Origin of the sequence: Mycolicibacter nonchromogenicus (assembly GCF_002101775.1) — a bacterium.
Taxonomy (GTDB): domain Bacteria; phylum Actinomycetota; class Actinomycetes; order Mycobacteriales; family Mycobacteriaceae; genus Mycobacterium; species Mycobacterium nonchromogenicum.
In genome coordinates this window covers 1-57004 of record NZ_LQPI01000019.1, presented here as the reverse complement: position 1 = coordinate 57004, position 57004 = coordinate 1, and the positions used below count along the sequence as shown (strand labels likewise).

The 57004-nt window shown below is 68.6% G+C and carries 54 protein-coding genes and 1 pseudogene (1 of these 55 cut by a window edge); 19 read left to right on the top strand and 36 right to left on the bottom strand.

What is annotated here, in order from left to right; all coding sequences use genetic code 11:
• Positions 1-982, bottom strand: the 5' portion of a protein-coding gene (locus AWC18_RS01190; protein WP_085137138.1) for a DUF2207 domain-containing protein. Its footprint begins 815 nt before the window's first position; the window shows 982 of its 1797 coding nt (coding positions 1-982); its start codon is at positions 980-982; its stop codon lies off the left edge, out of view.
• Between the two features lie 375 nt (positions 983-1357).
• On the opposite strand from AWC18_RS01190, the gene AWC18_RS01185 reads away from it, so the two are divergent.
• On the top strand, positions 1358-2038 hold the full coding sequence (locus AWC18_RS01185) for an MIP/aquaporin family protein (RefSeq protein WP_064997300.1): 681 nt from the start codon (positions 1358-1360) through the stop codon (positions 2036-2038).
• 4 nt (positions 2039-2042) lie between these two features.
• On the opposite strand, the gene AWC18_RS01180 is transcribed toward AWC18_RS01185, so the two are convergent.
• Genes AWC18_RS01180 through AWC18_RS01170 form a run of 3 tightly spaced genes read right to left on the bottom strand, consistent with a single transcriptional unit; the run spans position 2043 to position 4017 of the window.
• On the bottom strand, positions 2043-2426 hold the full coding sequence (locus tag AWC18_RS01180) for a DoxX family protein (protein WP_064997299.1): 384 nt from the start codon (positions 2424-2426) through the stop codon (positions 2043-2045).
• Entirely contained in the window at positions 2423-3568 is a 1146-nt protein-coding gene (locus AWC18_RS01175) for an SPFH domain-containing protein (protein ID WP_064997298.1), read from the bottom strand. The genes AWC18_RS01180 and AWC18_RS01175 overlap by 4 nt, the downstream gene beginning before the upstream one ends.
• Before the next feature lie 14 nt (positions 3569-3582).
• On the bottom strand, positions 3583-4017 hold the full coding sequence (locus tag AWC18_RS01170; RefSeq protein ID WP_064997297.1) for an NfeD family protein: 435 nt from the start codon (positions 4015-4017) through the stop codon (positions 3583-3585).
• Between the two features lie 79 nt (positions 4018-4096).
• Between AWC18_RS01170 and AWC18_RS01165 the strand changes: the two genes are divergently transcribed.
• Positions 4097-4918, top strand: a complete 822-nt coding sequence (locus AWC18_RS01165) for an Rv1486c family protein (protein ID WP_064997296.1) — start codon at positions 4097-4099, stop codon at positions 4916-4918.
• A gap of 3 nt (positions 4919-4921) precedes the next feature.
• On the opposite strand, the gene AWC18_RS01160 is transcribed toward AWC18_RS01165, so the two are convergent.
• The 9 genes and pseudogenes from AWC18_RS01160 to AWC18_RS01120 all read right to left on the bottom strand — a co-directional run bounded on the left by AWC18_RS01160 (position 4922) and on the right by AWC18_RS01120 (position 13831).
• Positions 4922-5950 carry a ferrochelatase gene (locus tag AWC18_RS01160; protein WP_064997295.1) on the bottom strand — a complete coding sequence of 343 codons (1029 nt, stop codon included), beginning with the start codon at positions 5948-5950 and terminating at the stop codon, positions 4922-4924.
• Entirely contained in the window at positions 5951-6760 is an 810-nt protein-coding gene (inhA, locus tag AWC18_RS01155; protein ID WP_064997294.1) for an NADH-dependent enoyl-ACP reductase InhA, read from the bottom strand.
• Positions 6761-6793: 33 nt separating this feature from the next.
• The gene (gene fabG1 / locus AWC18_RS01150) at positions 6794-7537 is read right to left on the bottom strand and encodes a 3-oxoacyl-ACP reductase FabG1 (RefSeq protein ID WP_420093292.1); all 744 of its coding nucleotides are present in this window, start codon (positions 7535-7537) and stop codon (positions 6794-6796) included.
• A gap of 89 nt (positions 7538-7626) precedes the next feature.
• Complete coding sequence (locus tag AWC18_RS01145; protein WP_064997292.1) at positions 7627-8634, bottom strand: VWA domain-containing protein; 1008 nt, start codon at positions 8632-8634, stop codon at positions 7627-7629.
• A 28-nt stretch (positions 8635-8662) separates the two neighbouring features.
• Positions 8663-9574 (bottom strand): DUF58 domain-containing protein, encoded by a 912-nt coding sequence (locus tag AWC18_RS01140; protein ID WP_085137136.1) that lies wholly within the window; start codon positions 9572-9574, stop codon positions 8663-8665.
• A 62-nt stretch (positions 9575-9636) separates the two neighbouring features.
• Positions 9637-10752, bottom strand: coding sequence for a chaperone MoxR1 (gene moxR1 / locus AWC18_RS01135; protein WP_064997318.1), 1116 nt, complete (start codon positions 10750-10752; stop codon positions 9637-9639).
• A 132-nt stretch (positions 10753-10884) separates the two neighbouring features.
• The gene (gene ripB / locus AWC18_RS01130; RefSeq protein ID WP_064997290.1) at positions 10885-11586 is read right to left on the bottom strand and encodes an NlpC/P60 family peptidoglycan endopeptidase RipB; all 702 of its coding nucleotides are present in this window, start codon (positions 11584-11586) and stop codon (positions 10885-10887) included.
• 10 nt (positions 11587-11596) lie between these two features.
• Positions 11597-13017, bottom strand: a pseudogene (gene ripA, locus AWC18_RS01125) (NlpC/P60 family peptidoglycan endopeptidase RipA).
• A 253-nt stretch (positions 13018-13270) separates the two neighbouring features.
• On the bottom strand, positions 13271-13831 hold the full coding sequence (locus AWC18_RS01120) for an Rv1476 family membrane protein (protein WP_085137134.1): 561 nt from the start codon (positions 13829-13831) through the stop codon (positions 13271-13273).
• Positions 13832-13970: 139 nt separating this feature from the next.
• Between AWC18_RS01120 and AWC18_RS01115 the strand changes: the two genes are divergently transcribed.
• The 3 genes from AWC18_RS01115 (at position 13971) to AWC18_RS01105 (ending at position 19046) form a co-directional block, all read left to right on the top strand.
• Entirely contained in the window at positions 13971-15533 is a 1563-nt protein-coding gene (locus AWC18_RS01115) for an HNH endonuclease signature motif containing protein (protein WP_085137132.1), read from the top strand.
• Between the two features lie 100 nt (positions 15534-15633).
• The gene (gene acnA / locus AWC18_RS01110; RefSeq protein WP_234806392.1) at positions 15634-18468 is read left to right on the top strand and encodes an aconitate hydratase AcnA; all 2835 of its coding nucleotides are present in this window, start codon (positions 15634-15636) and stop codon (positions 18466-18468) included.
• 14 nt (positions 18469-18482) lie between these two features.
• On the top strand, positions 18483-19046 hold the full coding sequence (locus AWC18_RS01105; protein WP_064997286.1) for a TetR/AcrR family transcriptional regulator: 564 nt from the start codon (positions 18483-18485) through the stop codon (positions 19044-19046).
• A gap of 6 nt (positions 19047-19052) precedes the next feature.
• On the opposite strand, the gene AWC18_RS01100 is transcribed toward AWC18_RS01105, so the two are convergent.
• The 4 genes from AWC18_RS01100 to trxA form a co-directional block, all read right to left on the bottom strand.
• Positions 19053-19253: a helix-turn-helix domain-containing protein gene (locus AWC18_RS01100; protein ID WP_064997285.1), complete on the bottom strand. Its 201-nt coding sequence runs from the start codon at positions 19251-19253 to the stop codon at positions 19053-19055.
• 107 nt (positions 19254-19360) lie between these two features.
• Positions 19361-20998, bottom strand: a complete 1638-nt coding sequence (locus tag AWC18_RS01095) for an ABC-F family ATP-binding cassette domain-containing protein (protein ID WP_085137128.1) — start codon at positions 20996-20998, stop codon at positions 19361-19363.
• A gap of 27 nt (positions 20999-21025) precedes the next feature.
• Entirely contained in the window at positions 21026-21847 is an 822-nt protein-coding gene (locus tag AWC18_RS01090) for an enoyl-CoA hydratase (RefSeq protein WP_064999941.1), read from the bottom strand.
• Positions 21848-21873: 26 nt separating this feature from the next.
• On the bottom strand, positions 21874-22248 hold the full coding sequence (trxA, locus tag AWC18_RS01085; RefSeq protein ID WP_085137126.1) for a thioredoxin: 375 nt from the start codon (positions 22246-22248) through the stop codon (positions 21874-21876).
• Positions 22249-22424: 176 nt separating this feature from the next.
• Here trxA and AWC18_RS01080 point away from each other — a divergent pair, with 176 nt between their 5' ends.
• The gene (locus tag AWC18_RS01080) at positions 22425-23066 is read left to right on the top strand and encodes a DUF5666 domain-containing protein (protein WP_085137124.1); all 642 of its coding nucleotides are present in this window, start codon (positions 22425-22427) and stop codon (positions 23064-23066) included.
• Between the two features lie 11 nt (positions 23067-23077).
• Here AWC18_RS01080 and AWC18_RS01075 read toward each other — a convergent pair whose 3' ends face one another.
• From AWC18_RS01075 to AWC18_RS01035, 9 genes are all read right to left on the bottom strand, one after another.
• Positions 23078-24787, bottom strand: coding sequence for an amidohydrolase (locus tag AWC18_RS01075; RefSeq protein WP_085137122.1), 1710 nt, complete (start codon positions 24785-24787; stop codon positions 23078-23080).
• 62 nt (positions 24788-24849) lie between these two features.
• Entirely contained in the window at positions 24850-25674 is an 825-nt protein-coding gene (locus AWC18_RS01070) for an MBL fold metallo-hydrolase (protein WP_085137120.1), read from the bottom strand.
• 3 nt (positions 25675-25677) lie between these two features.
• Positions 25678-26019, bottom strand: a complete 342-nt coding sequence (locus AWC18_RS01065) for a metal-sulfur cluster assembly factor (protein WP_076050108.1) — start codon at positions 26017-26019, stop codon at positions 25678-25680.
• Positions 26016-26513 (bottom strand): Fe-S cluster assembly sulfur transfer protein SufU, encoded by a 498-nt coding sequence (gene sufU, locus AWC18_RS01060; RefSeq protein WP_085137118.1) that lies wholly within the window; start codon positions 26511-26513, stop codon positions 26016-26018. Before sufU ends, AWC18_RS01065 begins: the two co-directional genes overlap by 4 nt.
• Before the next feature lie 4 nt (positions 26514-26517).
• Positions 26518-27780: a cysteine desulfurase gene (locus AWC18_RS01055; protein ID WP_064997941.1), complete on the bottom strand. Its 1263-nt coding sequence runs from the start codon at positions 27778-27780 to the stop codon at positions 26518-26520.
• A 3-nt stretch (positions 27781-27783) separates the two neighbouring features.
• Positions 27784-28572 (bottom strand): Fe-S cluster assembly ATPase SufC, encoded by a 789-nt coding sequence (gene sufC / locus AWC18_RS01050; RefSeq protein ID WP_064997942.1) that lies wholly within the window; start codon positions 28570-28572, stop codon positions 27784-27786.
• A gap of 35 nt (positions 28573-28607) precedes the next feature.
• Entirely contained in the window at positions 28608-29777 is a 1170-nt protein-coding gene (gene sufD / locus AWC18_RS01045; RefSeq protein WP_064997950.1) for a Fe-S cluster assembly protein SufD, read from the bottom strand.
• A 12-nt stretch (positions 29778-29789) separates the two neighbouring features.
• A complete protein-coding gene (gene sufB, locus AWC18_RS01040; RefSeq protein WP_064997943.1) occupies positions 29790-31238 on the bottom strand; it encodes a Fe-S cluster assembly protein SufB in 1449 nt (482 codons plus the stop codon).
• A gap of 61 nt (positions 31239-31299) precedes the next feature.
• Complete coding sequence (locus tag AWC18_RS01035; RefSeq protein ID WP_234806393.1) at positions 31300-32049, bottom strand: helix-turn-helix transcriptional regulator; 750 nt, start codon at positions 32047-32049, stop codon at positions 31300-31302.
• Positions 32050-32266: 217 nt separating this feature from the next.
• Here AWC18_RS01035 and mptB point away from each other — a divergent pair, with 217 nt between their 5' ends.
• The 4 genes from mptB to AWC18_RS01015 are packed head-to-tail and all read left to right on the top strand — an operon-like array spanning position 32267 to position 36726.
• Positions 32267-34012, top strand: a complete 1746-nt coding sequence (gene mptB / locus AWC18_RS01030) for a polyprenol phosphomannose-dependent alpha 1,6 mannosyltransferase MptB (protein ID WP_085137116.1) — start codon at positions 32267-32269, stop codon at positions 34010-34012.
• Positions 34009-34947 (top strand): ABC transporter ATP-binding protein, encoded by a 939-nt coding sequence (locus AWC18_RS01025; protein ID WP_064997945.1) that lies wholly within the window; start codon positions 34009-34011, stop codon positions 34945-34947. Before mptB ends, AWC18_RS01025 begins: the two co-directional genes overlap by 4 nt.
• A complete protein-coding gene (locus tag AWC18_RS01020) occupies positions 34944-35732 on the top strand; it encodes an ABC transporter permease (RefSeq protein WP_064997946.1) in 789 nt (262 codons plus the stop codon). The genes AWC18_RS01025 and AWC18_RS01020 overlap by 4 nt, the downstream gene beginning before the upstream one ends.
• Before the next feature lie 58 nt (positions 35733-35790).
• Entirely contained in the window at positions 35791-36726 is a 936-nt protein-coding gene (locus tag AWC18_RS01015; protein ID WP_085137152.1) for a COX15/CtaA family protein, read from the top strand.
• On the opposite strand, the gene AWC18_RS01010 is transcribed toward AWC18_RS01015, so the two are convergent.
• The gene (locus tag AWC18_RS01010; RefSeq protein WP_085137114.1) at positions 36682-37389 is read right to left on the bottom strand and encodes a DcsG N-terminal domain-containing protein; all 708 of its coding nucleotides are present in this window, start codon (positions 37387-37389) and stop codon (positions 36682-36684) included. The two genes, AWC18_RS01015 and AWC18_RS01010, sit on opposite strands and share 45 nt — an antisense overlap.
• Before the next feature lie 31 nt (positions 37390-37420).
• Between AWC18_RS01010 and AWC18_RS01005 the strand changes: the two genes are divergently transcribed.
• Complete coding sequence (locus AWC18_RS01005; RefSeq protein ID WP_085137150.1) at positions 37421-38404, top strand: quinone oxidoreductase family protein; 984 nt, start codon at positions 37421-37423, stop codon at positions 38402-38404.
• Here the strand turns inward: AWC18_RS01005 and AWC18_RS01000 are convergent.
• Together AWC18_RS01000 and AWC18_RS00995 are read right to left on the bottom strand one after the other, a co-directional pair.
• Positions 38401-40008, bottom strand: coding sequence for a PPE domain-containing protein (locus tag AWC18_RS01000; protein ID WP_085137148.1), 1608 nt, complete (start codon positions 40006-40008; stop codon positions 38401-38403). The two genes, AWC18_RS01005 and AWC18_RS01000, sit on opposite strands and share 4 nt — an antisense overlap.
• A 64-nt stretch (positions 40009-40072) precedes the next feature.
• Positions 40073-41659 carry a PPE family protein gene (locus tag AWC18_RS00995; protein ID WP_085137146.1) on the bottom strand — a complete coding sequence of 529 codons (1587 nt, stop codon included), beginning with the start codon at positions 41657-41659 and terminating at the stop codon, positions 40073-40075.
• 169 nt (positions 41660-41828) lie between these two features.
• On the opposite strand from AWC18_RS00995, the gene AWC18_RS00990 reads away from it, so the two are divergent.
• A complete protein-coding gene (locus AWC18_RS00990) occupies positions 41829-42308 on the top strand; it encodes an NUDIX hydrolase (RefSeq protein ID WP_085137112.1) in 480 nt (159 codons plus the stop codon).
• Here the strand turns inward: AWC18_RS00990 and AWC18_RS00985 are convergent.
• A complete protein-coding gene (locus AWC18_RS00985) occupies positions 42305-43228 on the bottom strand; it encodes a heme o synthase (RefSeq protein WP_064997112.1) in 924 nt (307 codons plus the stop codon). The genes AWC18_RS00990 and AWC18_RS00985 overlap by 4 nt on opposite strands.
• A gap of 209 nt (positions 43229-43437) precedes the next feature.
• Between AWC18_RS00985 and tkt the strand changes: the two genes are divergently transcribed.
• From tkt to AWC18_RS00955, 6 genes are read left to right on the top strand one after another with little or no spacing between them, the layout of a single operon-like run.
• Positions 43438-45537 carry a transketolase gene (gene tkt / locus AWC18_RS00980; protein WP_085137144.1) on the top strand — a complete coding sequence of 700 codons (2100 nt, stop codon included), beginning with the start codon at positions 43438-43440 and terminating at the stop codon, positions 45535-45537.
• A gap of 33 nt (positions 45538-45570) precedes the next feature.
• A complete protein-coding gene (gene tal, locus AWC18_RS00975) occupies positions 45571-46683 on the top strand; it encodes a transaldolase (protein WP_085137110.1) in 1113 nt (370 codons plus the stop codon).
• A 4-nt stretch (positions 46684-46687) separates the two neighbouring features.
• Positions 46688-48244 carry a glucose-6-phosphate dehydrogenase gene (zwf, locus tag AWC18_RS00970; protein WP_085137108.1) on the top strand — a complete coding sequence of 519 codons (1557 nt, stop codon included), beginning with the start codon at positions 46688-46690 and terminating at the stop codon, positions 48242-48244.
• A complete protein-coding gene (gene opcA, locus AWC18_RS00965; RefSeq protein WP_076050137.1) occupies positions 48241-49149 on the top strand; it encodes a glucose-6-phosphate dehydrogenase assembly protein OpcA in 909 nt (302 codons plus the stop codon). The genes zwf and opcA overlap by 4 nt, the downstream gene beginning before the upstream one ends.
• Positions 49146-49889 carry a 6-phosphogluconolactonase gene (gene pgl / locus AWC18_RS00960; RefSeq protein WP_064997115.1) on the top strand — a complete coding sequence of 248 codons (744 nt, stop codon included), beginning with the start codon at positions 49146-49148 and terminating at the stop codon, positions 49887-49889. The genes opcA and pgl overlap by 4 nt, the downstream gene beginning before the upstream one ends.
• Positions 49889-50287 (top strand): ATPase, encoded by a 399-nt coding sequence (locus AWC18_RS00955; protein ID WP_085137106.1) that lies wholly within the window; start codon positions 49889-49891, stop codon positions 50285-50287. The genes pgl and AWC18_RS00955 overlap by 1 nt, the downstream gene beginning before the upstream one ends.
• A gap of 124 nt (positions 50288-50411) precedes the next feature.
• Here the strand turns inward: AWC18_RS00955 and secG are convergent, their stop codons facing one another.
• From secG to AWC18_RS00930, 5 genes are all read right to left on the bottom strand, one after another.
• Complete coding sequence (gene secG, locus AWC18_RS00950) at positions 50412-50645, bottom strand: preprotein translocase subunit SecG (RefSeq protein WP_064997117.1); 234 nt, start codon at positions 50643-50645, stop codon at positions 50412-50414.
• A gap of 29 nt (positions 50646-50674) precedes the next feature.
• Entirely contained in the window at positions 50675-51460 is a 786-nt protein-coding gene (gene tpiA, locus AWC18_RS00945; RefSeq protein WP_064997118.1) for a triose-phosphate isomerase, read from the bottom strand.
• Positions 51457-52695, bottom strand: a complete 1239-nt coding sequence (locus tag AWC18_RS00940; RefSeq protein ID WP_085137104.1) for a phosphoglycerate kinase — start codon at positions 52693-52695, stop codon at positions 51457-51459. Before AWC18_RS00940 ends, tpiA begins: the two co-directional genes overlap by 4 nt.
• Before the next feature lie 5 nt (positions 52696-52700).
• Positions 52701-53723 (bottom strand): type I glyceraldehyde-3-phosphate dehydrogenase, encoded by a 1023-nt coding sequence (gap, locus tag AWC18_RS00935; RefSeq protein ID WP_064997120.1) that lies wholly within the window; start codon positions 53721-53723, stop codon positions 52701-52703.
• Positions 53724-53825: 102 nt separating this feature from the next.
• The gene (locus AWC18_RS00930) at positions 53826-54434 is read right to left on the bottom strand and encodes a hypothetical protein (RefSeq protein WP_085137102.1); all 609 of its coding nucleotides are present in this window, start codon (positions 54432-54434) and stop codon (positions 53826-53828) included.
• 125 nt (positions 54435-54559) lie between these two features.
• On the opposite strand from AWC18_RS00930, the gene AWC18_RS00925 reads away from it, so the two are divergent.
• Positions 54560-55132: a TetR/AcrR family transcriptional regulator gene (locus AWC18_RS00925; protein WP_085137100.1), complete on the top strand. Its 573-nt coding sequence runs from the start codon at positions 54560-54562 to the stop codon at positions 55130-55132.
• A gap of 15 nt (positions 55133-55147) precedes the next feature.
• Here AWC18_RS00925 and AWC18_RS00920 read toward each other — a convergent pair whose 3' ends face one another.
• Positions 55148-56884: a DUF3556 domain-containing protein gene (locus tag AWC18_RS00920; protein ID WP_085137098.1), complete on the bottom strand. Its 1737-nt coding sequence runs from the start codon at positions 56882-56884 to the stop codon at positions 55148-55150.
• Positions 56885-57004 lie beyond the last annotated feature (120 nt).

The following is a 57004-nucleotide window of genomic DNA, read 5'->3' as shown; positions in this document are numbered from 1 at the left end:
GCTCCGCCAGGTACAGCAGGGTGGCGACCAGAGCGTGCTCATCGACCTTCTCCTTGACGATGTAGACGGTCTGCACCGGCCCGAGCCCGTCCGGCGGAACGTACATCACCGGCTGACCCGGGTCGGGTTCACGCGACGAGCGCGCCCATCCGTATCCGGCCAGCGCCGTCAGACCCGACAGCAACGCCAGCATGGCGACGGTCGACACCGAGCGGCCCAGGATCTTGTCGAACCGCACCGGCCACGGCAGGGTGGCACGGTCGGGCAGCGGTACCTGCAGGTCTATCCGAAGGGTGACCGGGTTCTGCGGCGGCAGATTCACCGCGGTGACGGTGACCCGTTCGGTGCCGGCGCCGTCGATGTCGCACGGTGTCGCCCCGTCGGCGTCGGCCGCGCACTGCACCAGGCCTGACGTGCCCGGCAGCTCGATCACCGCCCGAGCGGCGCTGATCTTCATCGCCCAGAACCCGACCACGTTGTAGTAGAACGAGGCCGTCGGCGCAGCCGGGTTGGCGCCCGCCTGCCGGGTGAAGCTGCCCGGCGCGCTGGGCGGTTCCGCCAGCACACCGTCGATGGTGTAACTGATCGAGTACACGTGCAGGCCCGGGCTGACCATCGCTTCCGGGTCGCCGATCTGGGCCACGAAGATGCTGCGGTCGTCTCGCCACGAGTAGCTCACCGGTACCGGCCGGTCATCGAGGGTGATGGCGGTGACGGTGGGAATGAGCCGAGCATGCGGGTCGGTGGGATCGGCTGCCGGGAAGAACCGGAAGATGCCGTGGCGGGAGCCGGGCGATGCCACCGTCAGCACTTCGGTCGCCAGCAGCCGTCCGTCGGCGTCGATCCGGTATGTCGCGGTGTAGTCGGTGATCGTGGAATCCGGGTCGATGGCCGGGCCGTTCACGTGGGCGGCGGCACTGCTCAGATAAAGCTGGTGCAACAGCGGCCAGCAGATCCCCAGGCCCGTCAGCGCAACGAGCATCGCAGCAACGCCTAATCGCCTGCCGTGTCGGAATCGCCGGAGGAATTGATACGCGACGACCGCCAGGACGATCCCACCGACGACCGCCAGCAGCACCAACCGCGGTCTCCCTCCACACGGCGGAACACAACCGGCTGATTCTCACACCCCGAGGCGGTTTCCAATCGAAGAACCGCGAAAGTCGATTGGCGCGAAAAAGCGCCGACGCGGGCCGAGAAATGGCAGCGGGGCCAGCTCAATCGCGCAACAATTCGGTCCACTACGGCCCCAGGCTGCCAGGGGTAACACCGCTGCCGGCGTTAAAGTTTTCCTGGCGCCAAATCTTGGCCCGCCGCAAATTCGAGCTGCGCTCGACGGATTGAAGGGACCGGATCAATGGCTGATCGCAATGCCGCGGTGCGCAAATATCTGACCGAGATGATCGGGACGTTCGTCTTCATGTTCGCGGTGCTCGGTATCGTCCTGTCGGGCAGCGATTGCGTTGCCGCCACCGCCGTGGGCATCGGCTCGGTGCTGATGGTGATGGTCTACGCCAGCGGCCACATCTCGGGCGGTCACCTCAATCCCGCGGTTTCGGTGGCCGCCTATCTGCGGGGTGCCCTGCCGCTGGGCGATCTGGGCCCTTACATCGTGGCGCAATTGGTCGGGGCGCTGGCCGCCTTCAGCGTGGGATTCGGGTTGTGGCACGACAAGTACTCCCCCGGGGCGCTGGATCTGACCGGCAATGTCTGGGCGGCGTTGTTGGCCGAGGCAGTGTTCACGTTCACGTTGTGTTACGTCGTTCTGCACACCGCGACCAGTAAGGACAGCGCCGGCAACAGCTTCTACGGGCTGGCGATCGGTTTCGTGGTGACGGTCGGCGTGGTGGCGGTCGGCTCCATCTCGGGTGCCGCATTCAACCCCGCCATCACCTTCGGCCTGATGCTGTCCGGGGTCTTCTCCTGGAAGTTCCTCTGGGTCTACCTGTTCGCCCAGCTGCTCGGCGCCGCCGTGGCGGCCTACGCCTATAAGGCGACCACCCTCGACGAGTACACCGCGGCCGCCCGGCGGGGATAGCGGTCTAGGACGCCGGGGCCCGTACTCCGCTCCTGCCGGTGTCCGGGCCCACGACCGTCATCGAGGCGAAGACCAGCAACAGCAGCACCGCGGGCACGATGTTGGCGATCCGGTTGCGCACCCGCAGGTGGATGCCCAGTGCCCCCGCGAAATACAACGTCAACAACCCGGTGGTCAGTCGGGCCGCGCCCGGGAAGCGGAACACCGAGGCCAGCCCCAGCGCGGTGGCGGCTTTGGCCACCGGGACCGCCCAGCGAATATCCTCCGGGATTCCCATGGCGTCCATGTTCGCCGCGACGTAGGGCACCGGGATCGCCGAGGCCACGGCGTCGCCCGCCAGGAATGCGGCCAGGGCCGCGTACGTGGAACGCGCCGTCAGCGCGCTCACGCCGGACCGGGATCGAGCTGCGGTGGGAGAATGCCCTCGACCGGCTTGCGCGCATCGGCCTCGGCCTTGGCGACGGCCTGAGCGATCGCCGGATCGGTCTGGGTGGTGAACCAGTCGGCGACTTCGTCGCTGTCGTCCACGTGCCGGTTCGGCTGATCGTCGACCGGTGAGGGCTGGTAGCGGTAGACACCGTCTTCACCGGGCGCACCCAGCAGCTTGGTGAAGCCCTGCAGTGCGGTGCCGAAATCACTGGGCACCACCCACACCTTGTTTGCCTCACCGCGCGCCATCTCCGGCAGTACCTGCAGGTACTGGTAGGCCAGCAACTCGGGGGTGGGCCGGGCGGCCTTGATCGCGGCGAAGGTCTTCTCGATCGCTTTGGCCTGGCCCTGGGCCTGCAGGTAGGCGGCGGCCCGCTCACCTTGGGCCCGCAGCATCCGCGACTGCCGCTCGGCCTCGGCGGCCAGGATCGCCGCCTGCTTGGCGCCCTCGGCGGTCAGAATCTCGGACTGCTTCTGTCCCTCGGCCTGTTTGATCGCGGCCTCGCGCTGGCCCTCGGCGGTCAGGATCATGGCCCGCTTCTCGCGGTCCGCCTTCATCTGCTTCTCCATCGACGCCTGGATCGACGGCGGCGGGTCGATGCTGCGCAGCTCCACCCGGGCCACCCGCAGACCCCAGCGCCCGGTGGCCTCGTCGAGCACGCCACGCAGCTGGCTGTTGATCACCTCACGGGAGGTCAACGTCTGTTCCAAGGTCATTCCGCCGACCACGTTGCGCAGTGTGGTGGTGGTCAGCTGCTCCACACCGACGATGTAGTTGCTGATCTCATACACCGCGGCCTTGGGGTTGGTGACCTGGAAGTAGACGACGGTGTCGATGTTGAGCGTCAGGTTGTCCTCGGTGATCACCGGCTGCGGCGGGAACGACACCACCCGTTCGCGCAGGTCGATGCGGGCCCGCACCCGGTCGATGAAGGGAACCAGCATGGTCAGCTGACCGCTGACGGTGCGGCTGTACCGGCCGAGTCGCTCGATCACCGCCGCCTCGGCCTGCGGGATCAGCGCAACCGACTTGGCGACCACGATCGCCGCGAACACCACCAACACGGCCAGCAGCAGCAGCCCGGTTGTGACACCTTCCATGACGATTCCTCTCGTTACACGATCTTGCCGACCACCGCGGTCGCTCCGTCGATGTGCAGCACGGTGACCTGCTCCCCCGGTTCGAAGACGTCGCCGTCGGCGAGCGGTCGGGCCGTCCACACCTCGCCGTTCAGCTTCACCCGGCCGGCGTGCAGTTCCACGCGGTCGAGCACCAGCGCGGTCTTGCCCTGCAGCGCCAGTACCCCTGTGTCGTCACCCGGTGCCGCCCACAGCCGGCGGCGCAGCACCGGACGTACCAGCACCAGCAGCAGCACCGACACCACCAGGAACACCGCACCGTCGGTCCACAGCGGCCAATCGGTCAGGGCGCTGGATGCGGCCGCCGACAGCGCACCACCGGAGAGCATCAACAGGAACATGTCGCCGGTGAGGGCCTCGGCTCCTGCGAGCCCGAGTGCGAAGACCAACCAGATCAGGGCAGTCGGCATGCGGCCAGAATAGCCCGACAAAGGCCCGAACCAGTGCGGTCCGGCGGCGACGGCGCCAGCAATTACACTGCCTTGCATCATGTGGTGCCCGAGTACTTCCCTGTCGGTGTGGGCCAACGCCTGGCTTGCCGGCCGGGCCGCACCCGACGATGTGCTGGACGCATTATCGGCCTGGGCACCAGTGCAATCGGTTGCCGCCTATGACGCGATCAGCATCGGTGAGTCCGGTGTGGCATGGTCCGGCGGGCCCAACGGCGGCGCGGCCGCCCTGCTGCAGTTGGTCCGCGGTGCCGGCCCCTCGGCCGCCGGAGACGGCATCCGACCGGTGTTCCCGGTTCCCGGCGACGTCCGCGGCCTGCCGGCTGGGACGGCCTTTTCCCGGGAGGCGATCCTCGCCGGTGAGGCCGTGATGATCGCCCCCGCGGACGCCTCGCCGGTCGGGCTGGTTCCGGCGTACTGCGATGACGCCGACGGCGGCGAGCTGTGCTGGACCGTGTTCCCGCTGACCAGCCTGCCGGCCGGTGAACAGCACGATCTCGGCGATGCCGAGTACGCGTTGCGCTCAGCGGTGCGCACGGCCGCCGAAGCATTGGGCTCCACCGGTTCGCGGTGGGCCGACTACGGGGTGGAGGATCCGCGGCTGCGGGTGGAGCAGATGATGGAAGCCGCTCTGCTGCACCGGATTCCGGACCACGCGCCGAATCGGGCGCTGCGCGTTCTGCAGAGCGCCGCCCATGTCGAGGCGATCATCACCGTCAGCGCCGATCTGTTGACCGCCAGCGCTCAGTCTTCGGCCGCGGTGCAGCGCGCGGCTGATGCGGTTGCGCCGCTGGCGACCGTGGTGCGCACGGCACGCAGCGCAGCGGTGACCGAGATTCTGCATTCGGCCTGGCGGCCCTGACCGTTAGCCGGCGGGCGCCACGACCGCCGAGCAGTGCGACGAACCGCACGGCGCCCCGTTGACTCCGAATCCACAGCCCAGGTCTGCCGGACCGGCGACGCGTTCGGCTGCGGTGCCATCCCGCAGCTCCTCGACCAGGCCGCGGGCCAACTGGGCCAGCCGTCGATCGGCATTGGGCGTGGCCGCTCGGGCGTAGCCGATTCCGGCCGCCTGGGCCGCGGAGCGGACTTCGTTGTCGAGATCCCAGAGCACTTCGATGTTGTCGCTGAGGAAGCCGATGGGGCACACGATCACCGCGCGGACGCCGGCCTTCGCCAGGGTCGCCACGTGCGCTTCGACGTCGGGCTCCAGCCAGGGCACCTGGGGCGGGCCCGAGCGTGACTGCCACACCTGGTCGTAGTCGCGGTAGCCGGCGGCGGCCGCGACCAGACTCGTCGCGTAGGCGACCTGTCGGCTGTAGAGCTGTGGCCCGTAGCGGGCGTCGGCGCTCACCGGAATGGAATGTGCGGTGAACACCAGCCGCGCCGAATCACGCAGACCGGCCGGCAATGTCTCGGCGGCCGCGGTGATCGCCGCGGCGAACATCGCCACGAACAGCGGGTGGTCGAAATACTGGCGCAGTTTCACCAGTTCGGGTGCCTGCTCCCCGACCGCCCGTCGCGCCCGGGCGATGTCCTGGGCGTACTGGTCGCAGCCCGAATATCCGCCCCACGCCGAGGTCGGGAACACCGCGGCGCGGCGCACGCCGTCGGCCGTCATCTGGGCGACCACGTCCTCGGCGTAGGGCTCCCAGTTGCGGTTGCCGAAATACACCGGCAGATCGGGCATTTCGGCACGCATGGCGTCGGCCAAGGCGCGGTTGATCCCGTTGATCGGCGATACCCCGCCGAAATGCAGGTAGTGCTCGGCGACCGCGTCGAGCCGCGCCGGGGGCACCCCGCGTCCCCGGGTGACGTTCTCCAGGAACGGCCGAACCTGCTCCGGGCCTTCAGGACCGCCGAAGGACAGCAGCAGGACGGCGTCGAGCTCCATTCAGAGCAACTGGGTGTGCGCGCCGCCGTCGGCGTAGACGACCGTTCCGGTGGTGGACGGCAACCAGTCGGACAACAGCGCGCAGACCGTCTTGGCCACCGGCGTCGGGTCCTTCATGTCCCAGCCGATCGGGGCCCGCTGGTCCCAGCCCTCCTCCAGCAGCCGGATCTGCTCGCCGGCGCCCTCACCGAGGGCACCGCCCACGATCGCGCTCATCGCCAGCGTCCGGATCGGCCCGGCGGCAACCAGATTCGACCGCACACCGACCTTGCCGGCCTCGCGTGCCACGAACCGGTTCACCGACTCCAGTGCGCTCTTGGCCACCGTCATCCAGTTGTAGGCCGGCATCGCCCGGGTGGGGTCGAAGTCCATGCCGACGATGCCGCCGCCGGGATTCATGATCGGCAGCAGGGCTTTGGCCAGCGAGGCATAGGAGTAGGCCGAGATGTGGATGCCCTTGGCCACGTCCTCGAAGGGGGCGTCGAAGAACGGGTTGATGCCCATGCCGGTCTGCGGCATGAAGCCGATGGAGTGCACCACACCGTCGAGCTTGTTGCCCTCACCGATCACCTCGGTGACCCGGTCGGCCAGGGTGTCGAGGTGCTCGTTGTTCTGCACGTCGAGTTCGAGCAGCGGCGCCGGCTCCGGCAGCCGGTCGATGATGCGCTGGATCAGCCGCAGCCGGTCGAAGCCGGTGCACACCAGCTGCGCGCCGGCCTCCTGCGCCACCTTGGCGATGTGGAACGCGATCGAGGAGTCGGTGATGATCCCGGTGACCAGGATCCGTTTGCCTTCGAGAATGCCTGCCATGAAAAGTCCCCTATCTTGAACTGAAACGAGTCGCTAGTGGCCCATGCCCATGCCGCCGTCGACGGGGATGACCGCGCCGGCGATGTAGCTTGCGTCCTCGGATGCCAGGAAGCTGACCGCACCGGCGACCTCCTCGGCGGTGCCGACCCGCTTGGCGGGGATGAAGTCCAGTGCGCCCTGCTGGATGCGCTCGTCGAGGGCGCGGGTCATCTCGGTGTCGATGTAGCCGGGCGCGACGACGTTTGCGGTGACGCCGGCCTTGGACAGCTCGCGAGAGATGGAGCGGGCCATGCCGATCAGGCCCGCCTTGGCCGCCGCGTAGTTGGCCTGGTTGCCGATCCCCCACATGCCCGAGACCGAGCCGATGTAGATGATCCGGCCGAAGCGCTTGCGCTGCATGCTGCGCGACGCCCGCTGGGTGACCCGGAACGCGCCGGTGAGGTTGGCGTTGATGACCTCTTCGAAGCGCTCCTCGGTCATCCGCATCAGGAAGGCGTCCTTGGAGATGCCGGCGTTGGCCACCAGCACCTCGACCGGGCCCTGGTGTTCCTCGACCTCGGTGAAGGCGCGGTCGACGGCGGCGTTGTCGGTGACATCGCACACCACCCCGAACAGTCCCTCGGGTGCCCCGGAGCCGCGGTGGGTCACCGCCACCTTGTGTCCGTCGGCGGCCAGGCGCTGTGCGATCGCCAGCCCGATCCCCCGGTTTCCACCGGTCACCAGGACCGAACGGGACACGAATGGCGGCTTTCCGGTGGGCGTTTCGCTGTCAGTCACCGGCATAACCTATCAGTGCTCCCCGTTGACTCTGCGCTCACCAAAGCGCCTGCCGGCACATTCCCCTGGTGGCCGCGAGTCAACGCGGGTCAGGCGGGCAGGCGGCGGTTGAGCAGCAGTGCCGCCAGCGCGGCCAGCGCCAGGATGAGGGAACCCAGTCGCAGCCAGCCGGTGCTGGCGTCACCGCGAATGGTCTCGAAGCCGATCTGGTCCTGCAGGGTGGCGTACACCTCTTTGAGCTGGGCCAGGCTGGAGGCGGTGTAGGCGGTGCCGCCGGACAGGTCGGCGATCTTCTTCAGCGATTCGTCGTCGACCGGCACCGGTTGACGCTGCTCGTTGATCTCGACGTAGCCGTACGCCGTGCCGAACGAGATCGTCGAGACCGGAACGCCCTGGTCCTTCGCGGTGCGCGCCGCGGTGAACGCCCCCTTGGGGTTGTCGGGGTTCGACGGGACGGTCTCCTTACCGTCGGAGAGCAGCACGATGCGGGCCGGCGGTGGCGTGTCGCCGCCGCCGATGACAGCGCCCACCGTGGCGATCGCCTGCAGTGCGGTGAAGATGCCCTCGCCGGTGGCGGTGCGGTCCGCCAGCTGCAGCTTGTCGATGGCGGCCTTGGTGGCTTCGCGGTTGGTGGTCGGCGAGGTCAGCACGGTCGCGGTGCCGGCGTAGGCGATCAGTCCCAGGTTGATGCCCGCGGTCAGTTCGTCGGCGAACTGCTTGCCGGCTTCCTGGGCGGCCGCCAGCCGGCTGGGAGCGACGTCGGTGGCCCGCATCGATTGGGAGACGTCGATCACCAGCATGACCACCGCGCGGTTGCGCGGGATCCGGACGTCGTGGGTGGGCCCGGCCATCGCGACGGTGAACAGCAGCAGCGAGCTGACCAGCAGGATCGCCGACAGGTGCCGCCAGCGCGTGGGCGTTTTGGGCGCCACGCTCTCCAGCAGCTCCATGTTGGCGAACCTCAGGATGCGCCGATGCCGCGCCACCTGCATGAGGATGTACAGCGCGACCAGGCCCAGGATCACCAACAGGAACAGGAAGAACCACGGGTGGGCGAAGCCGGTCAGGGTCATCGGCCCGAGGAGCGGCAATGTCATAACAGACCTGTCTGTGTACGGGTCGAGGTCACGGCGTCCCCGCCAGCGCGCCGCGCCGGCGTGACTCGACGAAACGGACGATGTCGGCAATCCAGTCCCGGTCGGTGCGCAACCCCAGCAACGGTGCGCCGCAGCTGCGCAGCGCGCGGGCGACGTCGGCGCGGTGGGCCACAGCGGCCCGGGCGAAGTCGTCGCGCAGCTTGGCGTCGATGGTGAATTCGCGGGTGACCCCGGTTTCGGTGTCCTGCAGCACCACGTCGCCGACGTCGGGCAGTTCGACATCGCGCGGGTCGAGGACCTCGATGCCCAGCACCTCGTGACGGGCGGCGATCGCGCGCAGCGGGCGCATCCAGTTGATCGGGCCGAGGAAGTCGCTGATGATGACCGCCATCCCGCGCCGGCGTTCCGGCCGGCGCAGTGCGTCGATGGCCGCCGCCAGGTCACCTCGCACCCCCACGGGGGCCCGCGGAATGGTGGCGATGGTGCGCAGCAGGGTCTGCTCGTGGTTGCGACCCGAGTGGGCCGGCACTCGTACGACGTTCTGACCGTTGGTCACCAGCGCGCCCAGCCGGTTGCCGCCACCACTGTTGAGGTAGACGATGGCTGAGGCCGCGGCGACCGCCAGGTCGCGCTTCTCGCAGGTGGCGGTGCCGAAGTCCATGCTGGCCGACATGTCGACCACCAGCCAGGTCTCCAGCTCGCGGTCGGCGATCATCTGCCGCACGTGCGGGTGGGTGGTGCGGGCCGTGACCGACCAGTCCATCCGGCGCACGTCGTCGCCCGGCTGGTACAGCCGGGACTCGCCGGGCTCGGAGCCGGGGCCGGGAATCAGACCGAGATGATCCCCGTGCAGCACGCCGTCGAGCTTGCGTTTGACGGTGAGCTCGAGGGTGCGCAGCGCCGCGGCCAGCTTCGGGTCACGGATTCCGCCGCGCAGCATCGACGGCGGCGTACTGCTGGTTCCGGGCGACTGGGACGAGCCAGCCCCGGTGTCGGGGTCGCTCACCGACCGCCGGCCACTGCCGCTGCGGTCGGGGCACCCGGTGCCGAGTGCTGTTGCTGCGGAACCGCGTTCACCTGCGGAAGCGGAACCGTCTGCAGCAACCGGTTGATGACGATCTCCGGGGTGATCTCATCGGCGAGTGCGTCGTAGGACAGCACCAGGCGGTGGCGCAGCACGTCCGGGATGACCTCGATGACGTCCTGCGGAATCACGTAGTCGCGGCCGCGCACCAGGGCCAGCGCCCGGGCCGCGGAGATGATGCCCAGCGAGGCACGCGGCGACGCGCCGAAGGACAGCCAGTTCTTCACGTCGGGCATGCCGAACTGCTCGGGCTGCCGGGTTGCAGTGATCACCCGGACGACGTAGTCCACCAGGGCGTGGTGCACGAAGTTGTTGGCCGCCAGCGTCTGCAGCCGCACCAGGTCGCCGGTGCCGAGGATCTGCTTGGGCTCCGGCGGGGCGACACCCATCCGGTAGATGATCTCGCGCTCTTCCTCCGGGGAGGGGTAGCTGACGTTGATCTTGAACAGGAAGCGGTCGCGCTGCGCCTCGGGCAGCGGGTAGACGCCCTCGTGCTCGATCGGGTTCTGGGTGGCCATCACCAGGAACGGGTTGGGCAGCGCGAAGCTCTTGCCGCCGATGGAGACCTTGCGCTCCTGCATGACCTCCAGCAGTGCCGACTGCACCTTGGCCGGTGCACGGTTGATCTCGTCGGCCAGCAGGAAGTTGGTCATCACCGGGCCGAGTTCGGTGTCGAACTCCTCACGGCCCTGCCGGTAGATGCGGGTACCGATGATGTCGGTGGGCACCAGGTCCGGGGTGAACTGGATGCGGGCAAAGCTGCCGCCGACCACCTTGGCGAAGGTCTCCACCGCCAGGGTCTTGGCGACGCCGGGCACGCCTTCGAGCAGCACGTGGCCCTTGGCGAGCAGGCCGACCAGGATGCGCTCGACGAGCTGGTCCTGGCCGACGATGACGCGCTTGACCTCAAAGATGGCCCGCTCCAGCGCATGGACGTCGGCGGCGAGCCCGCTACCGCCGACTGTGCCTGTCTCGGCACCGGCCGAGCCGGGGAAACCGCTGGCGCCCACAGGCGTCCCATCCGATGACGTCATCGACAAATCCTCCACAAAGGTCGGTCAGACACAACTGCTTGCACGGCACACGGCCGAGGGGCAGCGTTGTGCCCGCGTTTCACTATTCCAGGGTTAGCAGCATCCGTCGACGTAAGGGCCGTCTCGAATGCGTCAGTACTCGATGATTCGGGTCAGATACGGCGTCATCCCGGCGGTCCGCACCGGGCTGACGACCACCTTGCCGGCACTACCCGAGGCCTCCAGCATCTTGCCCCCGCCGAGGTACATCGTGACGTGCTGGCCACCGCCGGGGCCGTAGAACATCAGGTCGCCACGACGGGCCTGACTGGGCGGGATGTGCCGGCCGGCGTTGTACTGGTCCCCGGAGTACCGCGGGATCAGCACGCCGACCCCGGCGAATGCGTAACGCATGAGGCCCGAACAGTCGAAGCCGACCGTGCCCGCGCCCGAGTCGACGCCTTTGCTGGGGCCGGTCAGCGAACCCCCGCCCCAGGAGTACGGCACGCCCATCTGGGAACCACCACGACGGATCACGTACTCGATGGCCTGCTTGCCGTGCACGCGCTTGCCGGGCGCCACATTGCCGGTGGCTTCGTCGCCGACGTTGAACCCGAGGCCGGCCAGGAACTTGCGCCCCAGGTCCATCGTGGTCTGGGTTGCCTGCGCGGTGGCCTGCAGGGAGGCGTTGGCGATTGCCAACGGGTCACCGGGCGCACCGGCACTGATCGTCGCAGGCAGGGTGGGGTCCCAACCCGGGTCGGCCTCGGCCGGTCCGGCCAGGCCCACCGCTAAGGGGATCGCCACCAGCAGCGATCCGATGAGACGCGATAGTCGTAGTGAACTCAGTTGCATTGCACCGCCGTCAGTACTCGATGTATCGGACTACGTAGGGCGTCATGCCGCTCTTGCGGACCGGCGACACCTTCACCACCTGGCCCACGTCGGGGGCCTCCAGCATCAGGCCGTTGCCGAGGTAGAGCGTCACGTGTTGGCTGCCGCCGGGCCCGTAGAAGATGACGTCGCCACGACGCGCCGTGCCGAGGGGATCTGGCGGCCCATCTTGTACTGCGAACCCGAGTAGTGCGGCAGCTTGATGCCCACCCCGGCGAACGCGTAGAGGATCAGGCCCGAACAGTCGAAACCGACAGTGCCCGAACCGGATCCGATTCCGCGACCGGGTCCCGCAGCGGTGCCGCCGCCCCAGGAGTACGGCACGCCGCGCTGGGAAAGGCCGCGGCGAATCACGTATTCGGAGGCCTGGCGGCCGTATACCCGCGGGATCTTGCCGTTGTTGATACCGGTGTCGTCGGGCTTGGCCAGCCCCAGCGACTGCAGGAACTTCTTGCCCATGTTGGCCGTCACCTGCGCCGAGGTCTGCGAGATCCCCAGCACCTGGTTGATGATCGCGATCGGGTCGCCGGGGACATCGGCGCTGGGGATCATCGGCAGGGTCGGGTCCCAGGGACCGTCCCACTGCGCAGGCGCGCCGACCGTGGGGCCGGCGACGGGCCCGGCGGGGTTGCCCCACCGATCGCCGGCGGCAGGCGCAGGGTCCGCCTGGGGCTGCTGATAGCCGCGGGCCGCGGCGAGTTTGGCCTGCGCCGCGCTGCGGCGTGCGGCCAGCCGATCGATCTCGCCCTGCTGTTCGCCGAATTTGCGCTGGGTGTCGGTGAGCGCGGCCACCGCGGCGTCCTGGCTGGACTGCGCGTCGGCGACGGCCTGATCGGCCCGTTGCTTGGCGGCCCGGGCGGCCGATTCCTTGTTCAACTGCTCGGTGCGGGCTTGCTTGAGGCGGTCCAGTGCCTGCTGGGAGCTCAGCGCCAGGGTCTGGCCGGCCGCCGCCGTGGCGATCATCTCCGCGGGGTCGGCCGCGGTCAGGTAGCTGTCGGAGGGTCCGTTGACGTAGGTCGACGCCGCGAAGGTGTTGAACCGTCGCTGGGCGGCGGCGATCGCGGCGTCGGCGTCGGCGATCGCCTGCCGGCCGGACTCGACCTCCTGCTGAGCGGCGGCCGCCTCTTCACGCGCGGTTTGCAGATCCACCAGGGCCTTGTTGACCCCTTCTTTCTCCTCGGCGATCTGGGCGCCCAGGTTCTGCAGCTGCTGGTTGGCCTCGGCCACCTCAGCGATCAGCGCCGCGATGCCGTCGGGGTCGGGTTGAGCGGCGGCCAGCCCCGGGGTGATCAGCACCATCGCAGCGCTGAGTACCGACACCGTCACCGGTTGGGCGAACCGGGTCGCCCGTCGGAAAACAGAGCCATCGGAGGCACAACGTATGCGTCTCATTCGGCTTGGATCTCCTCGGACTCGCAACAGGCGGCGCCGTGCTTCTGCCGGTGGCAAAAACACAGAAACAACAGGTGCAACAGATGCGCCTTTTGGAACCATACGTCACATCAGTCACGGGAGAAACTTTCATAACGAACTACATTTTTGTAATTAAGCGCGTTGTGACCATTCGGTGACCTGGCTATTTGCGACAGCGCAGACCGGGGCGACAATTAATCGCCCGGTTTCCGGTTTTTCGGAGGTGAAGCCGCTAGTCGGCGACGTCGGAGCGCCCGGCGCTCTCCGCAGCCCGTTTGCTGCGTCGCTGCAGGAAGCGGGTGCCGACGGCCGCCGCGGCCACCCCCACCAACAGCACCACCGTCAAACCCGTCCAGGGCAGATCGGGGGTGGTCAATTCGTGCAGGAAATTCTGCGCCGAAGTCACCGGATCACCGGTTTTGGCGTGGTCCTCGGCGGCCTCGAGCTTGGACCGGTGAAACTGGCCGCTGTAGCTGCCGACAAAGTTCGTACTGACGACCAGGACAGTGGAATCGGGATAGTCGTAGCCGACCACCGTGGCGACGTCGCGCAGCGCGGTGTCCATTCCCGGATTGCGGGCGACCTCCACGATCTTGAGGTCGATGCCCTGTTGGGCCGCGTCGGCAACCACCTCCCGCAGTGCCGGTACGTCGGCCGCCGGGGCGCTCACCCCGTCGGCGGCGACGGCGACCTTGACCAACGCCATGCAGTCGTCAGGCGGGGTGGCCGGGTCGAGGCCGACGGTGATGCAGAGCTCGCCGGGGATATAGGCCGGCGGGTGCTGGATCGTCACGGTTGAAGACGGTATCAAGCGGGCGGCATTTTCAGGCCGTGCCGTGGACTGCGGCCCGTAAGGCAACCGATTCGCGTCACGCACGTGATTAATGCGATCGGGATCACACTTGTCAGACCCCCCAATTACTATCGAAAATATGTTCGAACCGCCGATGTCGTGCGATCTGGCAGACCAGCCGGATCTGGCCGTCGCCGACGAGGCCACCCTGGCCGCGGAGGTCAGCCGGTGGGCTCGAGCTGAAGCGATGGCCGCCTCCCGGCGACTGGCCGCGATCGCGGAACTGACCGCCCGACGCTGCTCCAACGATCCCGACGACCGGGACGGCCGGTCCCGCTGGGCGTGTGACGACTGGGATGGGGTGGCCGCCGAGGTCAGCGCCGGCTGCGCCATCAGCCACGGCAAGGCCTCCGGGCAGATGTACCTCGCCGTGGCGCTGCGCAACCGGCTTCCCAAAGTCGCCGCGCTGCTGGCCGCCGGGCGCATCACCGCCGCGCTGGCCGCCACGATCTCCTGGCACACCACCTTGATCGTCAACCCGGCGGTGCTGGCGCTGGTCGACACCGCCCTGGCCGCCGATGCGCTGCGCTACGGGCCACTGTCGCAAGACAAGACCGCCCAGGCCATCGACGCGATCATCGAAACGCACGACAGCGCCGCGCTGCGCCGGGGCCGGATCCTGGCCCGCTCCCGCGATCTGGTCGTCGACAAACGCAGCACCGACCACGGCACCACCCCGCTGTGGGGCCGGCTCTACGCCCACGACGCCGAGGCCCTCGACCGCCGCCTGATGGCGATGGCCCATGGAGTCTGCGACGACGACCCACGCACCATCGCCCAACGCCGCGCCGACGCCCTCGGCGCCCTGGCCGCCGGGTCGCAGACGCTGGCGTGTGCCTGCGGCAACCAATCCTGCCCCGCCCAGACCTCGGCAGACACCGGCGCGGATGACTCACGCACACCGGCGCCGGGCCGGACGGTCATCCACGTCGTCGCCCACCCCGAGACCGTGCAAAGCCCCACCGACGCCCACCGCAACGGCGAGGAGTCACCAACCCCTCCCGATCGCCCCGACGATCTGTTCGCCCCGGCACGCGGCCCCGAACCGGATCCGCCGCCGAAGACCCCGCCAGCACTGGTCCTCGGCGGCCCGGCTTTGCCGGCACCGTTGGTGGCCGAACTCCTCGCCCGCGGCGCGATCGTGCGTACCATCGGCCACCCCGGCCCCAAGAGCCCGCCCGAGGCGGGCTATCGACCCTCGACCGCCCTGGATGAATTCGTGCGGGCACGCGATATGACGTGCCGGTTTCCCGGTTGTGACCGCCCGGCGCAGAGCTGCGATCTCGACCACGCCATCGCCTACCCCGCCGGGCCGACCCATCCGTCGAATTTACGATGTCTGTGCCGAAAACATCACTTGCTGAAGACTTTTCACCATTGGCGAGATCGGCAGCGCCCCGACGGCTCTATCGAATGGACCAGCCCCACCGGGGCCACCTACACCACCCACCCCGGCAGTCGCCTGCTGTTCCCGTCGCTGTGCGCCTCCACCGGCGCGCTACCACTCCCCGCGGCGACCACCACAGCCCGCACACCTGGGCACACCCTGATGATGCCCACCCGCAGCCGGACCCGGGCTCAGAACCGCGCTCGAGCCATCACCGCCGAACGCGCCCGAAACGCCAAGCCCCCACCCCAGTGAGGTCTACCTTACTTTTTACAGGACAGTCGTACTGTTAGGGTTATATCGCCTGTCGGCGCGGACCCGTCGATGGATGAGCATTCGATCTCGGGGAGTTGAAGTGACCAGCACAGATTCGGTGAATTCGTTCGGGGCCCGTGCCACGCTGACCGTGGGCGACAAGGACTATGAGATCTACCGCCTCGATGCCGTCCCGGGCACCGAGAAACTCCCCTACAGCCTCAAGGTGCTGGCCGAGAACCTGCTGCGCACCGAGGACGGCGCCAACATCACCAAGGATCACATCAACGCGATCGCCAGCTGGGACCCGACCGCCGAGCCGAGCATCGAAATCCAGTTCACCCCCGCCCGGGTGATCATGCAGGACTTCACCGGTGTGCCCTGTGTCGTCGACCTGGCCACCATGCGTGAGGCCGTCACCGCCCTGGGCGGCGACCCCAACAAGGTCAACCCGCTCTCACCCGCCGAGATGGTCATCGACCACTCCGTGATCCTCGACGTCTTCGGCACCCCGGACGCCTTCGAGCGCAACGTCGAGCTGGAGTACCAGCGCAACGCCGAGCGCTACCAGTTCCTGCGCTGGGGTCAGGGCGCCTTCGACGACTTCAAGGTCGTCCCGCCGGGCACCGGCATCGTGCACCAGGTCAACATCGAGTACCTGGCGCGGACCGTCATGGTGCGTGACGGCAAGGCCTACCCGGACACCTGTGTGGGCACCGACAGCCACACCACCATGCAGAACGGCCTGGGCGTGCTGGGCTGGGGCGTCGGCGGTATCGAGGCCGAGGCCGCCATGCTGGGCCAGCCGGTGTCGATGCTGATCCCCCGCGTCGTCGGCTTCAAGCTGACCGGTGAGATTCAGCCGGGCGTCACGGCCACCGACGTGGTGCTCACCGTCACCGACATGCTGCGCCGCCACGGTGTGGTCGGCAAGTTCGTCGAGTTCTACGGCAAGGGCGTCGCCGAGGTGCCGCTGGCCAACCGCGCCACCCTGGGCAACATGAGCCCCGAGTTCGGCTCGACCTGCGCGATCTTCCCGATCGACGACGAAACCATCAACTACCTGCGCCTGACCGGCCGCACCGACGAACAGCTCGCGCTGGTCGAGGCCTACGCCAAGACGCAGGGCATGTGGCACAACCCCGACCACGAGCCGGCCTTCTCCGAGTACCTGGAGCTGGACCTGTCCACCGTGGTCCCCTCGATCGCCGGGCCGAAGCGCCCGCAGGACCGGATCCTGTTGTCGGAGAGCAAGATCGCCTTCCGCAAGGACATCCACAACTACGTCGAAGAGCAGCACCCGACGCCGGAGACCCAGCTGGACGAGGCGATCGAGGAGTCCTTCCCGGCCTCCGACCCGGTCGCACTGTCCTTCGCCGACGACGGAGCGGTGGACGTGCAGTCCGCGGCCAACGGTTCCGAGGGCCGGCCGAGCAAGCCGATCCGGGTCAAGGGTGAGCGCGGCGAGTTCATCATCGACCACGGCGCCGTCGCGGTCGCGGGCATCACCTCCTGCACCAACACCTCCAACCCGTCGGTGATGATCGGCGCGGCCCTGCTGGCCCGCAACGCCGTGCAGAAGGGCCTGTCGTCCAAGCCGTGGGTCAAGACCAACATGGCGCCGGGCAGCCAGGTCGTCACTGACTACTACGAGAAGGCCGGCCTGTGGCCCTACCTGGAGAAGCTCGGCTTCTACCTCGGTGGTTACGGCTGCACCACCTGTATCGGCAACACCGGCCCGCTGCCCGAGGAGATCTCCAAGGCGGTCAACGAGCACGACCTGACCGTCACCGCGGTGCTCTCGGGCAACCGCAACTTCGAGGGCCGCATCTCCCCCGACGTCAAGATGAACTACCTGGCCTCCCCGCCGCTGGTCATCGCCTACGCCCTGGCCGGCACCATGGACTTCGACTTCGAGACCGATTCCCTGGGCAAAGACGAGCAGGGCAACGACGTGTACCTGCGCGACATCTGGCCGTCGGCTCAGGAGATCGACGACACCATCAAGTCCGCGATCAACCAGGACATGTTCCGCAAGTCCTACGCCGACGTGTTCGCCGGAGACGAGAACTGGCGCAACCTGCCCACCCCCGACGGTGACACCTTCGCCTGGGACGAGTCATCGACCTACGTGCGCAAGGCCCCGTACTTCGACGGCATGGGACTGGAGCCTGAGCCGGTCACCGACATCAAGGGTGCGCGGGTGATGGCGCTGCTGGGCGACTCGGTCACCACCGACCACATCAGCCCGGCCGGCCCCATCAAGCCCGGCACCCCGGCAGCGGACTACCTGGACGCCCACGGTGTGGAGCGCAAGGACTACAACTCGCTGGGCAGCCGTCGCGGCAACCACGAGGTCATGGTCCGCGGCACCTTCGCCAACATCCGCCTGCAGAACCGGATCCTGGACACCATCGGTCTGGAGGGCACCCAGGGCGGCTACACCCGGGACTTCACCCAGGAGGGTGGCCCGAAGGAGTTCATCTACAACGCGTGTGTGAACTACCAGAAGGCCGGCATTCCGCTGGTTGTGCTGGGCGGCAAGGAATACGGCTCCGGCTCGTCGCGTGACTGGGCGGCCAAGGGCACCACCCTGCTGGGCGTCAAGGCCGTCATCACCGAGTCCTTCGAGCGTATCCACCGTTCCAACCTGATCGGCATGGGCGTGATCCCGCTGCAGTTCCCGGCCGGCGAGAGCGCCTCGTCGCTGGGGCTGGACGGCACCGAGACCTTCGACATCGTGGGCATCACCGAACTCAACGCCGGCAAGACCCCGAAGACGGTCAAGGTCACGGCCACCAAGGAGAACGGCGACAAGGTCGAGTTCGACGCGGTGGTGCGCATCGACACCCCCGGCGAGGCGGACTACTACCGCAACGGCGGCATCCTGCAGTACGTGCTGCGCAACATGCTGAGATCGACGACGACCGCGTAGACGGCGAATCACCGATGCCCAGGGTCAGCGAGGATCATCTGGCGGCCCGGCGCCGCCAGATCCTCGATGGCGCGCGGCGTTGCTTCGCCGCGTACGGCTACGACCAGGCAACGGTGCGGCGGCTCGAGCAGACGGTCGGCTTGTCGCGCGGGGCGATCTTCCATCACTTCCGCGACAAGGACACGCTGTTTTTCGAGCTGGCGCGCGAGGACGCGGAGCGGATGGCCGATCTGGCCTCGCGTGAGGGCCTGATCGGCGTGATGCGGGACATGTTGGCGGCGCCGGAGCAGTTCGACTGGCTGGCCACCCGGCTGGAGATCGCCCGCAAACTGCGCCACGACCCGGAGTTCAGCCGCGGATGGGCGGAGCGGTTAGCCGAATTGGCTGCTGCCACAACGGATCGACTGCACCGCCAGAAGCAGGCCGGCCGCCTGCGCGACGACGTCCCCGGTGACGTGTTGCACTGCTACCTGGATCTGGTGCTCGACGGCCTGGTCGCGCGCCTGGCATCCGGGGAAGATCCGCAGCGGCTCTCAGCGGTCCTCGACCTGGTCGAGGATTCGGTGCGGCAGAGCTGATTTGAGCTAGCGCGATCGGGTGCGGTGGTTGGGCCCACCGCGGCTGCGCATCGCCACGCCCGACTCCCGCAGCATGCTGTGCACCGATCCGTACGATCGGCCGGTCGACGCCGCCAACGTACGGATGCTGGCCCCGCCTTCATAGGCGTTGCGCAGCTCGAGCAGCTGACGATCGCGTTGCTTGTTCGGTTTCGTCGTCGTCGCCACGTCCCCTCACCATCCCCTTGTCGCCCTTGACGGTTTCAGCGTAAGAACGCGTCGGCCGCACCGGGCGACTTTGAGGGAAATACCGGGGACGGGGCCGTAGCGCCCGGCTAGGCGAGCTCGATCAGGTCGCGGTAGTCCGCCGACCAATGATCTTCGGTGCCGTCGGGCAACAACACCACGCGCTGCGGGTCCAGTGCTTCGGCGGCGCCCGGGTCGTGGGTCACCAGCACCACCGCACCGGCATAACTGCGCAGCGCGTCGAGCACCTGCTCGCGCGACGCCGGGTCGAGGTTGTTGGTCGGTTCGTCGAGCAGCAGCACGTTGGCGGTGGACGCCACCAGTCCGGCCAGCGCCAGTCGGGTCTTCTCGCCGCCGGACAACGTGCCGGCCGGTTGTTCCAGCTGCGGCCCGGTGAACATGAAGGCGCCCAGCAGTCCCCGCAGATCCTGCTCAGAGGTGTCGGGTGCGGCGTGAACGATGTTCTCCCACACCGTCGCGGCGTTGTCGATGGTGTCGTGTTCCTGGGCGAAGTAACCGATCTTGCAACCGTGACCGGGCTCCAGCTGACCTGCATCGGGGGTCTCGACCCCGGCCAGCACCCGCAACAGCGTGGTCTTGCCGGCACCGTTGAGCCCGAGCACCACCACTCGCGATCCCCGGTCGATGGCCAGGTCGACACCGCTGAACACCTCGAGTGAGCCGTACATCTTGGTCAGTCCACTGGCCATCAGCGGAGTCTTTCCGCATGCGGCCGGGGTGGGGAACTTGATCCTGGCCACCTTGTCGGCGACCCGTTCCTCATCCAGCGCCGCCAGCATCCTGTCAGCGCGCCGCAACATGTTCTGCGCGGCAACGGCTTTGGTGGCCTTGGCGCCCAGCTTGGCGGCCTGGGTGCGCAGCGCGGCGACCTTGCGCTCGGCATTGGCCCGCTCCCGGCGCCGGCGCTGCTCGTCGGTGGCTCGGGCATCGAGATACTTCTGCCAGCCCATGTTGTAGACGTCGGCCTCACCGCGCACCGCGTCGAGGAACCACACCCGGTTGACCACGTCCGCCAACAGGTCCACGTCGTGGCTGATCAGCACCAGTCCCCCGCTGTGGTTCTTCAGAAAATCACGCAGCCAGCCGATCGAATCCGCGTCGAGGTGGTTGGTCGGTTCGTCGAGCAGCAGGGTGGTGCTCGAACCCGCCCCACCGGCGCCACCCTCGCCGGCCGCGAACAGAATCCGGGCCAGCTCCACGCGGCGACGCTGGCCACCGGACAGGGTGCGCAACGGCTGCGTCAGCACCCGATCAGGCAGGCCCAGGCTGGTGCAGATCCGGCCCGCCTCGCTTTCGGCGGCGTAGCCACCCAGCGCGGCGAATCGCTCTTCAAGCTGGCCGTAGCGGCGAATGGCTCGATCACGCTCGGCCTCGTCGACGACCTCGGCCATCAGCACCTGCTGCTTCTCCAGGTCGGCCAGGATGGCGTCCAGTCCGCGAGCCGAAAGCACGCGGTCGCGGGCCAGCACGTCGAGGTTGCCTTCCCGCGGGTCCTGCGGCAGGTAGCCGATCTCACCGGTACGGGTGATGGTGCCGGCGTAGGGCTCGCCTTCACCGGCCAGGATGCGCAGGGTGGTGGTCTTGCCGGCGCCGTTGCGGCCGACCAGGCCGATCCGATCTCCGGGCTGTACCCGCAGCACCGAATCAACCGAGTCGAGCAGGGTGCGCGCTCCGGCGCGGACCTCCAGGCCCGTTGCGGTAATCACGCGCGCAGTACTCCTGTCGTGTTCTGGCTACTTATCGTCGGTAAAGGCCGGCGGGCGCTTCTCGGCGCGCGCAGCGACGGCTTCCTCGAAGTTGCTGGTCAGCAGGCGCACGTAGAGCTGTCCGAGCCCCTCGGCCTGCATGTGCCCCTCCAGACTACCGGCGTCGAGTCCGCTCCAGAGCGTCCGCTTGGTCAACTCGGCCCCCGGCCGGGAGAAGCCGGCGATCCGCTCGGCCATCTCGTAGCAGGTGTCCAGCAGGTTCGGCTGCTCCACCACCCGCGAGACCAGGCCGATTCGTTCGGCTTCGGCGGCGTCGACGTCGCGCCCGGTGAGCATGATCTCAAACGCCCGCGACGTTCCGATCGCCCGGGGCAACAGGTAGCTCAGGCCCAGCTCGCTGGCGGTCAGACCGTTGTTGATGCCGGCGGCCCGGAAGTAGGCGCCCGACGCGGCGACCCGGATGTCGGCCGCCAGCGCCAGGCATAACCCACCGCCGATGGCTGCGCCGTTGACGGCCGCGATCACCGGCTGGTGCAGGCGCCGCAGCCCCAGGATGATGTCGTCGAGCAGTTCCATCGAGCGCAGGCCGAACGTGGGCCTGGTCAGGCCCTCCACGTGCGGAACCGAACCCGCGGACTTGTGGTCGGCGCCCGAGGAGAATCCCCGGCCCGCCCCGGTCAGCACCACCACCCGCACCGAGTTGTCGTAGCTGACCTGCGCCAGCGCGTCGCGCAGCGGGACCATCACGTCGAACGCCATGGAGTTCATCCGCTCCGGGCGATTCAGCGTGATCAGGGCGACGTGCGGACGGGGACGCTCTACCAGGATGAATTCGGATTCAGAAGACACCGAAGCACGCTATCGCGTGCGCGCCCTCAGACCTGGTCGGGCTTGTCCGCGGCGTTCTGTTCGGCCAGCGCGGCCTCGATGTCGAGATCCTTGACCTGCTGCACCAGGTCCTCCAACGCCGCGGCGGGCAGGGCGCCGGCCTGGTTGAACACCAGCGTGCCCTTCTTGAACGCCATCAGCGTGGGAATGGAGCGGATCTGGGCGGCGGCGGCCAGCTGCTGCTCGGCTTCGGTGTCGACCTTGGCGAACACCACGTCCGGGTGCTTATCCGAAACCGCCGCGAAGGTCGGCGCGAACGAGCGGCACGGGCCGCACCAGGAGGCCCAGAAGTCGACAAGGACGATGTCGTTGTCGGCGATGGTTTCTTCGAACTTCGCTGCGGTGAGGTCTTGAGTTGCCATGACAGAGCCAACGTCCGGCGACGTCGCGGTGTTCCCGCGGGTCGTTTTGCAGAGGGCAAGCGGTCTCCACAGCGGGCTCACAGCTGAGATCTAGGTGCTCGCTAACTCGACCATTGACGGTGATAGCACCGGCAGCGGCAACCGCCGCGGGCTCATCCCAACGAACGGAGACGCCGATGTCCCCCCGCCTGAGCACACCCACCCGTAACCGCACGATCGGCGCCGTGACCGGAGCGACGGCGCTGGTGGCGGCCGGGCTGTTCGTCCCGGCATTGGCCCACGCCCACGGCGACCACGTGATGGGTACGGTCTCCTCGGTGTCCGGCGACACCGTCGAGGTGGCACGAGCGTCGGGCACCACCACCGTTACCGTGACCGACAGCACCCGCATCTTCGAGTCGGTGCCCGCGCAGCGCGGCGAGATCACCACCGGCACCTGCATCAAGGCCGGCGCCGGGCACGACAGTGCTCCCGCCGACAGCGGCGCCATCACGGCGAAGTTCGTGGCGATCAGCGACGGTGCCTGCACGCAGCCGCCCGCCGCGACGGCTGACAATCCGACACCGCCGAAGGCGCACCACGGCGTCCGCGGGGTGGTCGAGTCGGTCTCCGGTGACACGCTGACCGTCAGCGGGCCGTCCGGTCCGACCACGGTCACGCTCGACGACGACACCGACTTCCGCCGGATGGTCACCGTCAGCGCGCCGTCGATCAGCGCCGGCAAGTGTGTTGCCGCCGGCGGGACCACCGACGCCGACGGCGTGCTGCAGGCGGCCCGGGTCACCGTGTGGGCCGGCGACGGCGACTGCCCCGAGTAAGGGCGCGCCCCCTACCCCAGCACCCTGCCGTAGGTCTGCCGGCCCATCAGGAAGGTGGCCTCCACGGCCACGTCGCGCAGTTCTTCTGGCGGGACCCGGCGGGGATTGCGGGACAGCACCACCAGATCGGCGTACTTGCCGGGTTCCAGGCTGCCGATCTCGGTGTCGAGCCGCAGTTGCCAGGCGGCGTTGAGGGTCTGCGCCCGGATCGCCGCGTCGACGCCGATGCGCTGCTCGGGGGCCAGCACCCGGCCACTGCCCTTGGCAATACGGTTCACCGCGGTGGCGATGTTGCCGATCGGGCTGGGCGGGGTGACGCTGCCGTCATTGTGGAACGACATCCGCAGTCCGGCGTCGAGGGCCGAGCGCGCCGACATCCAGTGCGAGCCATGTTCGGAGCCGAACAGCTTGTCTACCAACACGTCTCCCCAGAAATAGAGCTGTTCGACAAACAGGCTCGGGGTGATGCCCAGCTGCGCGGCGCGGGCGTACTGATCGGGTCGCATGGCTCCGGCGTGTTCGATTCGGGGCCGTAGCGCCGGGGGCGTGCGCGCCTGTTCGAAGGCGTCGAGCACAACGTCGATCGCGGCATCACCGTGCGCGTGACACGACACCTGCCAGTGCTGATCGACGAAGCCCTTGGTCAGCTGCTGAATCTGCTCGGGTGAGTAATTCATCCGGCCGCGGTGATCAGGCCCCAGATCCATGCTCGCGGTGGTGGCATTGGCCAGATACGGGAAGGTGGTGAAGATGTTGCCCTGCCAGGGCGAACCGTCCGCCCAGATCTTCATCCCGATCTTGTCGAACAGCACGTCGGCGCGGGTCCGCCTGCCGCGGACGTTCTTGGCGTCCGCGGCCAGCTCCGGGGTGCCGACCTCGTAGGCGCGGACCCGCACCGCGCAGTCGGCCTGCCGGGCGAGGTGGGCGAACACCTCCGATTGGGCACCCGCGTCATAGGAATGCTCGGTGGCGGTGGCGATTCCGGCGCGGGCGAGTTGTGCGTAGGCCCAGCGCAGGTTGTCCCCGGCGTTGGCCATGTTCGCGCCGGAGAACGGCGCGACCAGCGCCGCCACCGCCGCGGCCTCGCGCACCTCGCCGGTCAGCTGGCCATCCGGCCCGTGGAGGTATTGGGCGCCTGCGGGGTTGGGGGTGGTCCTGGTGATGCCGGCCGCGGTGAACGCCGCCGTGTTGCCGTAGGCGGCGTGGCCACTGTCGGCGATGATCACCACGGGATGGTTCGGTGCGAGCCGGGTCAGTTCGGTTCGGGTGAAGGGCGCCAACCCGGTCTGCAGCAGCGGATCCACCCCGTTGAGCAGGATCGGCTGGCCCTTGGGTGTGTCCGCGACGGCCTCGGCCAGCTTCGCGAACACCCCGTCGGCGGTGGGGACGGTGAAGGGACGCACGTCGATGGCCGGTGGGGCCAGCCTCGAGCCCATCTCGAAGGGATGACTATGCGGCTCCACGAAAGCCGGCAGCAGTGCCCGGCCGCGGAGGTCGACGACGGTGGTTCCCGCTCCCCGCAGTTCCAGTGCCTCCTCGGCGGTGCCGACGCGGCTGATCCGTCCGCCGGTGACCGCGAGAGCTTCGGCCTCGGGCGGGCCCGGCGCCACGGTCACCACCGGACCTCCGAGGAATATGGTGTCTGCCACCGGACCCCGCGATCCGCACGCGGCAAGCCCACCGACCGCCGTCCCCGCGGCTGCGGCCGCCATCCCGGCCATGAACCGCCGCCGGGTTGTCGGCACCGTGTCCCGCTCGTATCCCGTCACAGTCGCGCGACGCGCTAGGTGAGGTCGTCGTGGTCGCCGCGTGCCCAGGCCGCGTGGCGGTCGGCCGAGAATCGGACCGCGGCCACCGCATCGGAGTCGATGGTGTTGGTGTGCAGCCCGTAGATGCGGTCGAACCGCAACTGTTCCAGCGATGCGGCCATCCGCTGGGCGACGGCCGCCGACAGCGGAATCCGGTTCGGATAGCTGCGCAGGAAGGCCACGGTGCGCCGGTCGGGGTTCGGAAAGACGGTGTCGCCCACCAGAAGCACCCCGCGCCCGTCGGCCCCGGCGTCCCAGCACGCGACGGAGCTGCCCGGAAAGTGGCCGCCGATCTGAACCACGGTCAACCCGTCAGCGAGCTCGAGGCGGCCCGACCAGTATCGGATCAACGGGTCCGGGCGCATCACCCACTGCCGGTCGGCGGCGTTGACATACACCGGCACTCCGCCGAGCCGTCGGCCCCACTCCACCTGGGCGCCGAACATGTGGGGGTGACTGGCGACGACGCCGAGCACCGGCCCGTGCTCGAGCGCCGCGGCGACCCCGGCGTCATCGACGAACCCGGATGGATCCCACAGCATGTTGCCGCCGCCGGTGCACACCAGCTTGCCCAACTGACCGATGCCCAGCGGCGGATCAGCGCCGATCCCGGTCAGCCCGGGTTCGAGTTCACAGGTGTAGGACCGCATCCCCTCGGCGGCCAGGCCGTCCAAGGTGGCCCAGTGCTGGCCGTCGGATGGCACCCATTGCCGGTCGTCCGCGCAGACCGCACACACCTGCGGCGTGGCATCGTGTTCGACACCGCACGTCCGGCACAGCCAGAACTCCGATGCCGGCACGGGTCAGACCGTGAAACCGACTGCGCGCATCATTTCGCGGCCCTCGTCGGTGATCTTGTCCGGTCCCCAGGCCGGCTCCCAGACCCAATTGACGTCAGCCTTCTTGACCAAACCGGCTCCCACCGTGGCGTTCTGGATCTGCTCGACGATCATGTCCTGCAGCGGGCAGGCCGGTGAGGTGAGGGTCATGGTGACGACCGCGGCCGGACCGTCTTCGTCCTGCCGGACCGACAGGTCATACATCAGGCCCAGGTCCACGACATTGATGCCGATCTCGGGGTCGATGACGTCGTGCATGGATTCCTCGAGTTCGGCGAGCAGCTCGTCCGGCCCCAATTCGCTCATCGGTTCATCTCCTGGGTTGAGACACTGGCGGCGGCCAGTTCCTGTTCTTCTGTCTTCGAAAGCGCCTGTGCCAGCGCATCTTTGAATGCCATCCAGCCAAGCAGTGCGCATTTGACCCGCGCCGGGTACTTGGCCACCCCGGCGAACGCGATGCCGTCGCCGAGCACGTCCTCGTCACCTTCCACAGTGCCGCGTGAGGACACCATCTCGTGGAACGCATCGAAGGTCGCCAACGCCTGATCCACGCTCAAGCCGATCACCTGGCTGGCCAGCACCGACGTTGCGGCCTGCGAGATCGAGCAGCCCTGCCCGTCGTAGGAGACATCGGCGATCTGCTCCCCGTCGGGCGACAGCGCCACCCGCAACGTCAACTCGTCACCGCAGGTGGGGTTGACGTGGTGCACCTGGGCGCCGTAGGGCTCGCGCAGACCGCGATGCTGCGGATGTTTGTAGTGATCGAGGATCACCTCTTGATAGAACTGCTCAAGACGCAACGTCTCACACTCCCCCGAAGAATTCCACGGCCCGGCGAACACCCGCCAGCAGGCGCTCCACCTCCTCAGCGGTGTTGTACACCGCGAACGAGGCGCGGGCGGTGGCGGCAACATTGAACTTGCGGTGCAACGGCATTGCGCAGTGGTGACCCACCCGGACCGCGACACCGTCATCGTCGAGCACCTGCCCGACGTCGTGCGCGTGCACCCCGTCGATCACGAACGACACCGGCGAGCCGCGGTCGACGGTGGTGGTCGGCCCGACGATACGCACGCCGGGAATGCCAGCGAGGCCTTCGAGGGCGGCGGCCACCAGCTCACGCTCGTGAGCGGCCACCACATCCATTCCGATCGCATCCAGATACCGCGCGGCCGCGGCCAGCCCGACCACCTGTGAGGTCATCGGCGTGCCCGCCTCGAAGCGTTGCGGCGCCGGCGCGTAGGTGCTCGACGCCATGGTCACCGTCTCGATCATCGATCCACCGGTGAGGAACGGCGGCAGCGCCGCCAACAGCTCCCGGCGCCCGTAGAGCACCCCGATCCCGTTGGGCCCCAGCATCTTGTGCCCCGAGAACGCCGCGAAGTCCACTCCCAGCGCGTGGAAGTCGACGGGCTGGTGCGGAACCGACTGGCAGGCGTCCAGCACCGTGAGCGCGCCGACCGCGCGGGCCCGCGACGCCAGCTCGGCGACCGGGGCCAGCGCGCCGGTCACGTTGGAGTGGTGCGTGAACGCAACGACTTTGACCCGCTCATCGAGTTCCAGCGAGTCCGGGTCGATGCGCCCGTCGGGCGTGACCTCGTACCACTGCAGGGTGGCACCGGTGCGCCGCGCCAGCTCCTGCCAGGGAATCAGGTTGGCGTGGTGTTCCAGTTCGGTGGTGACGATGACGTCGCCAGGGCCGACCGCCGCCTCGAAGCGGTCGTCACCGAGCACATAGGACACCAGGTTCAGCGACTCGGTGGCGTTCTTGGTGAACACCAGCTCGTCCGGTTCGGCGCCGACGAAGCGCGCGATCGCGGATCGACCGTCCTCGTAGGCGTCGGTGGCCTCCTCCATCAGCTGGTGCGCCCCGCGGTGCACCGCGCCGTTGGAGGTCAGCAGGAACTCCCGCTCGGCGTCGAGCACCGGCAGCGGGCGCTGCGAGGTGGCCCCGGAGTCCAGGTAGGCCAGCCGGCTTCCGCCGCGCATGACACGGTTCAGGATCGGGAAATCCGCCCGAATCGCATCGAGGTCCGGCACGGCCGGACGACTGACCGAGAGTGTCATGTCCTACGCCTCCGCCACTGCCGCCTGCTCGGTGAAGCGTTCGTAGCCGTTCTCCTCCAGCTCGTCGGCCAGCTCGGGCCCGCCCGACTCGACGATCCGGCCGCCGGCGAAGACGTGCACGAACTGCGGCTGGATGTAGCGCAGAATGCGGGTGTAGTGCGTGATCACCAGCACGCCACCGTTTTCCGCCTCCTGGTAGCGGTTCACCCCTTCGCTGACCACTCGCAGCGCGTCGACGTCCAGGCCGGAGTCGGTCTCGTCGAGGATCGCGATCTTGGGCTTGAGCAGGCTCAGCTGCAGAATCTCGTGGCGCTTCTTCTCGCCGCCGGAGAAGCCCTCGTTGACGTTGCGCTCGGCGAAAGCGGAGTCGATCCCCAACTCGGCGAACGCCGCTCGCTGTTCCTTGATCCAGGTCCGCAGCTTGGGCGCCTCGCCGCGCACCGCGGTCACCGCGGTGCGCAGGAAGTTCGACATCGACACCCCGGGCACCTCGACCGGGTACTGCATCGCCAGGAACAGGCCCGCGCGCGCCCGCTCATCGATGCTCATCGCCAGCACGTCTTCACCGTCGAGGGTGATCGACCCGGACGTCACGGTGTACTTGGGGTGCCCGGCGATCGCGTACGACAGGGTGGACTTGCCGGACCCGTTCGGGCCCATCAGGGCGTGCGTCTCACCGGAGTTCACCGTCAGGTCGACCCCGTGCAGAATCGGGATGTCGCCCGTGCCGTCGTCGCCGGCGCCGCCGGGCGACACACTCACATGCAGGCCCTTGATTTCCAGTGTGCTCATTGCTGATTCGTGTCCTTAGCTGATGCGTTCGGGGTTTATCGGTTCTCGGTGACCGCGAGTTCACGCTCGACGGCCTCGGTGAGGCGCTCCTGCACCGCCGGAACGGGGATCTTGGCGATGATCTCGCCGAAGAAGCCACGCACGATCAGGCGCCGCGCCTGGTCTTCGGGGATGCCGCGCGCCTGTAGGTAGAACAACTGGAGATCGTCGAAACGTCCCGTCGCACTGGCGTGACCGGCCTGCACGATCTCCCCGGTCTCGATCTCGAGGTTGGGAATCGAGTCGGCCCGGGCGCCGTCGGCCAGCACCAGATTGCGGTTCACCTCGAAGGTGTCGGTGCCCACGCCGCTGGCGCGGATCAGCACGTCACCTACCCAGACGGTGTGGGCGTCCGGCAGTGCCGAATCGGGGTCGCCCTGCAGCGCGCCCTTGTAGAGCACGTTGGACCGGCAGTTGGGCTGGGCGTGGTCGACCAACAGGCGCGATTCGAGGTGCTGGCCGTCGTCGGCGAAGTACAGGCCCAGCAACTCGGCGTCGCCGCCCGGACCGTCGAAGCGGACCCGTCCGGTCAGGCGCACCAGGCCGCCACCGAGCTGTACGGCGCTGTGACGCAGCACCGCGTCCTTGCCCAGCGCCGCGTGGTGCATGGTGACGTGCACCAGGTCTGAGTCGCCGTCGGCGATCCAGACCACGGTCAGCTGTGCGCCGTTGCCGACCACGAATTCGACGTTGTCGGCGTAGGTTCCGCTGCCCCGCACATCGATCACGACGGTCGCTCGTGACAGTTCTTCAGCGCGCAGCTGCAGGTGGCCGTAGGCGGTGGCTCCGGCACCCGGGCCGGTGACCGTGATGGTGACGGGCTCTTCGACGCTCGCCTCCTTGGGCACGGTGACCACCGTCGCCTCACGAAACGCCGAGAAGGCCTGGGCCGCAACGCGGTCCGCGGGTGCACCGGCAGCGCCCAGTCGGTCGTCGCCGCGCTCGACGGTCTCGATCCGCACGTCGCCGGAGCCGGCCACCTCGATGCCGGCTGATCCGTCGGCGACCGCGGAGCCGTCGTGCAGACCACGCAGCCGGCGCAGCGGGGTGAACCGCCACACCTCATCGCGACCGTGCGGCACCTCGAAGGCCTCGACGTCGAAGGAGGTGAATGCGGCGCCCTTGGTGGCGCCTTCGACCGCTGCGGTCAGGTTGGTGCCGGCGATAGAGGTCGTCACCTAGCCCACCGAGCCTTCCATCTGCAGCTGGATCAGCTTGTTGAGCTCCAGCGCGTATTCCATCGGCAGTTCCTTGGCGATGGGCTCGACGAAGCCGCGCACCACCATCGCCATCGCCTCGTCCTCGGTCAGGCCGCGGCTCATCAGGTAGAACAGCTGGTTCTCGCTGACCTTCGACACGGTGGCCTCGTGGCCGACGGTGACGTCGTCCTCGCGGATGTCGACATAGGGGTAGGTGTCACTGCGGCTGACGTTGTCGACCAGCAGCGCATCACATTTCACGCTGGACTTGGCCCCGTGCGCGCCCTTGTGGATCTCCACCAGACCTCGGTAGGAGGACCGGCCGCCGCCGCGCGACACCGACTTGGAGACGATGTTGCTCGACGTGTTGGGCGCCAGGTGCAGCATCTTGGCGCCGGTGTCCTGGTGCTGGTCCTCGCCGGCGAACGCCACCGAGAGCACCTCGCCCTTGGCGTGCTCGCCGGTCATCCAGACGGCCGGGTACTTCATGGTGACCTTCGAGCCGATGTTGCCGTCGACCCACTCCATGGTGGCCCCGGCCTCAGCCCGGGCTCGCTTGGTCACCAGGTTGTAGACGTTGACCGACCAGTTCTGGATGGTGGTGTAGCGGCACCGGCCGCCCGGCTTCACCACGATCTCCACCACCGCCGAGTGCAGCGAGTCCGACGTGTAGACCGGCGCGGTGCAGCCCTCGATGTAGTGCACGTAGGCGTCTTCGTCGACGATGATCAGGGTGCGCTCGAACTGGCCCATGTTCTCGGTGTTGATCCGGAAGTAGGCCTGCAGCGGGATATCGACGTGCACGCCCTTGGGGACATAGATGAACGATCCCCCGCTCCACACCGCGGTGTTGAGCGCAGAGAACTTGTTGTCGCCGGCCGGAATCACCGTGGCGAAGTGCTCGCGGAACAGGTCCTCGTGCTCCCGCAGAGCGGTGTCGGTGTCGAGGAAGATGACGCCCTGGGCTTCCAGGTCCTCGCGGATCTTGTGATAGACGACCTCGGACTCGTACTGGGCGGCCACGCCACCGATGTAGCGCTGCTTTTCGGCCTCCGGGATGCCCAGCCGGTCATAGGTGTTGCGGATGTCGTCAGGCAGGTCGTCCCAGGTCTGGGCCTGCTTCTCGGTGGACCGCACGAAGTATTTGATGTTGTCGAAGTCGATACCGGACAGATCCGAGCCCCAGTTCGGCATCGGCTTCTTCAGGAAGGTCCGGTAGGCCCGCAGGCGTGCCTGCAGCATCCACTCCGGTTCGTTCTTCTTCGCCGAGATGTCGCGCACCACAGCCTCGGACAGCCCGCGCTGGGCGGCAGCGCCCGCGTCATCGGCGTCGGCCCAACCGTATTCGTACCGGCCCAGCGACGCGATCGTCTCTTCCTGGGTGGTCGGCTCCGCAGCTGCTGCGGTGGCCTCCGGCGTCAGTGTCATGGTGACACTCCTTCGGTGCTCGTGATGGCTTCGGCGCAGGGTGTGTGCCGAAGGTGTGCTGCTAATGCTGTTTTTTGACCGCCGCGACGGCGCCGGACTTGCCGGCCTTTGCGGCCCTGGCGCTGCGGTTGGTCAGTGGCACATGGGTGGTGCAGACGTAGCCGCCGTCGGCGATGGTCGCCAACCGCTGTACGTGAGTGCCCAGTACCTCGGCCATGGCCTGCCGCTCGGCCCGGCACAACTCCGGGAACTCCTTGGCGACGTTGGCCACCGGGCAGTGGTGCTGCAGGATCTGCACCCCGGGCACGCCCCCGTCCACCCGCGCGGTGGTGGCGGCATAACCGGCCTCGGTCAGGGCGCCGGCGATGCGTTGGGCGGTGGCCTCCAGGTCACCGTCGTCGGTGCCGCTGCCGGCTGCCATGGCCGCCACCTTGGCCAGGATGGTGTCGATGCGCTGACGAGCGAAAGCGACCACCGCGTCCTCGCCACCGATCTCGCGCAGCTGACGCATGGCGGCCACCGCGAGATCGTCGTAACGGTGACCGAGCTTGCCGCGACCGGCTGCGGTGAGCTGGTAGCGCTTGGCCGGACGGCCGCGCCCCACCTGCTGCCAGGATGCCGCCGCATGTGCCTCGGCGTCACCCATCTCGATGAGGGCGTCCAGGTGGCGACGCACCCCGGCGGCGGACAAGCCCAACCGGGCGCCGATCTCCCCCGCGGTGATCGAGCCGGATTCCATCAGCAGGCGGACCACCGCATGGCGGGTGTCGTGGCCGCTGGCGATCTCGACCGCCGGTGGGGTGCCTGCCATCACCGCACCGCCACGGCCCTGCCCGGCGGTTTCGGTGGTGGTCTTCACCTCCCCCATCTCGGAGGTCTCGAATTTCACAACACCAGTGTGACGCAATTCCCGAGCGGGGTCTAGAAAGGGTTACCTCAGTTCGGCCGGTATCTGCCGTTGCGCTGGTCACATCCGGCGCGGCGCCGGGCTGGCCCGGGGATGGCAGAGCGGCCGTTACGCTGCTGGGATGTCCCCTCGCCGGCATTCGCTGAGCACGTCGATCGCGCATCTGCACGGCGACGAGCGCACCGTCGGCTCCCCGCTCAACGCCGCTGAGCTGGTCGCCCTTCGGCGCACCCGCCGGTTCGGCGCCACCGGCACCATGCTGATGGCCATCGGCGCTCTCGGCGCCGGTGCGCGGCCGGTGGTGCAGGACCCGACCTTCGGGGTGCGGCTGCTGAACCTGCCGTCGCGGCTGCAGACGGTGGCCCTGACCATGACCACCACCGGCGCGGTGATGATGGCGCTGGCCTGGCTGATGCTGGGCCGGTTCGCCCTGGGCAGGCGGCGGATGTCGCGCATCCAGCTCGACCGCACGCTGCTGTTGTGGATGCTGCCGCTGCTGGTCGCCCCGCCGATGTACAGCAAGGACGTCTACTCGTACCTGGCCCAGAGTCAGATCTCCCGGCTGGGCCTGGACCCCTACCGGGTGGGCCCGGCGCCGGCCTTGGGCCTGGACCACGTCTTCACCTTGTCGGTGCCCAGCCTGTGGCGGGAGACACCGGCGCCCTACGGGCCGCTGTTTTTGTGGATCGGCCGCGGAATCTCGGCGTTGACCGGTGAAAACATCGTCCTGGCGGTGCTGTGCCATCGGGTGGTGGTGCTGCTCGGGGTGGGGCTGATCGTGTGGGCGGTGCCGCGCCTGGCAGCGCGCTGCGGGGTCGCCGAGGTCAGCGCTCTGTGGCTGGGCGCGGCCAATCCCCTGCTGCTGATGCACCTGGTGGCCGGCATCCACAACGAGGCGTTGATGCTCGGGCTCATGCTGACCGGCACGGAGTTCGCCTTGCGCGGGATCACCTCGGCCCAGCCCATACTGCCGTCGCTGCGGGCTAACCGCCGCCCTGATGATGCGGCGGTCCCAGCTTCGCCTCTCCTGCGTCGAGCCTCGCTGAACCGCCGGGACTGGGCGCCGCTGGCCGGCCTACTCGCCGGCGCCGTGCTGATCACGATGTCGTCGCAGGTCAAGCTGCCGTCGCTGCTGGCGCTCGGGTTCGTCGCGATGGCACTGGGCTGGCGGTGGGGCGGCGACGTGCGAGCGTTTCTGCTGGCCGGCACCAGCATGGCCGCGCTGGCGGCGGCGGTGACGGGCCTGATCGGCTGGGCCAGTGGGCTGGGCTTCGGGTGGGTGTTCACCCTGGGCACGGCCAACGTGGTGCGCAGCTGGATGTCGCCGCCGACGCTGATCGCCCTGGGCACCGGCCAGGTCGGGATCCTGCTCGGGCTGGGTGATCACACCACCGCTGTGCTGTCACTGACCCGCGCCATCGGTGTCCTGCTCATCGCGGTGCTGGTGGTGTGGCTGTTGCTGGTGGTGTTCAACGGGCGGCTTCATCCGGTCGGAGGGCTCGGCGTCGCGCTGGGCATCACCGTCCTGCTGTTCCCGGTGGTGCAGCCGTGGTACCTGCTGTGGGCGATCATCCCGCTGGCCGCCTGGGCGACTCGCCCGAACTTCCGGGTCGCGGTGATCGCGGTGACCCTGGTGGTGGGCATCTTCGGCCCGACCGCCAACGGCGACCGTTTCGCGCTGTTCCAGATCGTGGACGCCACCCTGGCCAGTGCCGTGGTGGTGCTGGCACTGTTCCTGCTGACCTACCGGCGCCTGCCGTGGCGCGAGTTGCCGAGACGGCCTGAGGCCCCGCCCGATGGCGCACCGGCCGAGGAACCGACCCCGCGGCCGGCCGCCGCCACCGACGCTTACGCTGATTCTCCGTGAACTCAGCTGTCGCGGTGCGTCTGCGCGGGGTCCGCAAGCGCTACGGGACCGGCCCTGCTGCGATCGAAGCGGTCGCCGGCCTTGATTTCGACGTCCAGACCGCCGAAGTGTTCGCGCTGCTCGGTCCCAACGGCGCTGGGAAGACGACCACCATCGAGATGTGCGAGGGCTTCGTGCGCCCGGACGCCGGGACCATCGAAGTGCTCGGCCTGGACCCGGTCGCCGACAATGACCGGCTTCGGGAGCGCATCGGGGTGATGCTGCAGGGCGGGGGCGGCTACCCGGCCGCACGCGCCGGGGAGATGCTCAAGCTGGTCGCGTCGTACTCGGCCAACCCCCTGGACCCGCAGTGGCTGTTGGACACCCTCGGCCTGACCGATGCGGCACGCACCACCTACCGGCGGCTCTCCGGCGGGCAGCAGCAGCGACTCGCGCTGGCCTGCGCCCTGGTCGGTCGACCCGAGCTGGTCTTCCTCGACGAACCGACCGCCGGCATGGACGCCCACGCCCGACTGCTGGTGTGGGAGCTGATCGACGCCCTCCGCCGCGACGGGGTGACGGTGGTGCTCACCACCCATCACCTGCGTGAGGCCGAAGAGCTGGCCGACCGGCTGCTGATCATCGACCACGGCACTGTGGTCGCGGCCGGCACCCCGACCGAGTTGACCCGCAGCGGCGCCCAGGGCCAGCTGCGTTTCACCGCCCCGCCGCGACTGGATCTGTCGTTGCTGATCGCGGCGTTGCCGGAGGGCTATCGGGCCAGCGAGGTGCTGCCCGGTGAATACCTCGTCGAAGGAACGGTCGACCCGCGGGTGCTGGCGACGGTGACCTCCTGGTGCGCCCGCCTGGATGTGCTGGCCACCCAGCTGCGGGTCGAGCAGCGCAGCCTCGAGGATGTGTTCTTGGAGCTGACGGGACGGGAGCTACGCCCATGAGTGATCGGCAGGTCTTCGCGCCCGGCACCTTCACCCCCGACCCTCGTCCGGCGGACGTGCCGGCGATGCTGGCCGCGCAGTACCGCTTGGAGCTGACCCTGCTGCTGCGCAACGGCGAGCAGCTGCTGTTGACGATGTTCATTCCGATCACCCTGCTGATCGGGCTGACGGTGCTGCCGCTGGGCCCCTTCGGCGAGGGCCACGCCGAACGCGCCACCACGGTGCTGCCGGTGATCATGTCGCTGGCGGTGATCGCCACCGCGTTCACCGGGCAGGCGATCGCGGTGGCCTTCGACCGGCGCTACGGGGCCCTGAAACGGCTGGGCGCCACGGCACTACCGGTCTGGGGCATCATCGCCGGCAAATCGCTTTCGGTGGCCACCGTGGTTCTGCTGCAGTCCGTGCTGCTCGGAGCGATCGGCGCCGCGCTGGGCTGGCGACCGACGCTGGCCGGCCTCGCCCTGGGTGCGGTGGTGATCGCACTCGGCACCGCGTGTTTCGCGGCATTGGGGCTGCTGCTCGGAGGCAGCCTGCGCGCCGAGATCGTGCTGGCCGGCGCCAACCTGATGTGGTTCGTGTTCGGCGGGTTCTCCGCGCTGACGGTGGAGACCGACCTGGTGCCCGGCGCGGTCCGCTGGCTCGCACGGCTGACCCCGTCGGGGGCGCTGACCGAGGCGCTGGCGCAGGCGCTGAGTGTCTCGGTCGACTGGTTCGGTCTCGCGGTGGTGACGGTGTGGGGCCTGCTGGCCGCCGTCGGGGCCGTGCGTTGGTTCCGGTTCAGCTGACCTACTACGGGATGTAGTTACCGATCCTCTACGATCAGGCGTCGTGGGACGGTTCCTGATGCGCCTGGTGGACCTGCTGCCCGAACCAGGCCTGCGCACCCAGCGGTGGCTGGCTGCCGCGGTCGTCTTCACCCAGGGATTCATCTCGGTCACCGGTGCGATCGTTCGGGTCACCGCGTCCGGCTTGGGTTGCCCGACGTGGCCGCAGTGCTTCCCGGGCAGCTACGTCCCGGTGGCCGTCTCGGAGGTGCCGCGGATTCATCAGGCCATCGAGTTCGGCAACCGGATGGTCACCTTCGCCGTGGTGATCACCGCGGCGCTGGCGGTACTGGCCGTGATCCGGGCCCGGCGGCGCACCGAGGTCCTGGTGTACGCCTGGCTGATGCCCGGCTCCACCGTGGCCCAGGCGGTGATCGGCGGCATCACGGTACGCACCGGGCTGGCCTGGTGGACCGTGGCCGTGCACCTGCTGGTCTCCATGCTGATGGTGTGGCTGGCGGTGCAGTTCTACGTCAAAGTCGGCCAGACCGACGACCAGTCGGCGGTGGTGAGCTACCGGGTCCCGGCACCGTTGCGGGGGTTGACCGCACTGTGCGCGGTCACGCTGGCGGCAGTGCTGGTGACCGGCACCCTGGTGACCGCCGCCGGCCCGCACGCCGGCGACAAGAGCGCGGCCCGCACGGTGGCTCGCCTGAAGGTGGAGGTCGCCACGCTCGCCCATCTGCACGAGTCGTTGCTGATCGGATTCCTGGGGCTGCTGGTGGGCCTGGCCTTCGGGCTGGCCGCGGTGCAGGCGGCCAGGCCGGTGACGCGCCGGCTGGCGGTGGTGACCGCCCTGACCCTGGCCCAGGGACTGATCGGTGTGGTCCAGTACTTCACCGGGGTGCCCGCCGTGCTGGTCACCCTGCATGTGGCCGGTGCGGTGCTGGTCACCGGGGCGACCGCCGCGCTATGGGCGTCGCTGCGCCAGCGGACCCAGCCCGAGTCGCTCTAGAGCGGCCCCGACTTCGACGGCGAAGCGGCGCTGCGCCCGGTGTCGTTCATCGGCGTCGAGTTCGCTGAAACCGAATTGCGGCGCGATCAGATCCAGGCCGACCAGACGGGCATCCGCGGCGGTTCCGGCTACGTCCACGCGGGCGTAGAGCAGCTCTTCGATCCGGATGCTCAAGCGCTCGGCGGCCGAGCGCAGGGCGGCACGTCCGACATCCCACAGTTCGAAGTCCGGGTCGGATCCCGCGGCGCCGAACGCATGCGATCGGCCGGCGCCGAAGAACACCAGCGCGCTCAGCTCACCCGGAGGCTGCCCCGTCAGCGTCGGCACCCCATCGCACTGCAGGTCGGCCAGGTAGCGCTTATCGGCGTTCCAGGCCACCGCCTCCGGCGGGTTCAGCAGGTGGGTCACCCGTCTGGTCCAGTCCAGAAACTCCGCACGCCGTGCACCCCCGGCGGTCCGCAGGATCACCAGATCCGCCGCCAGCGTCTCCGGCTCATCCCAGGGCAGTCGGCGAGCGTGTAGCCCGCGGTGACGCAACGCCGCGATCAGGCCGGCGTCGTCCTCGGCGCCGTGGGCCGTCTCGACTTCCTCGGGGTGACCGCGCACCGGATCGACCGCCAGCACAATGCGCGGATGGAAGATGTCGGGCCGGGCCAGCTTCATGCAGACCTCATGGTCGGAGATGATAGTCACCATGCACGCCGTGGAAGTGGCCGCGACCGGTGGCCCAGAGGTTTTGACCCTGGTCGACAGACCACAGCCCTCCCCTGCCTCCGGTGAGGTGTTGATCCGGGTCGAGACGGTCGGGGTCAACTACATCGACACGTATTTCCGCTCCGGGATCTATCCCGCCCAACTGCCGTTCGTGGTGGGCAATGAGGCCGCGGGCACGGTCGCCGAGGTCGGTGCGGGAGTGACCGCCCTGGCGGTGGGCGATCGTGTGGTGACGGCGGCGGCCACCGGGGCCTACGCGCAATACTGCACGGCGCCGGCGTCTTTGACCGCGCCCATTCCGGACGGCATTGAGTCCGACGTGGCCGCGGCCGCACTGCTCAAGGGCCTGACGGCGCACTACCTGATCAAGTCGGTGTACCCCGTGCAGCCCGACGACACCGTGTTGTTGCATGCCGGCGCCGGCGGGGTGGGGCTGATCCTGACCCAGTGGGCCACCGCACTCGGCGCCCGGGTGATCACCACGGTCTCGAGTCCGTCCAAAGCGGAGTTGTCGCGGCAGGCGGGCGCCGTGGAGGTGCTCGACTATCCCGGCCCGGACCCGCAGGACGCCGCGGCATTCGGCGCTGCGATCCGGGAGCTGGTCGACGGCGGGGTGGTCGCGGTGTACGACGGGGTGGGCGCGGCGACATTCGACGCCAGCCTGGCCAGCCTCGCTGTCCGGGGCACCTTGGCGCTGTTCGGCGCGGCGAGCGGTCCGGTGCCTCCGGTCGACCCGCAGCGGCTCAATGCCGCGGGCTCGGTCTACCTGACCCGCCCCAACCTGGCTCACTTCACCCGTACCGCACCGGAATTCGCGTGGCGCGCAGGCGAACTGTTCGAGGCGATCGGCAATGGCACGATCACGGTGACGGTCAGTAAGCATTATCCGCTGGCGGACGCGGCCCAGGCCCACCGCGATCTGCAGGGCCGCCACACCGTCGGTTCGATCGTGCTCGACGCCTAGCTTCTGCGGTCGGCCTCGCCGGCGTTCCAGGTCTCGGGCAGCAACGGCTTCCGCGGACCACCGGCGAATTCTGCCGCCGCCATCCGGGTCAGCCCCAGCGGCCGGGACTGTTCGGTGCGGGCCACCCCGGCGCGGCCCAGGTCGCCGGCGCCGTGCTCCGATGCCGGTGTCGGCCCCCAGTCCGGGGTGACGCCGACCGTCAGATCCATCACCGCATCCTCGTGACCCGGTCGGGTCTTGCGCCGGCGCTGCCGTTGGGACCGCAGCGCCGCCTGGGCCGCGGCAGCCGAGGCGGCAGACGGGGTGGGCGCCTTGCGCTGGGCGGAGGCCGGTGCGCCGACGTGCGCACCCACACCCGAGCCGGTGTCGATGCCCGGCCCGCCGCCTACCAGGTAGGGCATCAGCGCACTGGCGGGCACGGGCGCCGGTGGCGCCGGCGCCGGGGCCGGGGCGCCGGCACCGGCCGGGGCGGAGGCCGGCGGCCCGGCGGGCGGAGGGGCCGGCGGCGCCACCACCGACGAGCCCACCGCGGCCCCGGGCACGTTGACCACCAACGCCGGTGTCGCCGGCACCGTGGCCGCGGCAGTCACGGGCACCGGCGCAGCCAACCCGGCGAGGCCGGCCAGGCCGCCGCCGGGAGCCACCACGGCGCCCGCCGCGGCGACCATCGCCGCCGGCTGGCTGACCGCCTGCAGCAACTGGGCGATATGGGTGGGCCAGTCGAAGATCGCCAGCGCCACGAAGTACTGCAGCGCCGGAATGATCTGAGTCGGGTCCTGGGTGACCATCAGGAAGTCCTGGTACAGCTCCAGACCCCGCGCGAGATACCAGATCGGTTTGGTGGCATCGACGTAGAGCTCATAGTTGAGTCCGTTGAGTGCTCCGGCGGACGGGTCCCAATTGATCCCGACGGTCCGCAGGAAGTCCGCGATAGCGGTCGTCAGGGCATTGGGGATGGTGTCGATCCTTGGGCGGCCGGATTCGATTCCGAGGCTCTTCAGCAGGGGCTCAAGGAAATCGACCAGCTGCTGCAGGGGGTGCTCGGTGATCGGCTGCGGCGTCCACCACGAGGAGTCCACGGCCGCCTTCTGGATCGGAGCCGCCGCGGTGACGCTGGGGGCCGCTGCAGCCGCGGCTTCGCAGGCCACCTGATAGGCCGCCATGGTGGCGGCGGCCTGCACCCACATCCGCAGGTAGTCGGCCTCGTTGAGCGCGATCGGAATGGTGTTGATACCGAAGAAGTTTGTGGCCACCAACACCGCGTGGGTGGTGTGATTGGCGGCCAGCTCCGGCAACGTCGGCATCGCTGCCAACGCGGCGGTATAGTCCGCCGCCACCTGTTCGTGTACCAGGGCCATCCGGGCGCTGTCCGCCCCAGCCCGCTGCAACCACTCCAGATACGGCAGGTGCGCCGCCTGGTACTGCTCGGCCGCGACTCCGTCCCACAACCCGGACGCGACCGACGCCAGCAGTGCGGTCAGATCCGCGGCGGTCTGCTCGTAGGCCTCGCTCAACGAGGACCAGGCGCCGGCGGCCCCGAGCAGCGGTCCGGGGCCGGGGCCGGCACTGAGCAGCGCCGCATGCACCTCGGGCGGCGACGCCATCCACACCGGGCCGAACACGAGAATTCACTCTAGCGAATCTATGGTTTCGGGTAGCCGAACTCCCCTACTTCGTATCCGGCCAGTTTCCCGGCAGCAGCGGCAGGCGCGGTTCGTCGTCGAAGGCACCACCGGTAGACCGCGTCAGCCCCACAGCGGAGGCACCGTCATGCGCCGTCGTCCCGGTGAATCCGGGTGCTCCGCGCGATGACGCGATCACGGCCGGCTCAGCGCAGTGCGGCGTCACCGTGATGTTCAGGTCCATGACAGCGTCGTCCGGCCGTCGCCGTCCGGCACGCCGGCGACGCCGGGACCGCTGCAGGTCTCCGGCCGCGGGCGCCGTAGCGGCAGCCGCCGCGCCGTGGGGCTCACCGGCCTTGCGTGACGTACCGGCACGGGCGGGCATGCCCGAGCCGGTACCGATTCCGGGCGGACCAACCAGGTACGGGGGAAAGAACGGCGCCCCGGGCGACGCCGCAGCAGCCGGGGCCGGCACGGATGCACCGCCAGCCCCTGCACCAGCGGGGATTGATGCCGGCGCCGGTGCCGGCGGTGGTGGTGGCGCTGCGGGAGTCGCCGCGGACCCGAGCGCCGGGAGAAGATCGGGCACCGGAGCCAAGGGCATCGGAGCAGAGCCCGGTGCAGGCAGCGCGGCCAATCCCGCGAACCCCGCCGCGCCGCCGGCCACGCCCAGGGGCGCGACGGCAGGGACGGCCAGCGCAGCGAACAGGGCCGGGTTCTGCGCCACGAACTGCGACACCTCAAGGATGTGCGTCGGAAAGTCGAACAGCTGCCAACTGATGAACCACGCGATGGCCTGCCCCGGATTCTGATTCAGCAGCTGGCCGAAGTATTGGAAGTCCTCCAGCAGTTCCAGCGCCCGCGCCACCCAGAAGCTCAGCTGGGCCGGGTTGGAGTAGTAGTCGTAGTCGAACCCGTTCAGCGTGCCCGCGGCGGGATCCCAGCGGTAGCCGACGCTCTGCAGCAGGTGCGCGATGGCTTGGTCGAAAGACGTGTTGATCGTCGGGTCATGCGCCAACTGGCTGTCTCCGATACCCAGTTTCTCCAGTGCGTCCACCAACCACTGCGGCAACCCGAGCGGGTTGTCGTCGTCCGTGGGATCCGCGGTGTGCGATCTCACGATCTCCGGCGCGCAGAGCGGCTGGGGCGCGGCGGCCACCGCCCCACCGCTGATGGCCTGATAGGTCGACATGGTCGTTGCGGCCTGCACCCACATCCGCACGTAGTCGGCCTCGTTGAGCGCGATCGGAATGGTGTTGACACCGAAGAAGTTCGTCGCCGTCAGCACACCGTGGGCGGTGTGATTGGCGGCCAACTCCGCCAGGGTCGGCATGGCGGCCACCGCGCTGACATAGGCAGCGGCGGCCGTCTCATGTCGGGCCGCCGCTGCCGCACTGTCCGCGGCGGCTCGGTTCAGCCAGGCGACATAGGGCGCGTGAGCGGCCAGGTAGGACTCGGCGCTCGGTCCGTGCCAGGCGCCGGCCTGAACCACACCCAGAATCTCGACGAGCTGGTCGGCGGCTTCGGCGTAGTGGGCGCCCAGCGCCGACCACGCCTCCGCGGCAGCCAGCAGCGGACCGGACCCTACGCCTGCGCTCAATAGGGCCGAGTGCACCTCGGGAGGAGACGCCATCCAGATCGGCAGCCCGGAGGTCACCGGCCACCGCCACGTCGACAAATGAATATGATTTTCATTCTCAAAGATCGAACCGCGGGTGCGAGCGTCCGCACCAGGCTCTGCGCCCACGCGTTCCCTGCGTTGCTGCTGTGTCGCTGTTGGCCCGGCTGGCACCATCGTTCACATGCCGACCCCGCAGTTCATCGTGGATCTCCGGACCCATATCGGCCACGCACCGCTGTGGCTGATCGGCGTGACGGCGGTGGTCATTCGCAACGACGAGGTGTTACTCGTCGAACGCGCCGACAACGGCATCTGGGCGCCGGTGACCGGGATCGTGGATCCCGGCGAAGAGCCCGCGGACACCGCGGTGCGCGAGGTCGCCGAGGAGACCGGTGTCACGGCGGCACCCGTGCGGCTGGCCTGGGTGCACGTCACGCCGCCGATCACCCATGTCAACGGTGACCGGGCGCAGTACCTCGACCACGTCTTCGTGATGCGCTGGGTGGCGGGCGAGCCCTACCCCGCCGACGAGGAGAGCACCGACGCGCGCTGGTACCCGCGCGAAGCGCTGCCCGACATGCCGGAGCGGATGCGGCGGCGGATCGATGCCGCGCTCGACGAGGGCCGGGACACCCGGTTCGAATGGAGCGGCGCCGGCTAGAACAGGGTGGGCAGCCCGATGGCCGAGTCCACTGCGAGTGCGCAGAAGACCAGCGCCAAGTAGTTGTTCGACTGCAGGAACAGGCGCAGCGGTTTGATCGGCTCACCGCGACGCACACCGGCGTACAGCTGGTGGGCCATGGCCAGGAACCAGGCGCCGGCCAGGACCGCGACCGAGGCGTACAGCCAGCCCGCGGCGGGCACCAGCGCCAGCGTCGCCAGCACCGTCGCCCAGGTGTAAACCACGATCCGGTGGGTGACCACACGCTCGCTGGCGACCACCGGCAGCATGGGCACCCCGGCCGCCGCGTAGTCCTCCTTGTAGCGCATGGCCAGCGCCCAGGTGTGCGGCGGCGTCCAGAAGAAGATCACCAGGAACATCACCAGTGCCGGCCAGCCGATGGTGCCGGTGACCGCCGACCAGCCGATCACCACCGGCATGCAACCGGCCGCGCCGCCCCACACCACGTTCTGCGAGGTACGCCGCTTGAGCATCATCGAGTAGACCAGCACGTAAAACGCGATGGTGGCCACGGCCAGCAGGCCCGAGATCAAGTTCGTGGTACGCCACAGCCACACGAATGAGCCGGCGCCGAGCGCCAGGCTGAACACCAGAGCATTGCGGGTCGGCACCGCCTCGCGGGCCAGCGGTCGCAACGCAGTGCGCTTCATCACCTTGTCGATGTCGGCGTCGACCACGCAGTTCAGTGCATTGGCGCTGGCGGCGGCCAGCATCCCGCCGATAAGCGTGTTGAAGATCAGCAGCGGATTCACCGTGCCGCGGTCTGCCAGCAGCATCGCCGGAATGGTCGTGACCAGCAACAATTCGATGATTCGGGGCTTGGTCAGCGACAGGTAGGCCAACAACGTGCTGCGCACAGCGCGTATTCGGCGCGGCTCAGCGCGCTCGCGAATACTCACGTGATGACTCCTAGGATGGCAGCTGCGAAGCCAGCTTCTACTACCGACGATGGTAGACCGCTTGGCCAGGTCGTCCGAATCGCAGGGTCAATTCACGGTGAATCCACACGGCGACGCCGACCTGCAACGCTGCGCTCGCCCGCACTAGGGTGAGAGTTGCAACTCGGCCTGTTGTGAAGACCTATCCCGAAGATGAGGACCTGAAGTTCGTGACCACCGCCGCAGAGATCTCCGCTCTTACCGCCCCGCACCACCCCGCAGATTGGGCCGAGATCGACTCTGTCGCAGTCGACACCGCCCGGGTGCTTGCCGCTGACGCGGTGCAGAAGGTCGGCAACGGCCATCCGGGCACCGCGATGAGCCTGGCACCGCTGGCCTACACGCTGTTCCAGCGGGTGATGCGCCACGACCCGTCCGACACCGCATGGCTGGGCCGCGACCGGTTTGTGCTGTCCTGCGGACACTCCAGCCTGACGCTGTACATCCAGCTCTACCTGGGAGGTTTCGGGCTGGAACTGGCCGACATCGAGGCGCTGCGCACCTGGGGCTCCAAGACCCCGGGCCACCCGGAGTTCCGCCACACCAAGGGCGTGGAGATCACCACCGGCCCGCTCGGTCAGGGCCTGGCCTCCGCGGTCGGCATGGCGATGGCCGCACGCTACGAGCGCGGGTTGTTCGACCCGGAAGCCGCCCCCGGCGAGAGCCCGTTCGACCACTTCATCTACGTGATCGCCTCGGACGGCGACATCCAGGAGGGCGTCACCAGTGAGGCGTCCTCGCTGGCCGGCGTCCAGCAGCTGGGCAACCTCATCGTGTTCTACGACCACAACAAGATCTCCATCGAAGACGACACCGCGATCGCCTTCTGCGAGGACACCGCGGCCCGCTACCGGGCCTACGGCTGGCACGTCCAAGAGGTCGAGGGCGGCGAGAACGTGACCGGCATCGAGGAGGCCATCGCCAACGCGAAGGCCGTCACCGACAAGCCGTCGTTCATCTCGCTGCGCACCATCATCGGCTACCCCTCGCCGGGCAAGATGAACACCGGCGCCATCCACGGTTCGGCACTGGGCAGCGACGAGGTGGCCGCCACCAAGTCCGCACTCGGGTTCGACCCGGACAAGACATTCGACGTCCGCGAAGACGTGATCACCCACACCCGCGGGCTGGTGGCACGCGGCAAGCAGGCACACGCCGACTGGCAGGAGCAGTTCGAGGCGTGGGCGGCCCGTGAGCCGGAGCGCAAGGCGCTGCTGGACCGGCTGCTCGCCGGTGAACTCCCCGACGGCTGGGACTCCGAGCTGCCCTACTGGGAGCCGGGCTCCAAGGCGGTTGCCACCCGCGCCGCGTCCGGCAAGGTACTCAACGCGGTGGGCGCCAAGCTTCCCGAATTGTGGGGCGGCTCAGCCGATCTGGCGGGCAGCAACAACACCACCATGGACGGCGTCAAGTCGTTCGGACCGGCTTCGATCTCCACCGGCGAGTACACCGCCGACCCCTACGGCCGCACCCTGCATTTCGGCATCCGCGAGCACGCGATGGGCTCGATCCTGTCCGGCATCGTGCTGCACGGGCCCACCCGCGCCTACGGCGGCACCTTTCTGCAGTTCTCCGACTACATGCGGCCCGCGGTGCGGTTGGCGGCGCTGATGGACATCGACCCGATCTACGTGTGGACGCATGACTCGATCGGCCTCGGTGAAGACGGTCCGACGCACCAGCCGATCGAGCACCTGGCTGCGCTGCGTGCCATCCCCCGGCTGTCGGTGGTGCGACCGGCCGACGCCAACGAGACGGCCTACGCCTGGCGCACCATCCTGGCCCGCGGCGCCAGCAGTGGCCCGGTCGGGCTGATCCTGACCCGGCAGAATGTGCCGATCATCGAGGGCACCGACGCCGACGGCGTGGCACGCGGAGGCTACGTGCTGGGCGGTCTGGAATCCGCAGGTGCCCAGGACCCCGATGTGCTGTTGATCGCCACCGGCTCAGAGGTGCAACTCGCGGTCGAGGCGCAGCAGCTGTTGGCGGCCCAGGACATCCGCGCCCGCGTGGTGTCGATGACCTGCCTGGAGTGGTTCGAATCCCAGCCGGCCGACTACCGCGACGCCGTGCTTCCGCCGTCGGTGTCGGCCCGGGTGGCCGTGGAGGCGGGTATCGCGCAGTGCTGGCACAAGATCGTCGGCGACACCGGCGAGATCGTGTCGATCGAGCACTACGGCGAATCCGCGGATTACCAAACGCTGTTCCGCGAGTTCGGTCTGACCGCGGAGGCCGTCGCCGCCGCGGCGCTGAGAACCCTGGATAACTGACGGCATTCGAAGCCGATTGAGAAGGAGCGCAACATGACTCAGAACCCGAAGTTTGCCGCTCTCAGCGCCGCAGGCGTCTCAGTGTGGCTCGATGATCTGTCCCGCGACCGGCTCACGTCGGGCAACCTGGCCGAGCTCGTCGCCACCCGCAGCGTGGTCGGGGTGACCACAAACCCGACCATCTTCCAGAAGGCGCTGGAGAAGGGGCATGCCTACGACGCGCAGCTGGCCGAGCTGGCGGCTCGCGACGCCGACGTGGACGCGGTGATCCGCACCGTGACCACCGACGACGTGCGCAACGCCTGCGATGTGCTGGCTGCGGCGTGGGAGGCCACCGACGGCGTGGACGGACGGGTGTCGATCGAGGTCGATCCGCGGCTGGCCCACGACACCGATAAGACCGTGGCCCAAGCCGTGGAACTGTGGAAGATCGTCGACCGGCCGAACCTTTTCATCAAGATTCCGGCCACCAAGGCCGGCCTGCCGGCCATCAGCGCGGTACTGGCCGAAGGGATTTCGGTCAACGTCACGCTGATCTTCTCCGTCGAACGGCATCGCGAGGTGATGGACGCCTACCTGGCCGGTCTCGAAGCGGCCAAGGCAGCCGGGCACGACCTGTCCAAGATCCACTCGGTGGCGTCGTTCTTCGTGTCCCGGGTGGACACCGAGATCGACGCCCGGTTGGAGAAGATCGGCTCGGCGCAGGCCCTGGCCCTGCGCGGCAAGGCCGGTCTGGCCAACGCCCGACTGGCCTACGCCGCCTACGAGGAAGTGTTCGCCGGCGAGCGCTTTGCCGCGCTGGCGGCCGAGGGCGCCCGGGTGCAGCGACCGTTGTGGGCGTCGACCGGGGTCAAGAACCCGGACTACCCCGACACCCTCTACGTCACCGAGCTGGTCGCGGCCCATACCGTCAACACGATGCCCGAGGCGACGCTGGACGCGGTCGCCGACCATGGCGAGATCACCGGTGACACCATCGCCGGCACCGCGTCGGCATCACAAGAGGTGTTCGACCAACTCGCAGCGGTGGGCATCGACCTGACCGACGTGTTCCTGGTGCTGGAGAAGGAGGGCGTCGAGAAGTTCGAAGCGTCCTGGGGCGAGCTGTTGGACGCCACGGCAGCTCAGCTGCAAGAGACCAAGTGATCTGATGGCCGGCGCCGGGGCAGCGCGAAACACCCCGCCGGGGTGGCACAACCCGCTGCGCGACAAGCGAGACAAACGCCTGCCCCGCATCGCCGGCCCATGCGGCGTGGTGATCTTCGGGGTCACCGGTGACCTGGCCAGGCGCAAACTGATGCCGGCCATCTACGACCTCGCCAACCGCGGGTTGCTGCCGGCCACCTTCGCGCTGGTCGGCTTCGCCCGCCGGGACTGGGCCGACGAAGACTTCGCCGACGTGGTCTACCAGGCCGTCAAACAGCATGCCCGGACCCCGTTCCGGCAGGTGGTGTGGGATCGGCTGGCGTCCGGATTCCGGTTCGTCACGGGCACATTCGATGACGACGAGGCCTTCGCCCGGCTGGCACAGACCCTGGAGCAGCTCGACGCCGAGCGCGGCACCGGCGGCAATCACGCCTTCTACCTGTCGATTCCGCCCGGGGCCTTTCCGGTGGTCTGCGAGAAGCTGCACTCGACCGGGCTGGCGCGGCCGCGCGACGGCCGGTGGAGCCGGGTGGTGATCGAGAAGCCGTTCGGTCACGACCTGGCCAGCGCCGTCGAACTCAACAGCGTGGTCAACAGCGTGTTCCCCGAGGAATCGGTGTTCCGGATCGACCACTACCTGGGCAAGGAGACGGTCCAGAACATTTTGGCGCTGCGCTTCGCCAACCAGCTGTTCGACCCGATCTGGAACGCCCACTACGTCGACCACGTCCAGATCACCATGGCCGAAGACATCGGCTTGGGCGGGCGCGCCGGCTATTACGACGGCATCGGTGCGGCGCGCGACGTGATCCAGAACCACCTGCTGCAGTTGCTGGCGCTGACGGCGATGGAGGAGCCGGTCAGCTTCTCCCCCGCCGAACTGCAGGCCGAGAAGATCAAGGTGCTCTCCGCCACCCGCTTGGCGCAGCCCCTGGATGAGACCACCTCTCGCGGCCAGTACGCCGCCGGGTGGCAGGGCGGCGAGCACGTCGTGGGCCTGCTCGACGAGGAGGGGTTCGCCCACGATTCGCGGACCGAGACCTTTGCGGCGATCACCCTGGAGGTCGACACCCGGCGCTGGGCCGGCGTGCCGTTCTATCTGCGTACCGGCAAACGCCTGGGCCGGCGGGTCACCGAGATCGCGCTGGTGTTCAAGCGGGCACCGCACCTGCCGTTCGACGACACCATGACCGACGAGTTGGGCAAGAACGCACTCGTGATCAGGGTGCAGCCCGACGAGGGGATCACCCTGCGGTTCGGGTCCAAGGTGCCCGGCCACTTGATGGAGGTCCGCGACGTCAATATGGACTTCTCCTATGGATCGACGTTCTCCGAGGATTCACCGGAGGCCTACGAGCGTCTGATCCTGGACGTGCTGTTGGGCGAGCCGTCGCTGTTCCCGGTCAATGCCGAGGTCGAATTGTCTTGGCAGATACTCGATCCGGTGCTGGAGAACTGGGCCCAACACGGCAAGCCCGAGCCGTATGTGGCCGGCAGTTGGGGGCCGCAGTCGGCGTTCGACATGCTCACGCGCTCCGGCCGGGAATGGCGGCGGCCATGATCATCCAGCTGGACAACACCACCACCACCGCGATCAACAAGAAGCTCAACGCGATTCGCGAGCAGGTCGGGGCCGCCACGACCGGCCGGGTGCTGACCCTGATCATCGCCCTGGAATCCGATGCGCTGCTCGATGAGTCCATCGAGGCGGCCTACATCGCCAGCCAAGAACACCCCAGCCGGGTGATCGCGGTGATCAGCGGGGGCAATGCCGGTGACTCCCGCCTGGACGCCGAGATACGGATGTTCGGCGACGCCGGCGCCAGCGAGGTGGTGGTGCTGCGACTGTACGGGCCGCTGGCCGATCACGCCGACGCGGTCGTCGTGCCGTTCCTGCTGCCCGACATCCCGGTCGTCGCGTGGTGGCCCGATGTCGCGCCCGCAACACCGGCGACCGACCCGCTGGGGGCCCTGGCGTTGCGGCGGATCACCGACGCCACCAATGCCCCCGACCCCCGGGCGGCGATCAACAGCCGCCGGGACGGCTACACCGCCGGTGACACCGACCTGTCGTGGAGTCGCATCACCTACTGGCGGGCGCTGCTCGCCTCGGCGCTGGATCAACCGCCGTTCGAGCCGATCCGCTCGGCGACGGTCTCTGGGCTGGCGACCGAACCGGCCCTGGACATCCTGGCCGGCTGGCTGGCCAGTCGCATCGACGGTCCGGTGCGGCGCGCTGTCGGCGAACTGAAGGTCGAGCTGACCCGCGACAGCGAGACCGTGTCGCTGAGCCGCCCGCAGGACGGGGTCACCGCCACCTTGAGCCGCACCGGGAGGCCCGCGGGCCTGGTGCCGCTGCCCCGGCGGGTCACCGCGGAGTGCCTGGCCGAGGATCTGCGCCGGCTGGATCCGGACGTCATCTACGGCGCCGCACTGACGGGCCTGGAAGAAGTGGAGTATCTGTGATCGTTGCGACCTACCCCGATGCCGCCGCGCTGGTCGCCGCGGCCGGTGACCGGCTGGCCGACGCCATCGAAGCGGCCATCGCCGCCCGGGGCCGGGCCTTGGTCGTGCTGACCGGGGGCGGTAACGGCATCGCGTTGCTGCATCGCCTCGGCGAGCACGCCGCGCGGATCGACTGGACACGCGTGCATCTGTTCTTCGGCGACGACCGCTTCGTTCCGGCGGCCGACGGCGACCGCAACGACAAGCAGGCTCGCGAAGCGTTGTTGGGCCGCATCGACATTCCCGCCGCCAACGTGCATGCCATGCCGGCCAGCGACGGTGACTACGGCGACGACCTCGACGCCGCCGCGCAGGCCTACCAGGAGGTACTGGCGGCCAACGCCGAACCGGGCCAGCCCGCGCCGGACTTCGACGTGCACCTGCTGGGCATGGGCGCCGAAGGCCACATCAACTCGCTGTTTCCCGACACCGCGGCCGTCCGCGAAGACACCCGGCTGGTGGTCGGCGTACCCGACTCGCCCAAGCCCCCGCCGCGGCGAATCACCCTGACGCTGCCCGCGATCCGACGCTCCCGCGAGGTGTGGCTGGTGGTGGCCGGGGAGTCCAAAGCCGAGGCGGTGGCCGCCGCGGTCGGTGGCGCCGACCCGGTCGCGGTGCCCGCCGCCGGGGCGACGGGGCGCGAGCAGACGGTGTGGCTGCTCGACGAAGCGGCAGCCTCGCTGCTGCCCGCCACGTCATAATGAGCGCTATGGCAGACAGAAGCTCAGGCTCCGGCACGGAACGTAAGCGACTCAAGACCCTGGCTCAGGCGGCCCTGAACGCCGACGTGACGGTCGGACAGCTCGAGGATGTTCTGGACGGTCTGGGCGGCACCATGAACGAGCTCAACAGTTCACTGTCCAACCTCAACGCGACCATCGAGCGCCTCGGCAGCGGCCTGGACCATCTTGAGGAGACCATGTCCAGCCTGGATGACCTGGCCAGCCGCCTGGCCACCCTGATCGAACCGGTGGAGGCCATCGTCAGCCGGATCGACTACCTGGTCGAAGTCGGTGAGACCGCCATGGCTCCGCTGACCGCGACCGAGAACGTGGTGCGCGGGGTGCTCAACGCCATGCGTAATCGCGTGGCGCGCTGACGCGCGCTCCCTCCCGCCGCGAGATCGGATTCACGCAGGGAAAGTGCGAGTAGCGACCTGCGTCAGCGGGATCTCGCGGGCGACCGGGGCCGGCCGGGTACGGCAGGTGGCCGACTGGCCGGGATCAGGCGTACTTGATGAGCAGGCCGACGGCGACGATCGAGATCAACCAGATGGCGATGACGAAATAGGTCAGCCGGTCCAGGTTCTTCTCGACCACGGTCGAGCCGGACAGGCTGGACTGCACCCCGCCACCGAACAGAGTCGACAGGCCGCCACCCTTGGCGCGGTGCAGCAGCACCAGCAGAATCACCAGCAGGCTGGTGATCACCAAGAGAATCTGCAGCGTCAAAATCATGCCGCTACCCTACCGTTCACCATGGCGCGTCACGGCAACGGCCCACCGGCGGCCAGCGCCGCCAGCACGGCGAACTGCTCACCGTCGAGCGAGGCTCCGCCGACCAGGCCGCCGTCCACATCGGGCTGGCCGATGAGTTCGCCGATGTTCTTGGCGTTGACCGAACCGCCGTAGAGCACCCGCACGGTGTCGGCGATCTTGGGCGAGGCGAGCTTGCCCAACTCGGCCCGCACAGCCGCGCAGACCTCCTGGGCGTCGGCCGCCCCGGCCACCCGGCCGGTGCCGATGGCCCACACCGGCTCGTAGGCGATGACGCTGGCACCGATCTGCTCGGCACTCAGCCCGGCCAGCGATCCGCGCAACTGCTCCAGGCAGTACTCGACGTGGTTGCCGGCCTCCCGGATCTCCAGGTGCTCGCCGATGCAGATGATCGGAGTCAGGCCGTGCCTGAGCGCGGCGGCGGCCTTCGCGGCCACCAGCGCGTCGTCCTCGCCGTGGTAGCTGCGACGTTCGGAGTGCCCGACCACGACGAAGGTGCAGCCCAGCTTGGCCAGGAACGCGCCGCTGATCTCGCCGGTGTAGGCGCCCGCGTCGTGCTGCGAGAGGTCCTGGGCGCCGAAGGTCAGCCGAAGCTTGTCGCCGTCGACCAGGGTCTGCACGCTGCGCAGGTCGGTGAACGGTGGCAGCACCGTGACGTCCACTTTGTCGAAGTACTTGTCCGGCAGCGCGAAGGCCACTTTCTGCACCAGTGCGATGGCCTCAAAGTGGTTGAGGTTCATCTTCCAGTTGCCGGCGATCAGCGGCTTACGACTCATGACGCTCCTCCGGTTTCCAGAACCTGCAGGCCGGGCAGTGCTTTGCCCTCAAGGTATTCCAGGGACGCCCCACCACCGGTGGAGATGTGCGAGAAGCCGTCCTCCGGCAGGCCCAGCGCCCGTACCGCCGCGGCGGAGTCGCCCCCGCCGACGACGCTGAAGGCGCCCTTGGTCGTGGCCGCGGCGATCGCTTCGGCCACTCCCCGGGTGCCGGCTTCAAACGCCGGGAACTCGAACACGCCCATCGGCCCGTTCCAGAAGATGGTCTTGGCGTTGGACAGCAGGGCGGCGAACCGCTCCACCGAACCCGGACCGACGTCCAGCCCCATCTTGCCGTCCGGAATCGCGTCCGCAGCGACGATCTCGCCGGTGGCGGCTGCGTCGAACTTGTCGGCGACGACGATGTCCACCGGCAACCGCAGCACATCGGCATAGTCATCCAGCAGCTGCCGGCAGGTGTCGACCATGTCGGCCTCCAGCAGCGACGTCCCGACCTGCAGCCCCTGAGCGGCCAGGAAGGTGAAGCACATGCCGCCGCCGATCACGATGGAATCGGCCTTGGTGGCCAGCGACTTGATCACGCCCAGCTTGTCGGAGACCTTCGACCCGCCCAGCACCACGGCGTAGGGCCGCTCGGTGGATTCGGTCAGCTGCTGCAGCACCGCGATCTCGGCAGCGACCAGAGTCCCGGCGTACGCCGGGAGCAGCGTGGCGATGTCGTAGACGGAGGCCTGCTTGCGATGCACCACACCGAACCCGTCGGAGACGAACGCCCCCGGCGAACCATCCGGCGCGGCGACCAACTCGGCCAGTGACCGGGCCAGGGCCAGACGCTCGTTGTCGTCCTTGCTGGTCTCCCGTGCGTCGAACCGGATGTTCTCCAGCAGCAACACGTCACCGTCGGTCAGCCCTTCGGCGCGGGCCAGGGCGTCGGTGCCGACCACGTCACCGGCCAGCTGGACATGCCGGCCCAACTGCTCGCTGAGTGCGGCCGCGACCGGCGCCAGCGACAGTTTGGGGTCCGGCCCGCCCTTGGGCCGACCCAGGTGAGCAGTCACCACGACCTTGGCGCCGGCATCCACCAGCGCGCGCAGCGTGGGCACCGACGCGGTGATGCGCCCCGCGTCGGTGATGGCGCCGTGCTCGTCGAGGGGGACGTTCAGGTCGGAGCGCACCAACACGCCCCGACCCGAAACCCCTTCTGCAAGAAGGTCGTCGAGCGTCTTGTGTGCCACGGCGCTTACAGGGACTTGCCGACGAGGGCGATCAGGTCGACCAGGCGGTTGGAGTAGCCCCACTCGTTGTCGTACCAGGACACCACCTTGGCCTGGTTGTCGATGACCTTGGTCAGCCCGGCGTCGTACAGCGACGAGTGCGGGTCGGTGACGATGTCGCTCGAGACGATCGGTGCGTCGTAGTACTTCAGGATGCCCTTCATCGGGCCCTCGGCGGCGGCCTTCATGGCGGCGTTGATGTCGTCCACCGATGCCGACTTGCTCAACTCGGCGGTCAGGTCGGTGACCGAGCCGGTGGGGATCGGCACCCGCAGCGCGTAACCGTCCAGCTTGCCCTTCAGCTCGGGCAGCACCAGGCCGATCGCCTTGGCGGCGCCGGTACCGGTGGGCACGATGTTGATCGCGGCGGCGCGGGCGCGACGCAGGTCGCTGTGCGGGCCGTCCTGCAGGTTCTGGTCCTGGGTGTAGGCGTGGATGGTGGTCATCAGGCCCTTGACGATGCCGAACTCGTCGTTGAGCACCTTGGCCAGCGGGCCGAGGCAGTTCGTGGTGCACGAGGCGTTGGAGATGATGTTCTGGCTGCCGTCGTACTTGTCGTCGTTGACGCCCAGCACGATGGTGATGTCCTCATCGGTGGCCGGCGCGGAGATGATGACCTTCTTGGCGCCCGCGTCCAGGTGACCCTTGGCCTTGGCGGCGTTGGTGAAGATGCCGGTGGACTCGACGACGACATCGACGCCCAGGTCGCCCCACGGCAGGGCCGCCGGGCCTTCCTTGACCGCGAGGGCCTTGATCTTGGTGTTGCCGACGACGATGGTGTCGTCGCCTTCGAGGCTGACGTCGTGGGGCAGCCGGCCCAGGATGGAGTCGAACTTCAGCAGATGCGCCAGGCTGGCGTTGTCGGTCAGGTCGTTGACCGCGACGATCTCAATGTCGGTGTTGTTGCCCAGGGCCTTCTGTGCGTCCAATGCCCTGAAGAAGTTCCGCCCGATGCGGCCGAAGCCGTTCACGCCTACCCGGACCGTCACTGCGCTCTCCTTGTGTCTTTATGCCGACCGATGTTTCCGTGGTCAGCCTAGTGGGCGGCCCGCGGGCGCCGCTCACGTGGCTCAGCGGTGGCGGGCGCCGCCCTACACTACGCCGGTCAGTTGCGGAAGCAGATGCTCGAGTTGGCCGACCTCTTCGATGTTGTGGCGCACCCAGGCGCGGACCATCTCATCGGGAAAGCGCCGATGGGTGTAGCGGTTCAGCGGCGACAGCAGCGCCGAGCGGGCTCCGATGTCCATGACGCTGACGTAGTGCGCACCCTCCGCGCATGCCGACCAGGTGTGTTCCAGCTGGAGAACGGCAATTCCGGCGATGCGCTGGACCAGCCGTATCCCGGTTTCGTCGAGTTTCTCCACCCGATCGGTGACGTCGACGGTGAATGCCGGATTGCCGCCGAACCGTTCGACGATGCGGAAGTGGGCACCCTCGCCGGCTCCCCCACCGGGTGCCGGGCGAGCGAGCTCCCAGCGAATGTGATCGATCGGATGCCAGGCCAGATAGCGGTTGATCACCGTGCCGCCGTACTCGATGGTGTCGCCGATGTGCGTGAACCAGTCCAGCAGCATCGGCGGAGTCACCCCCGCCAAGGGCCGATGGTCGATCGTGATGCGGCGCCGGTGATGGGGTCCGGCGCTGTACCGCACCCTGGCCGTATCAACACTGCGTAGCGGAAACACCACTGGACGCGTCATGACCCACTCCCGTCAAGATACGGTATCGTTTCTTATCGCCGCAACGGTACCGTGCAGCAATGAAGGAACGCAAGCGTTTCTCAGCGCGGGACGGTTCGCGGTCTATTTCCGAAAGGGGCAACCCCATGGCCGAGCGTCGACACGGCGCCGCACTGGAGGCGGCGATCCAGACGGCCGTCCTCGCCCTGCTCGCCGAGCAGGGGCCGGGCGCGGTCACCATGGAGGCGGTTGCCGCCCGCGCCAAGACCAGCAAGCCCGTGCTGTACCGCCGCTGGCCGGATCGGCGCGCGCTGCTGCGCGACGTGCTGCTTCGCACGGCGGTGACGACGATTCCGCACGCGGACACCGGCAGCTACCGGACGGACATGCTGGCCGTGTTGCGGGGCTGGGTCGACCTTTTCACCGGCCCGCAGGCCACCGCCCTACCCGCAGTGGTCGCGGCGATGGCACACGACGCCGAACTCGCCGCGGCGTTTCGCGGCGGCGTCATCGAGTGGCGAAAGCAGGAGATGTCCATGCTGCTGTCCCGTGGGATTCAGCGCGGTGACGTGCGCGCCGACGTCTCGGTGGAGATCGCGCGGGAGCTCGCCCAGAGCGTGCTGTGGCATCGGCTTCTGATCTCCGGGGACCCCATCACCGATGAGCTGATCACCGAGCTTGTCGACGACGTGCTGGTCCCCTACGTGACGCCGCGCTGACGCCGAGCAGAAGCGCTAGCGGGCTGTGATCCGAACCGGCAGCTCGTCGCCGGGTTCGGGCCACGGCTGGCGGCTGAGCATGTCGGCCACCGCCACATACCCGGCTTCGATCAGCCCGGTTTTGGCGTCGACGATCCGGTAGGCCTGCTCCTTGCGGTGAATGGGCTGGCCTTCGAGCACGATCACCCGCAGGTCCCCCTCGGCGAACTTGCAGCGGCGCTGCACCGCGGCGAGCAGCTGCTCGTTGTGGAGGTGGCCTTCGCCGAAGTTCCATCCGATCAGTGGACCGGCGATGATCTCGCCGTCGCGGATGTTGTAGTCGGCCGGGGCGGCGGGCCCCAGCGCCCGGGGCACCAGGCCGTTGAGGGCCCGGCCCTGCAGGTGCATGGCGCGGAACGCCCCCGGCACTTTGTCGGCGACCAGGTCGGCGGTGGACTGGTCGTAGAACTTCGCCAGCTGGTTGATCACCAGCGCGGAGCTCTTGACCACCTTGGCCTCCACGATGTCTTCGGTGCCGGCCCGGAAGCACCAGAAGCTGGCCGCCCAGTTTCCGGCGTAGTAGCGCATGGCCGGGAGGAAGGAGATCTGGTGGGGGAACATGTTTCCGGCGACCGGGATCACGATCAGCCCGACGAACAGGATCGCGATCAGCAACGGCGACCGCAGGTCGTAGACGCTGATCTCGGGGTGCTGCCCGAACAGGAAGAACAGCGAGAAGAGTACGAACACGTTCCATTCCAACGGGACTCCCATCGGGAGGTTGGACAGGATGTTGAGGTGGAAGATCACCATGAACGCGATCAGGAACCACCGCCACGGGTGATCGCCGGCGACGAGCACCAGGAGCGCGGGCACGACGAATTCGGCGGTGGTGCCGCCGACGTGAGCCATCAGTTGCGGTATCCGGGTGGGCCGCAGGTCATTGACGTGGTCCCGGTACATCAGGTGCTTGAGGCCGGTGAAGATCTTCGCGCGCAGCAGGGCGTTGTTGCTCGTCATCACCGCGACCACGTAGGGAAAGTGGTGGTTGAGCTTGGAGGTGGCCGCACCCCACCACAGTCCGAGGATGATGAGTTTGAACGCGGCCATCTGGTCGACGTAGGGGAAGAAGAAGACCAGCAGCGTCAGGCCGTAGTGCTCGGCGCGCGCGGCCAGAAAGATCGTCTTGTCCCGCAGACCGAGCAGCACCAGTGCGACGGCCACCGGCGCCACCACCATCGGGTCCAGCAGACCCACCGGCGCGGGGTCGCCCTGCCCCGGTGACAGCAATGCCCAGACACCGCAGCCCAACACCGCGGCATACAGCGCGACGTCGACCACGGTGCGGGTGTCGCCGCGGGTCAATGGCACCTTGTCGGGCCAGGGCGGCAACCGGATTGTGTTGGGGCGCAACCAGTACAGGACGCCGCCGATGGGTGGCCAGAACCGGGCGGTCAGCGGGCCGGATCCGCAGCCCAGGCCCAGGATCTCGAACAGCAGGCTGAAGACGACGAGCTTCTGGTAGACGATCGGCTGCGTCCACCAGTCGGCGATGCGCCCGAGCTCGCCCAGGCCCGGGGTCAGCGCGATGACCGCCGCCGCGCCCGCGGCGTAGGCCGCGATCTTGAGCAGGTAGATCAGGTAGACCCCGGACGGGGTGCCGAAACCCTCTTCGGCCCAGTGCCTGCTGCAGACCTGGATCCGGGTCGGCCACGGGGTGTCGCGCCACGTTGTGGGGTCGGCGTCGGGAACCGACGGTTTGATGAACCCCATACCTGTCCTCACTCCCTGCCGTGTGCCCGTTCTGTTATAGCGGCACGTGCAGGCGCGCGAGGGTCATTCGGGTGGGTCGGGGTCGTGTTGGAGGAGTTCGTGGGGGTGGTGGGCGTGGTT

Bases quoted from the DNA above. Each gene is read 5' to 3' on its own strand.
- AWC18_RS01185 (WP_064997300.1), top strand. From the start codon at position 1,358: ATGGCTGATCGCAATGCCGCGGTGCGCAAATATCTGACCGAGATGATC.
- AWC18_RS01175 (WP_064997298.1), bottom strand. From the start codon at position 3,568: ATGGAAGGTGTCACAACCGGGCTGCTGCTGCTGGCCGTGTTGGTGGTG.
- AWC18_RS01170 (WP_064997297.1), bottom strand. From the start codon at position 4,017: ATGCCGACTGCCCTGATCTGGTTGGTCTTCGCACTCGGGCTCGCAGGA.
- AWC18_RS01165 (WP_064997296.1), top strand. From the start codon at position 4,097: ATGTGGTGCCCGAGTACTTCCCTGTCGGTGTGGGCCAACGCCTGGCTT.
- AWC18_RS01160 (WP_064997295.1), bottom strand. From the start codon at position 5,950: ATGGAGCTCGACGCCGTCCTGCTGCTGTCCTTCGGCGGTCCTGAAGGC.
- inhA (WP_064997294.1), bottom strand. From the start codon at position 6,760: ATGGCAGGCATTCTCGAAGGCAAACGGATCCTGGTCACCGGGATCATC.
- AWC18_RS01145 (WP_064997292.1), bottom strand. From the start codon at position 8,634: ATGACATTGCCGCTCCTCGGGCCGATGACCCTGACCGGCTTCGCCCAC.
- AWC18_RS01140 (WP_085137136.1), bottom strand. From the start codon at position 9,574: ATGCTGCGCGGCGGAATCCGTGACCCGAAGCTGGCCGCGGCGCTGCGC.
- moxR1 (WP_064997318.1), bottom strand. From the start codon at position 10,752: ATGACGTCATCGGATGGGACGCCTGTGGGCGCCAGCGGTTTCCCCGGC.
- ripB (WP_064997290.1), bottom strand. From the start codon at position 11,586: ATGCAACTGAGTTCACTACGACTATCGCGTCTCATCGGATCGCTGCTG.
- AWC18_RS01115 (WP_085137132.1), top strand. From the start codon at position 13,971: ATGTTCGAACCGCCGATGTCGTGCGATCTGGCAGACCAGCCGGATCTG.
- AWC18_RS01105 (WP_064997286.1), top strand. From the start codon at position 18,483: ATGCCCAGGGTCAGCGAGGATCATCTGGCGGCCCGGCGCCGCCAGATC.
- trxA (WP_085137126.1), bottom strand. From the start codon at position 22,248: ATGGCAACTCAAGACCTCACCGCAGCGAAGTTCGAAGAAACCATCGCC.
- AWC18_RS01080 (WP_085137124.1), top strand. From the start codon at position 22,425: ATGTCCCCCCGCCTGAGCACACCCACCCGTAACCGCACGATCGGCGCC.
- AWC18_RS01075 (WP_085137122.1), bottom strand. From the start codon at position 24,787: ATGGCCGGGATGGCGGCCGCAGCCGCGGGGACGGCGGTCGGTGGGCTT.
- AWC18_RS01065 (WP_076050108.1), bottom strand. From the start codon at position 26,019: ATGAGCGAATTGGGGCCGGACGAGCTGCTCGCCGAACTCGAGGAATCC.
- AWC18_RS01055 (WP_064997941.1), bottom strand. From the start codon at position 27,780: ATGACACTCTCGGTCAGTCGTCCGGCCGTGCCGGACCTCGATGCGATT.
- sufC (WP_064997942.1), bottom strand. From the start codon at position 28,572: ATGAGCACACTGGAAATCAAGGGCCTGCATGTGAGTGTGTCGCCCGGC.
- sufB (WP_064997943.1), bottom strand. From the start codon at position 31,238: ATGACACTGACGCCGGAGGCCACCGCAGCAGCTGCGGAGCCGACCACC.
- AWC18_RS01035 (WP_234806393.1), bottom strand. From the start codon at position 32,049: ATGGCAGGCACCCCACCGGCGGTCGAGATCGCCAGCGGCCACGACACC.
- mptB (WP_085137116.1), top strand. From the start codon at position 32,267: ATGTCCCCTCGCCGGCATTCGCTGAGCACGTCGATCGCGCATCTGCAC.
- AWC18_RS01020 (WP_064997946.1), top strand. From the start codon at position 34,944: ATGAGTGATCGGCAGGTCTTCGCGCCCGGCACCTTCACCCCCGACCCT.
- AWC18_RS01015 (WP_085137152.1), top strand. From the start codon at position 35,791: ATGCGCCTGGTGGACCTGCTGCCCGAACCAGGCCTGCGCACCCAGCGG.
- AWC18_RS01010 (WP_085137114.1), bottom strand. From the start codon at position 37,389: ATGAAGCTGGCCCGGCCCGACATCTTCCATCCGCGCATTGTGCTGGCG.
- AWC18_RS01005 (WP_085137150.1), top strand. From the start codon at position 37,421: ATGCACGCCGTGGAAGTGGCCGCGACCGGTGGCCCAGAGGTTTTGACC.
- AWC18_RS01000 (WP_085137148.1), bottom strand. From the start codon at position 40,008: ATGGCGTCGCCGCCCGAGGTGCATGCGGCGCTGCTCAGTGCCGGCCCC.
- AWC18_RS00995 (WP_085137146.1), bottom strand. From the start codon at position 41,659: ATGGCGTCTCCTCCCGAGGTGCACTCGGCCCTATTGAGCGCAGGCGTA.
- AWC18_RS00990 (WP_085137112.1), top strand. From the start codon at position 41,829: ATGCCGACCCCGCAGTTCATCGTGGATCTCCGGACCCATATCGGCCAC.
- tal (WP_085137110.1), top strand. From the start codon at position 45,571: ATGACTCAGAACCCGAAGTTTGCCGCTCTCAGCGCCGCAGGCGTCTCA.
- zwf (WP_085137108.1), top strand. From the start codon at position 46,688: ATGGCCGGCGCCGGGGCAGCGCGAAACACCCCGCCGGGGTGGCACAAC.
- opcA (WP_076050137.1), top strand. From the start codon at position 48,241: ATGATCATCCAGCTGGACAACACCACCACCACCGCGATCAACAAGAAG.
- AWC18_RS00955 (WP_085137106.1), top strand. From the start codon at position 49,889: ATGAGCGCTATGGCAGACAGAAGCTCAGGCTCCGGCACGGAACGTAAG.
- secG (WP_064997117.1), bottom strand. From the start codon at position 50,645: ATGATTTTGACGCTGCAGATTCTCTTGGTGATCACCAGCCTGCTGGTG.
- tpiA (WP_064997118.1), bottom strand. From the start codon at position 51,460: ATGAGTCGTAAGCCGCTGATCGCCGGCAACTGGAAGATGAACCTCAAC.
- AWC18_RS00930 (WP_085137102.1), bottom strand. From the start codon at position 54,434: ATGACGCGTCCAGTGGTGTTTCCGCTACGCAGTGTTGATACGGCCAGG.
- AWC18_RS00925 (WP_085137100.1), top strand. From the start codon at position 54,560: ATGGCCGAGCGTCGACACGGCGCCGCACTGGAGGCGGCGATCCAGACG.
- AWC18_RS00920 (WP_085137098.1), bottom strand. From the start codon at position 56,884: ATGGGGTTCATCAAACCGTCGGTTCCCGACGCCGACCCCACAACGTGG.